Below are 57,671 nucleotides of genomic sequence, written 5' to 3' on the forward strand. Positions count from 1 at the left end.
AGTAAAGCTGTACGCTCAGCACCAATTGCCACAAGACGCATACGTCTTTCAAGATTTTCTGCTTCAAGCGCTTTTTGTTCTAAATCTTTAAGTCCTGTTCGACGTCTCAAAGATCCAATAACACGAGAACCGACTTCTTGTATTATTTCTTGATCTAATCCTGCATCAGAAGTTTCTTGAAGTAAATTATTTTGCATTTTTTCAAGGCTTACAATTGCTTCTTCAGCCATTTGACCTTTGACTGTTAAAATTTCATTATCTTGTTCAGAATTGTCTAAAATAACACTTCCGCGCAATAAAATAGGTAAGACTATGACTGCGGTAACCAATGATATTAAAATAATTCCAGCAGCAATAAACACCAACTGATAGCGACCGCCAATTGTTAATGGAATGGATAATACACCAGCTAAGGTAATCGCTCCACGCACACCAGCAAAAGTTGAAATCCAAAGATCACGAGTTGTATATGAACGGAACGCTAATGGGCGTTTAGTACCAAATGGCATTGTAGGCATATGCTTCATCGCCCATAACCAAGCAAATCGAGTTCCCATTAGTACGATGAATACAAATACGACAATTAAGCACAATTGCCACACTTCGATAGATGAGTCATTTTGGTTTTCAATAAAAGTATTATCTAAAATACTTGGTAATTGAATACCTAACAAAATAAAGACAAATCCATTGAAGACGAAGGTTAACATCGACCAAGTACTATCTGATTGTAAACGTGTGGTTAACGGTGCATTGCGCATCATACCAGAATGGTTAACTGTCATACCCGCACTTACTGCGGCTAAAATACCAGAGCAATGACATTCTTCAGCAATAATATAAGCTGCAAATGGTAGTAAGAATAATAAAACAATTTGTATTGCAGGATCATTGTGAGTTAATTTATTGATTAAACGTAAAATACGAGCATATAACCAAGTAAATAATACCCCAATAGCTAACCCACCAATGGCAACAACAAAGAAGGAAATACTGATTTGCAGCAAGTTAAATTGAAGTAAACCAGTTGCAATAGCAATAGCAAATTTTAAAGATACAAGGCCAGAGGCATCATTCATTAAAGCTTCGCCTTCAATAATTTCCATTTTTTCTTTTTCTATACGTCCTTTACCAACAATTCCTCCTAGAGCAACAGCATCCGTTGGTGAAAGAACAGCAGCTAATGCAAGTGCAGCAGCTAATTGAACATCAGGTAACATCCAATAAAGAAGATAACCTAATGCAATAATAGAAATAACGACTAGAACTAAAGCAAGTCCGACGATCTCTCTAGCATTGTGAATAAAATCTTTTACTGATGTTTTACGTCCATCTGCAAAGAGCAATGGCGGTATAAACAGGACAAGAAATAATTCAGGATCAAATTTTACATGCACACCAAAAGCCGCAAGCATGCAACCAAGTAAGATTTGCATAAGTGGTAGCGGTATTTGGAAAGGTAGTAATTTTATAACGACCCCAGAAAGTGATACAATTAGTACTATAAGTAATATTATTGGAAAAAGTTCCATGGTTTTCTATTAGTTTCCTATAATCATCTCATTAGTTATCTATTGATTATATCGGAAATTTAGTTTAATTTCAGTTGAAAATTAAAAAAAATAATCTTTTTTTGATCAATCTCTCTTTTTAATGAAATTAATTGTCGTATCTTAAAAGGCGTTTTAGATGGAAAATTGGCAAAGAGCATTTGTCTTACATACTCGTACTTATAGCGAAAGTAGTTTATTGGTCGATTTATTTGTCGAATATTCAGGAAAAATAACGGTATTAGCTAAAGGTGCAAGGCGAAAAAAATCCTCATTAAAAGGAGTATTACAACCTTTTACACCTATTATTGTTCAGTATTCAGGTCAAGGAGAAATCAAAACCTTGCGTCAAGTTGAAGGTATTTCCTTAACACTTCCGCTTTTTTCTATTTCATTATATAGTGCTTTTTATTTAAACGAACTTCTACATCGAGTTTTAGTTGCTGAAGTTGAAATCCCAGCACTTTTTGATCATTACCTTAAAAGCTTACAACAATTAGCCCAACAAATTCCTGCTGAAAATGTACTACGTTCTTTTGAATTAGCCTTATTAGAAAATTTGGGTTATCACGTCGATTTTTTTCATTGTAGTGCTACCGGCGATAAAGTCATTGAATCTATGAATTATCAATATCAAATAGAAAAGGGGTTCATAAGCAGTTTGCTTGTAAACAGTACTAGCTTTACAGGTAAACAGGTTTTAGCATTAGGATATCGACAATTTAATGATGAGGATACATTAAGAGCAGCAAAAAGATTTACTCGTATTGCATTAAAACCTTATGTAGGTTCAAAGCCATTTAAAAGTCGAGAACTATTTTTAAAGATTTAAAATATTATCTCAAAAAATCTAATTTTTAATCCCAAATAGCTGTCAATCTTTTAATAGGCTATTGATTAATATGTCTAGTTGATTAGCAAATTTTTCTCTATCTTTTGTTGAAAAAGGAGATGGACCTTTAGATTGTATACCACTAGCCCGCATAGTTTCCATAAAGTCTCGCATCACAAGTCGCTCTTTTATGGTTTCTAATGTGAAAGGTTCACCTCGTGGTGTTAGTACAAAAGCGCCTTTATTTAGCACATCAGCAGCTAATGGAATATCTGAGGTGATCACTAAATCCTTTTTTTCAACTAATTCAACTATTTTATTATCAGCTTCATCAAAGCCATTCGCTACCTGTAATCTTTTTATAAACGGAGAAGCGGGAATAATTAACCATTGGTTTGCAACTAAAGTTGTGATAATTGATTTACGAATCGCTACCCGATATAGGATTTCTTTAATAGGGTTAGGGCAGGCATCAGCATCAATCCATATTTTCATCATTTTTCACAATCAAATTTTTATATAAATACAAAATTATAAACTTTAATCACTCTGCAAAGTAACTTATTTTTAATTAAGTTAACTAATTTTTTGGTTCTCGTGATTAATTGATAAAACAGTGACAAGTTATAGCATATGTCTATTTGAAAAAAAGCACATAAATGATATTATACACGGTCAATTTTTTATGTACGCATGTGCGCTTTCGTGTGGCGCACCACTGTTATAAGGATTATATATGCCAATTATTACTCTTCCTGACGGAAGTCAACGTCAATTTGATAAGCCTGTTACTGTTTTAGAAGTTGCTCAAAGCATAGGTGCTGGTCTAGCTAAAGCGTGTATTGCTGGACGAGTCAATGGTGAACGTAAAGACGCTTGTGATTTGATTGAGCAAGATTCAACATTAGCAATTATCACATCAAAAGATGAAGATGGACTTGAAATCATACGTCACTCTTGCGCTCACTTGTTAGGTCATGCAATAAAACAGCTATGGCCAAATACGCAAATGGCAATTGGGCCAACAATCGATAACGGCTTCTATTATGATGTCGATTTAGATCACTCTTTAACTCAGGAAGATCTTGATGCATTAGAAAAACGTATGCATGAATTGGCCAAAAAAGATTATGAAGTAAAAAAAGAAGTGGTGAGTTGGGAACGAGCAAGAGAGGTTTTTTGGGAACGACGTGAACCTTATAAAATTGCAATCTTAGATGAAAATATTCCTAAAGATTCTACTCCAGCACTTTATCATCATGAAGAGTATATTGACATGTGCCGCGGTCCTCATGTTCCTAATATGCGTTTTTGCCACCATTTTAAATTACAAAAAGTTGCTGGTGCTTATTGGCGTGGTAACAGTGATAATAAAATGTTACAACGCATTTATGGCACAGCTTGGGCAGATAAAAAACAATTAGATAGTTATCTGCAATTTTTAGAAGAAGCGGCTAAACGGGATCATCGTAAAATAGGTAAGCAGCTTGATCTTTACCATATGCAAGAAGAAGCGCCAGGAATGGTGTTTTGGCATAATGACGGTTGGATTATTTTCCGTGAGCTTGAAGTATTTGTTCGTACCAAATTAAAAGAATACGATTATCAAGAAGTGAAAGGGCCTTTTATGATGGATCGTGTTTTATGGGAAAAGACAGGGCATTGGGGTAACTATAAAGAATTAATGTTTGTTACCTCTTCTGAAAATCGTGAATATTGTATCAAACCAATGAACTGTCCGGGACATGTTCAAATTTTTAATCAAGGTTTAAAATCTTATCGTGATTTACCATTACGTATGGCTGAATTTGGTAGTTGTCATCGTAATGAACCTTCTGGATCTTTACATGGTTTAATGCGTGTTCGTGGTTTTACCCAAGATGATGCCCATATCTTCTGTACAGAAAGTCAAATTCGTAGTGAAGTAAATAGCTGTATCAAAATGGTTTATGATACTTATAGTACTTTTGGCTTTACAGACATAACGGTAAAATTATCAACTCGTCCGGAAAAACGAATTGGTAAAGATGAAACATGGGATTTAGCAGAAAAAGACTTAGCTGAGTGTTTAACTGAAAATGGCATAGAATTTGAATATTTACCGGGTGAAGGTGCTTTCTACGGACCAAAAATCGAATTTACTTTACATGATTGTTTAGGTCGTGCATGGCAATGCGGAACAGTTCAGCTTGACTTCATGTTACCTGAACGTCTTGATGCAACTTATGTCGGTGAAGATAACGAACGACATGTACCCGTAATGATCCATAGAGCTATTTTAGGTTCAATGGAACGCTTTATGGGAATTTTGACAGAAAACTGTGCAGGATTCTTTCCAACTTGGCTTGCTCCACTACAAGTTGCGGTGATTAATATTACCGATAATCAAGCGGAATATGCAAAACAATTAACCGAGCAGCTACAAAAAGTTGGAATTAGAGCAAAAGCAGACTTGAGAAATGAGAAAATTGGGTTTAAAATTCGTGAGCATACTCTAAAACGAGTACCTTATATGTTTGTCTGTGGAGACAAAGAGATGGAATCAGGTACAATTTCAGTTCGAACTCGCCAAGGTAAAGATCTTGGTAGCTTTGAAGTGAAACATGTTATAGAATTGTTGCTTAACGAAATTCATAGTCGTTCATTAAAACAATTGAATTGATGATAAATTACTTTGGAGGAATGAGATATTAAAGTCAGTAAACGAATTCAGTCAACACGTGCACATAAGATCAATGATGAAATTACAGCACGTGAGGTGAGGTTAACGGGGGTCGATGGTGAGCAGCTCGGTATTGTTAGCTTAGATGAAGCGTTAAAGCAAGCTGAGGAAGCAACTTTAGATTTAGTTGAAATTAGCCCAAATGCAGAGCCGCCTGTTTGTCGTATTATGGATTATGGCAAGTTCCTCTATGAAAAAAGTAAAGCAACAAAAGAACAGAAGAAGAAGCAAAAGGTTGTTCAGGTTAAGGAAATTAAATTCCGACCTGGTACAGACGAAGGCGACTATCAGGTAAAACTCCGCAGCCTGATACGCTTTCTTGAAGATGGCGATAAAGCCAAAGTCACACTACGTTTCCGTGGACGTGAAATGGCTCACCAGCAGTTAGGTACTGAAATGCTTGATCGCATTAAAGAAGACTTAGCTGATTTGGCGACTATTGAATCTTATCCAACTAAGATTGAAGGACGTCAAATGATCATGGTGCTTGCGCCGAAGAAAAAATAATGGTTTAGCAAGCTAAATTTCAATTTATTGAAATTTACACCATTATTTTATTGTCATTAACAATGCGAAGTAGGAATTAGTAAAATGCCTAAAATTAAAACGGTAAAAGGCGCAGCAAAGCGCTTTAAAAAAACAGCTTCTGGTGGCTTTAAGCATAAGCAAGCTAACAAGAGTCATATCCTAACTAAAAAATCAACTAAGCGTAAACGTCATTTACGTGGTTTGACGACTGTGTCAAAAGGTGATTTAGGTTTAGTTGTAGCGTGTGTTCCATACGCTTAATTTATTGGTTAATTATTTAGAGGATATAATTTATGGCTCGTGTTAAACGTGGTGTTATTGCTCGTGCACGTCACAAGAAAATTTTAAAACAAGCAAAAGGGTATTATGGAGCTCGTTCACGTGTATATCGTGTTGCTTTCCAAGCAGTAATCAAAGCTGGACAATATGCTTATCGTGACCGTCGTCAACGTAAACGTCAATTCCGTCAATTATGGATTGTGCGTATTAATGCGGCAGCTCGTCAATGTGGTCTTTCTTACAGCCGTTTCATTAATGGATTAAAGAAAGCATCAATTGAAATTGATCGTAAGATCCTTGCTGATATTGCTGTTTTTGATAAAAATGCTTTTGCAGCATTAGTTGAAAAAGCTAAAGCCGCACTATAAAAGCTTGTAAAAGCCGAGTTATCTCGGCTTTTATCATTCTGAATCATAATGTTTAAGGATTGATAAAATGAAATTAGTTATTTTTCGTTTCTTTTTTAGCTTCGTTAATAATATCTATTGGTGAGGCAAAACAAAAACGAAAAATAATTATAAAGCCTCAGAAGAGGCTTTTTTTATGTAATGAACAATAAGCAGGAGAATTTTATGTCTCAATTAGTTGAACTGGTAAGTAACGCCAAATCCGCTATTGAAAGTGCTAATGACATTAATACGATCGAACAGATCCGAGTGGAATATTTTGGTAAAAAAGGCTATTTTACATTGCAAATGGCTTCATTACGTGATGTTCCAGCGGAAGAGCGCCCAGCCGTCGGTCAAAAAATCAATGATGCAAAACAAGAAGTCGTTGAAAAATTAAATCAAAAGCGTAATTTGTTAGAACGTCAAGCGCTTGATGCAAAACTTGCCAATGAAACGATTGATATTACTTTACCTGGTAAATCACTTGAATTGGGTGGATTACATCCAGTGACAAAAACAATTAACCGACTCGTTGAGTTTTTTGGGGAATTAGGCTTTGTCGTTGAAACTGGCCCAGAAATTGAAGATGATTATCATAATTTTGATGCGTTAAATATTCCTGCTCATCATCCTGCTAGAGCAGATCATGATACATTTTGGTTTGATGCTAAACGTTTATTGCGTACCCAAACGTCTACTGTGCAGATTCGTACTATGGAGAATCAAAAACCACCAATTCGAATCATTGCACCGGGCAGAACTTACCGTAATGATTATGATCAAACTCATACACCAATGTTCCATCAGATGGAAGGGCTATTAGTTGATAAAAATATTAGTTTTACCCATTTGAAAGGGCTATTACATGATTTTCTTCACTGCTTTTTTGAAGATGATATGGAAATTCGTTTTAGACCTGGTTATTTTCCGTTTACCGAACCCTCTGCCGAAGTTGATATTAAAGCTAAAAATGGAAAATGGTTAGAAGTATTAGGTTGCGGAATGGTACATCCTAATGTCTTACGAAATGTTGGTATCGATCCTGACGTATATAGTGGTTTTGCCTTTGGTATGGGAATCGAAAGATTAACTATGTTACGTTACGGTGTCACAGATTTGCGTTCTTTCTTTGAGAATGACTTACGTTTTTTAAAGCAATTTAATTAATTCTGGAGATCAAAACATGAAATTTAGTGAAAGTTGGCTACGTGAATGGATCAATCCAGAAATAAGTAGCGAGATGTTAGCTGATCAATTAACCATGGCTGGTTTAGAAGTTGATGATGTTGAGGAAGTGGCTGGTAACTTTTCAGGAGTTGTAGTCGGGAAGGTTGTTGAATGTAAGCAACATCCAAATGCAGATAAGCTACGAGTCACCAAAGTAGATATTGGTAAACCAGAACTACTCGATATTGTTTGCGGTGCTCCAAATTGTCGTCAAGGTTTAACCGTTGCTTGTGCAACCATTGGTGCAATATTACCCGGTGATTTTAAAATTAAAGCAGCTAAGTTACGTGGAGAGCCATCAGAAGGGATGCTTTGTTCTTACTCAGAACTTGGTATATCAGAAGATCATAATGGCATAATTGAATTACCAGATAATGCACCTTTAGGACAAGATATTCGTGAATATCTAAATCTTAACGATGTTTCAATTGACATCAGTGTAACGCCAAATAGGGCTGATTGTTTTGGTATTATTGGTGTTGCTCGTGATATTTCAGCAGTGAATAATATTCCAATGAAATCACTTCAAGTTGAAAGCGTGCCTGCAACAATTTCAGATACATTATCCATCCAAATTGATGAGCCTAAAGCTGCGCCTCGTTATTTAGGGCGTATTATTAAAAATATCAACGTAAACGCATTAACCCCTCTTTGGATGAAAGAAAAACTACGTCGAGGCGGTATACGTTCTATTGATGCTGTTGTCGATATAACAAATTTTGTTTTGTTAGAGCTTGGCCATCCAATGCATGCTTTTGATCTTGCCGAAATAGAAAAGGGCATTATTGTGCGATATGCTCGCAAAAATGAAAAAGTTGTTTTACTTAATGGCAATGAAACTGAATTAAATGATCAAACTTTAGTTATTGCTGACCATAATAAAATACTTGCCTTAGCCGGTATTATGGGTGGCGAAAAATCTGGTGTTACTCAATCAACGAAAGATATTTTTCTTGAATCGGCTTTCTTTGCACCGTTAGCAATTACAGGAAAAGCTCGGGAATATGGTCTACATACTGAAGCTTCTCATCGTTATGAAAGAGGGGTTGATCCTGCTTTACAAAATATTGCTATGGAAAGAGCAACACAACTTATTATTGATATTTGTGGTGGTGAGGTAGGACCTATTATTGAGAAAATAAGTCCAACTGAACTACCAAAACCAGCTAACCTACAACTTCGTCGAAATAAAATTGATAGTATAATTGGTTATGCAATTGATACACAAAAAATCACGGATATTTTAGAAAGACTTGGATGTAAAGTTAATTATAAAGATGAAATTTGGTCAGTTGAAGCACCTAGTTGGCGTTTTGATCTTCAAATAGAAGAAGATCTGGTTGAAGAGATTGCACGTATTTATGGATACAACAATATCCCAAATGCAAACTTAAAAATTGAATCAATAATGAAACCAAAACCAGAAGGTCAAGTTTCATTACGAAGAATAAAAGATTTATTAGTTGATAAAGGTTATCAAGAAGCTGTTACTTATAGTTTTGTTGATCCTAAAGTTCAACAAATTTTGCATCCTGATTTTAATCAAATTCAACTGCCTAATCCTATTTCTAGTGAAATGTCGGCAATGCGATTATCATTATGGACTGGTTTATTAGATGCAGTGTTATATAATCAAAATCGTCAACAATCTAGAATTAGATTATTTGAAACCGGTTTGCGATTTATACCTGATGAAAATTGTGAATTTGGTGTTCGACAAGAACAAATGCTATCGGGTGTTATAACCGGTAATTTGTATGAAGAACATTGGACATTACCGAAAAAAAGTGTTGATTTTTATGATCTGAAGGGAGATATTGAATCAATTCTTGCAATTTTAGGTTGTGCAGAAAAAGTCCGTTATGAAAAATCGGAACTGTCTGCGTTACACCCAGGTCAAAGTGCAGCAATTTACATAAATGATGATATTATCGGTTATTTTGGTGTTTTACACCCAGAAATTGAAAAAAAATTATCTTTAAATAGTAAAACGCTTGTTTTTGAAATAAATTTAGCTAAAATTAGCAGTAAAGAAGTACCTTTAGCTCAGGACATATCAAAGTATCCGTCAAACAAGCGAGATATTGCTATTGTCGTTTCAAATAAAATTCCAGCAGCGGAAATTATTTCTGAGTGTAAAAGGGCTGGTGGTGAGCACCTAATAAAAGTTAATCTGTTTGATGTTTATCAAGGCGATAACATTAAGGAAGATGAGAAAAGCCTTGCTATCAGTTTGATTTTACAAGACAAATCACGTACACTTGAAGAAGAAGATATAACAAACATTGTAAGCAGATGTGTTACTGCTTTACAAATTCGTTTTAAAGCCCTATTAAGAGAATAATAAATATGACATTAACTAAAGCTGATATTGCAGATCGTCTTGCCGATAAATTTGATATTGATCGTCAAGAAGCTAAAGTCCTTGTTGAACTTTTTTTTGAAGAGATTCGAGTGGCTTTAGAAAAAGGGGAGCCTGTAAAATTATCTGGATTTGGTAATTTCACTATTCGTGATAAAAATTCACGTCCAGGGAGAAACCCAAAAACAGGTGAGAGTGTAGATATTTCTGCTCGCAGGGTTGTTACTTTTAGACCGGGTATTAAATTTAGAGCTCGTGTAGAAAAAAATCTAACAATCTAATTGCTAGGTGACTATTCTATCATCAACTTTAACGACCTTTCTTTTGCCGTTGGCTAAAGAAAGGTCGATTAGATTCATTATCATAAAAACTAATTGTATTATTTAACTTAATCAAGCATAATACAACCACTTCAATGGAGGCTCTATGGGTCCTCTTGCAACATTTCTTTACTCAGCAGGTCAGGTCCGGAAGGAAGCAGCCAAAGTAAATAATATGTGTGTGGGATGTGGCTGATAGAGTCTCCTCCAAACTAGCTCTGACAATATCATTAATCTTATCAAAAGAAATTAATAATATTTCATATCAATCATCTTTAGTTACAATGCTTAATAACTTTTCCTGAATGTCTCTAACAAATCTTTTAGTCAATCTGAACAATATAATCGCCTTTATTTCAGGTATACCTATTTTCAGCAAGATATCAAAATTAAAAATAGCCATTCTATCAAAAATTAATTTAGTTAAATTTTAAGGAGAAAATATATGTTGCGAGTTGGATTATTTATTTTAACTAACTTAGCGGTAATGTTTGTATTTGGAATCATTCTTAGTATATTGGGTGTTGATGCTCATAGCACTTTAGGTCTATTAATATTTGCCGGTATATTTGGCTTTGGTGGTTCATTGATATCACTATTACTTTCCAAAACAATGGCATTAAAATCGGTTAATGGAAAACTGATTAATCATCCAGCAAATACCCAAGAACAATGGTTGTTGGATATTGTTCACCGTCAAGCATCGCAACTGGATCTAAAAATGCCTGATGTGGCTATTTACCAGGCTAATGATATGAATGCTTTTGCAACAGGCGCAAGTAAAAATAATTCATTAGTCGCAGTGAGTTCAGGTTTATTAAATACAATGTCACAAGATGAAGCTGAAGCTGTCATTGCTCACGAAATGAGTCATATTGCTAATGGGGATATGGTCACAATGACTTTATTACAGGGTGTACTTAACACTTTTGTTATTTTTATTGCTAGACTATTAGCATCATTTGCTACTCAAGCAACGGATGATCGTAATCGTGGTTCATCTCAAATGTTTTATTATCTAATTGTTATGGTATTTGAAACGGTTTTTGGTATTTTAGCGAGCATTATAATAATGTGGTTTTCCCGTCACCGTGAATTCCATGCAGATGCTGGTTCAGCAAAATTGGTAGGTGCAAATAAAATGATTGCAGCGTTAGAAAAGTTAAAAACAAGTTATGAACCTGAAGAAGATTCATCGATAATGGCATTTTGTATAAATGGGGCGAAAAAAATTAAAATTTCAGAACTGTTTATGTCTCATCCGCCATTAGATAAACGTATTTCTGCTTTGAAAGCACAAACTTATCTTAATTAGAAATCAGCAATTAATATTTCATTCAATAAAAGTATTTCTTTGATGTTATTGACAAGCTTTAATGAATTCACTATAACGCTTGTCAATAAATTAGAACACCAAAATTATAAGTATTTTTGAGAATAAAACGATGTCACAAATGGATCAATATCATCATAAAAACCGATTAGAATTACTTAGCCCTGCAAAAAATATTGAAATTGCAATGCAGGCAATTTTACATGGCGCAGATGCGGTATATATAGGCGGACCAAGTTTTGGCGCTCGTCATAATGCAGGAAATTCGGTAAGTGATATTGCAAAATTAGTTGAATTTGCTCATCGGTATTATGCTAAAGTTTTTGTGACATTAAATACGATTCTTCATGATAATGAATTGGAATCAGCAAGACAATTAATTTGGCAATTCTATCATGCCGGCGTCGATGCTTTAATTGTTCAAGATATGGGTATTTTAAATTTAGATATTCCGCCTATAGATTTACATGCCAGTACGCAAATGGATATTCGAACGCCAGAAAAAGCTAAGTTTTTATCCGATGTCGGTTTTTCACAAATTGTCTTAGCAAGAGAGTTAACCTTAAATGAAATCTCAACTATTTTTAAACAAATAGATGCCAATATAGAGTTTTTTATTCATGGTGCCCTCTGTGTCGCATTTTCTGGTCAATGTTATATTTCACATGCTCAAACAGGTCGTAGTGCTAATCGTGGAGATTGCTCGCAGGCTTGTCGTCTACCTTTTACTTTAAAAGATGATCAAGGTCGTATAGTAGCTTATGAAAAGCATTTGTTATCGATGAAAGACAATTATCAATCCGATAATTTAACATCGCTAATTCAAGCAGGAGTAAGGTCGTTTAAGATAGAAGGGCGTTATAAAGATTTAACTTATGTAAAAAATATTACTGCACATTATCGACAAAAATTGGATGACATTATTTCTAATTCATCAAATTTAACGGCTGCTTCAAGTGGGAAAACAGAATATTTTTTTACACCGGATCCAAAACGCACATTTAATCGTGGTAGCACTGATTATTTTGTTACAGGTCGAAAACCTGATATTGGTGCATTTGAATCACCTAAATTTATTGGATTACAAGTTGGTGAAATAACTAAAGTAACCACCCAATATATTGATATCAAATCCGAAAAAATGTTAACTAATGGCGATGGATTAAATGTCCTTATTAAGCGAGAAGTTTTTGGATTCAGAGCAGACAAAGTTGAAAAATTATCTGCTAATCAATATCGAGTTTATCCAAATGAAATCCCTAAATTACTTAATTCAATCAAATTACCTTGCATTGTTAATCGTAATTTAGACCATTTATGGCAACAAAACTTACTCAAAGATTCAAGTGATCGTCGTATTGGAATATCTTTTGAATTATCCAATATCGATAATGGGATTCAGTTGAAAGCAAAAAGCGAAGAGGGTGTTTGTGTCGAATTAGATCTAATTGGTCAATTTGATTTGGCGAATCAAACTAATAAAGCATTAAAAAATATTCAAGATAATCTATCTAAACTTGGGCAAACCATTTATTACTTATCTGAGTTTACGATAAATTTATCTATCATTTATTTTATTCCTAGCAGTCAACTTAATCAGTTCAGACGAGATATTATTGAAAAATTAACTTTAGCAAGATTAGCAAATTATCAAACCAATAAGCGCAAACCAGAAACAAACCCAAAACCAATTTATCCGGATAACCAATTAAGTTATTTGGCTAATGTCTATAATCATCAAGCTCGTGAGTTTTATAAACAACATGGTGTTCAGTTAATTGAAAGCGCATATGAAGCTCATGAAATCAAAGATGATGTTCCTTTAATGATAACTAAACACTGTTTGCGATTTGCGTTCAATTTATGTCCAAAACAAGCTAAAGGTATTCAAGGAGTCAAAACCAAAGTCACGCCAATGAAGTTAATACAAAATAATAATGAAGAACTCATTTTAAAATTTAACTGTAAAGCGTGTGAAATGCAAGTTTGGGGAAAAATTAAAAATCACGTTTTGAAAATGCCATTGTCAGGTAGTGAAATTATTTTTATTACCGAATAACAACATTATTATTCGGTAATAATATTGCAATACTAATACTGTATTTTCAAATGGCTTATTTGTACTAAATAAATAAAAGAATGATTTTGATCAATCTGACATTAAATATTAATGTCCAATGAAGAACTGCCATATAAACAGTGGAATAGGTTATCAAACAATGGGTCAGTTAACTCATATGAAATAATAAGATTTGTAATATTCTAATCCATAAATTCTATTTAACATAATATACATTATGCGCACTTAAATAGATTTATGAAGATTCTATGTAGTTTATCAATAGAATTATGCTACTAATTTAAAAATTTCTGGCGTTTTAAACCAATCCAGGCTAGAACAATATTCACGAACTTTCATAGGACAAAAATATAAATAGATTCACTAATGTTATTGGTACTAAAAATATAATTGGTAAAATTAAAATGATGCAATCATGTTTTTATGAATTAATTAACCTTAATTAAGGTTAAAATATAAAATGTGAAATAAATGAATATCAGAATATCAAAGAGTTTTTACATCTCGATAAATTCCTCCTATGCTCAATTGCTCAATGACTAAGATGCTTACTTGATTGAATTGCTTTAAATTTAAAGTTTTACTAAAAATATCCTTTATTTCCTATAAATCAAAATAAATAAACTATCTAATCATCTTCCTTCATTTGACTATTTTATATAAAGAACGATAATAATTACGTAGAAATACTATCAAAAATAGGATTCAGGTTATTCCAATAATATTTTTATGGGTTATTTAGGAATCGTTTTAGTTCTATGTGGGTATGGATAAAAGTTTTTAATAAATTTGTGGAAAATCTGATCAAAAACACTGTATTTAAAATATTTTTACAGCATTAACAGTTGTATCGGGATGGTAAACATAAGGTTTAATGTTTATAATTTAATTATATTTAAACCTACTCTTTTATGGGTATACAGTAAGTTATCAACAAGTTATCGGCAATTTAGACTAATAAATAAAAAAAAATTTAAAAACTTTTTTTTAAAAAACTCATGGTTGCCCTTCTCTGTCTAAAATAAATAAGGTAAATAATCATATAGTTAAAGTTTGAATAATGTATATTATGTTAAATAGAATTGATTATTACGAACTGAAATTTTAATTTTTTTATCTTCTTTCTCTTTTAAAAAATTTGGCAGACAACTTGATAGATTTGATCTATTAACTTGTCATATAAATTTATAAAAACTTTTTCAAATAATGGTTATACCTCTTAGAGCGATAGCTAATTCAGTGATATTAACTTGATAACCTTTAGTATATAATTAGTTTTGCCTATGAATGCTTTTCTTTGTTAAGCTTGCTTTAAAAGTTTCAATACATACCTTTTTTAAAATTTATAATAAATAAACATTTTGTTGATTAATATTTTAAACAATCTGAATGGGCCAATTGTTGTTTTCTAAGAAAATTATGTTACTCTTGGCTAGAACTGAACTTGGAATAATGATTAATTTATTATGCAAACTATCAATAAGAATTTACGATCAAAAAGTTATTCAGTTCCTTGCGAATTATGCAGTATTGGTTCGTTATGTTTACCGATGTTGTTGAATAATACTCTTCATACAGTTTTAGAACGTAAAAAAACTTATGCCAAAGATGAGCTTATCGTATCCAAGAATACTGACTTTTCTAAATTTTATATTATCCATTCTGGTGCCGTAAAAACATATGTTACAACATCAGATAATAAAGAACAGATAAATGGTTTTTACTTACCCGGTGATATTGTTGGTTTAGATTCTATTTCGACTAAGATGTATAACAATAATATCAAAGCGCTGACTAATACTTTAGTTTGTGAATTACACTATGATGAACTCATGTCTTTAGTTGAAACCAATACATGTGTAAGAAATATGGTATTCAAGCTGTTAAGTAATGATATCTATAATTATCAAAAATTGATTTTATGTTATTCACAGAAAAAAGCGGATGAACGATTGGCTTACTTTATTTATTCTCTTTATCGACGATATGAAAATCGCGGCCACACCTCACTAAATATAAAATTATCAATGAGTAGAAGTGATATTGCTAATTATTTAGGCTTAACAATTGAAACGGTAAGTCGAATATTATCTAAATTGCAAGAACAAGAAATCTTACAAGTTAAAGGGAGATATATTCATATTAAAAATTTAAATGCGTTAATTAGTTTAGGTAACTGATTATTTCATGCTAGAATAGCAAAAATTTTAATATGCGGTTTTAAAAATTGTAAGGTTTATAGAATATGATGACTTTAAAGAAAACACTTATTGCTGCTATTATTGGAATGGTTCCAGTGTATTCCTTTGCAGCTCAGCAGTTAACAGAAGATCAGGCTAATAGTTTGCAATCTTTTAAACAAATTTCCGTCCGTGGTGCTTTTTATACTGATAGTGATTATTTGACAGCTATGTCTAAAGCCGCCGACAAAGAAGGGGCAGCATCTTTCTATATTACAACGACCAACATAAGTCCTTCCAATGATACCCTGCGCATTGTTTATGCTAATTTATATAAATCTAATGCACCTAAAGCCGAAGAAAAAACTGAAAGTTTACGTCGCTTTGAAGGAATTTATGAATATCCTAAATCAAAAGCCATCCGACTTGAGCCCTATGACATAGTTCGAATTAGAGGTTATTTTCCTAGTGAACATGATATCAATCAAGCAATAGCCAAAGAAGCTTCCAACAAAGGAGCTTATGCTTATTTTATTGATAATCGTTCGGAATTAGGAAGTAATTTACAAGTTGTTGCCTATTTATTCAAAAAAGATGCACCAGAGCGTAAACTACAACCCGAAAATGCGATTCCTTATGATTCTGAAGCAGGACAATTAGCATTAGCTCAAGGTGGTGAAGCGGCAATGCAAGTTGAAAAACCAGGATATTATTCACCCTCAGCATTTAACGAAAAATTCTATGCAGAAAAGTTTAATAACAAAGTCAAAGTCGTTGACAACAATGTTTCTTCTAAAAATACTACAACTACATCTGTTGAAAAGGTAGCGGAACCTCAGCGCGTTAATCGTTACACTGTCACGCTTTCTGATGGTCGAAAAATTCAGGAATTAAATGATGCAACCGCAGCAAAAATGGTACCATTCAACACAATTAAATTCCGAGGATACTACGTTACAGATCAAGAAATTTCATATCAAGCAGGTAAACGAGCTCTTGATGGAGGAGCTAAGTATTATCATATTGCTAGAATAGCTCAAGATACAAACGGTCCTAACATCACCGTTTTTGTTGATTTATATCGTTAATGTCTGACAGGGCGCACTAGCGCCCTCTTCTATTTCGCTTGATTTACTTTCACTAAAATTATTTTCATAATTCGGATTTTATTGACTCTATCTGTTGCTTAATTCGTTTGGCTGAAATTGGATAAGGAGTACCAATTTGCTGTGCGAATAAATTAACTCTCAATTCCTCTATCATCCAACGAATCTCAACAACACGATTTTCTAATTGCTGATTTTTTGAAAGGCTACTTAAAAAGTGATGATAATAATTCTGAATTTCTTCGATAATATTCATTGATTGTCTATCTTTTGCCGTATTAAGCATTAATTTTTCAATTCGCTTTTCTATTGCGGATAAATATCGATAAATATCATTCAATTTGTCATAACCTGATTGTGAAACAAATCCCTTATAAACGAGATGATTAAGTTGATTTTTAATATCTGATAAGGCAAAAGCTAGCGATAAATCGACTCGACCTTTCAACTTTTTATTAATGTTAAAATGAAGCGTAAGGATAGATTCTACTTGTTTAGCTATCTCAACAACAACTTGGTTAATATGGGCTTTTGTATAATCAAGTAATTGTTGATACTGCTCAGCAGTTTGAATAGGTTTATCATTTTTTTCGATTAAATAATCAATTCCACAGGCTATACAATCATCAATAAGGGACAGTACGGTACCAAATGAGTTAAAGTAAAGACCTAACTTAGATTTATTCGGTAATTTTTCATGTAAATATTTGATAGGTGAAGGAATATTCAAAATGAGCAAACGCCGTAAACCAAGCTTGGTTAATCGCTGTTGCTCGATTTGGTTATCAACTAACTTAATACTAACTGATTTATGATCGTCTACAATAGCTGGGTAAGCCTTAACTGTGTAATTTTTTTGTTTCTCTTCATAAACAGTTGGAAGCGTACCAAATGTCCAATCGGTTAGGTTATTTATCTCAATTGGATTTGCTGATTTTTTAGCAGTTAATGAGGATAACGCTGATTGAATTTTTGCTTTTAATTGCTCTTTTAGAAGATCGAGATCTTTACCAAAAGCAATTTCTTTACCTTGATTGTCTGTAATACTAAATGTCATTTTCAGGTGTTCAGGAACTTGATCTAATTGCCAATCTTCAGAAGTAATTTGGACGCCAGTCATTTTTCGAAATTCATTTTGCATAGATTCAAGTAAAGGGAACTTCATAGATGTAACTCTAGTTAAAAATGCTTCAGCATAATTTGGGGCCGGAACTAAACTTCTTCTTAAAGATTTAGGTAATGACTTAATTAATGATATTATCAAATCTTTTCTAAACCCAGGCACTTGCCAATCAAACCCTTCATTTTTAATTTGATTTAATAAATCAATCGGAATCGTAACGGTGACACCGTCACGCTTATGGCCAATATTAAATTCATAACTTAATGGAAGTTTTAAATGATTTTGTGACCAAAAATCAGGGAACTGATTCAAATCAATCAATTGTGCTGATTGGTTGATTAACATCTGTTTTTCAAAATTAAGAAAATCAGGTGAAGATTTTTGCTTTTGTTTCCACCAATTATCAAAATGCTTAGCTGAGACAACTGATTTATCAACACGCTGCTCATAAAAAGTAAACAATTCATCATCATCAATTAAGATATCTTGTCGACGAGATTTGTGTTCAAGGTCTTCCACTTCATTAATTAATTTTTGGTTTTGCTTATAGAATTTGTGGTTAGTAATCCAATCACCTTCGACCAAAGCATGTCTAATAAATAAGGAGCGCGACAATGTTGGATCAATCCGGCTATAATTGACTATTCGATTTTGGACAATAGGTAATCCAAATAATGTGACTTTTTCATTAGCAATCGTTGTCCCTTGCTTTTTAGACCATCTAGGTTCACTGTAACTATATTTAACTAAATGTTTCGCTATTGGTTCAATCCATTCGACTTCTATTTTAGCAACTGTTCTACCCCATAATCGGGTAGTTTCAACCAGTTCACTTGCAATACACCATTTAGGTTGCGTTTTGAATAATACTGAATTAGGAAAAATTGCAAATTTGATATTACGAGCACCTAAATACTCATTTTTTTCAATTTCTTTTTGACCAATATGGGAAAGCAGTCCACTCAATAAAGACACATGCAACGACCGATAATCTGCGGGTTGACTATTGATTGGAAAAGACAACTGTTTAATGGTTTGACGAATTTGCGTATAAACATCTTGCCATTCTCGAATACGGAGATAATTCAAATATTCTTTCTGACATAATTTTCTAAACTGATTACCCGATAACAAATTTTGTTGTTCTTGAATATAATTCCATAAGTTAATAAGTGATACAAAATCAGATTCCTTATCCGCAAAACGCTTATGTTTTTCATCAGAAGCTTGTTGTTTGTCAAAAGGTCGTTCCCTTGGATCTTGAATTGATAGCGCAGCTGTCACTATCATGACTTCTTTTGTACACCCTAATCGCCTTGCTTCAACAAGCATTCTGGCTAATCTAGGATCTATAGGTAATTGTGCTAATATTTTACCTATTTCAGTCAAATGATAATGGTGATGTTTGGTAAAAATTGCACCCAGTTCTTCTAATAAACGAATTCCATCACGAATATATTTTGAATCTGGAGCTTCTACAAAAGGAAAGGCAGCGATATCACCCAAACCTAAAAATGTCATTTGTAATATGACTGAAGCAAGATTTGTACGCAAAATTTCGGGTTCAGTAAACTCAGGTCTGGATAGAAAATCTTGTTCATCATAAAGGCGTATACAAATACCATCTGAAGTACGTCCACATCGTCCTTTTCGTTGATTAGCTGATGCTTGAGATATAGGCTCAATAGGTAAACGTTGAACTTTTGTGCGATAGCTGTAACGACTTATTCTGGCCAATCCAGAATCGATAACATATTTAATACCAGGAACTGTCAAAGAAGTTTCCGCAACATTGGTGGCAAGAACAATTCGTCTTTTTGAGTGTGGCTGAAATATACGATTCTGCTCAGAAGCCGATAACCTAGCGAATAAAGGTAAAATATCTGTATGGCGCAATTCAAGCTTATTGAGCGTATCAGCTAAATCTCGAATTTCTCGTTCACCCGTTAAAAATATTAAAATATCGCCTGCACTTTCTTTTGATAATTCATCAATTGCATCAATAATAGGTTGAAAATCACTATTTTTATTAGCCTCTTTATCATCCTCATTATCATAAATTGGAGGACGATATCTCACTTCCACTGGATAAGTTCTTCCAGATACTTCAATTATTGGAGCCTGATTAAAATGTTCAGAAAAACGTTCAACATCTATAGTTGCAGAAGTGATAATTACTTTCAAATCAGGACGTTTAGGTAATAATTGTTTCAAATAACCAAGAATAAAATCGATGTTTAAACTACGTTCATGAGCCTCATCAATAATGATAGTATCGTATTGCAATAAAAGTTTGTCTTTTTGAATTTCAGCTAACAAAATACCATCAGTCATCAATTTGATTAATGTAGTATCACTAACCTGATCCGAAAATCTGACTTTATAACCAACTAACTGCCCTATTTCAGTATTTAACTCTTCAGCAATACGATTGGCAACAGAACGGGCTGCAAGCCGTCTTGGTTGGGTGTGACCAATATATCCTTTTATACCGAGACCTAATTCTAAACAAATCTTAGGTATTTGTGTCGTTTTACCGGAACCTGTCTCACCAGCAATAATAACAACTTGATTTTTTTCTATAGCATTATAAATTTCCTGTTTTTTTTCAGTTACAGGCAAATTTGAAGGAAACACAATCTTCGTTGGTAAAGAAGCCAATCTTGCTTGATAATGAGAAACAGCATGAGTAATCGCTAAATCGATTTTTGCAGGCTCTTGATCATTCTTAGCCAGTTTTAATATTTTGTGTTTATCCAAGAAAGTCATTGATTTTAGAAATTTTATTTGCTGTTGAGATAACATAAATAGTAAAATATAAGTAATTATTTTTAATTAAATCTATTATAACAAATTTAAACTGTCATTAGGAGTTAAGATGAAAAAGACATTACTATTAACAACATTATTTGCAGGAGCATTAGTTGTGACTGGATGTGGAGAATCTAATAAAGTTAAAGCTGAAGATTTAATGCATCATCGTTTTTTATTGGTAAAAGCAAATGGGCAAGATGTTTCTGAAGATAAGGCAGCCGAACTTGAATTTGGCGAAAACATGAATGTAACGGGTAAAATGTGTAATCGTTTTGTTGCTAAAGTTAATTTAGAAAATGAAACAATCAAAGGAGCCGGTGTTGGTATGACAAGAATGCTTTGTAATGACGAACAATTAGATAAGTTAGATGGCATTATTTCCCAACTAATTACTGAAGGTGCTAAAGTAACTTTAGACAAAGATCAATTGACCTTAAAAAATGAAAGTAATGAACTCATTTATCAACTTAAAGATCTAATGTAATATACATTAATATGATTCTTCTTTTTTCGTCAAATATTATCTAGTTTTTTGATAAAAAACTTTATTTAAAGTGTGGTTAAGACTATAATAAACACAGATTTTTAAGGATATATATTTTTTGATGAAAATATTTAATTTTTCAAATATTGCAGTTAATACAAGTAACTTTTCAGGTTACTTTTACCTTTTTATATACCAATGCATGGGCATTGGTTTTTTTTTGTATGAACAGAATTGAAAATAGTTTATTTAAAATTTGAACTTTAACCTTAACAACTAGTAGATAATATTATGAAAAAGACAAAAATCGTTTGTACTATTGGACCAAAATCAGAATCAAAAGAGATGCTAGCTAAATTATTAAATGCTGGCATGAACGTTATGCGTTTAAACTTTTCTCATGGTGATTATGAGGAGCATGGAAATCGAATTAAAAACCTCCGAGAAGTCATGCAAGAAACGGGTTTAAAAGCGGCTATTATGCTTGATACAAAAGGTCCTGAAATTCGTACAATAAAATTGGAAGGTGGGAATGACGTTTCACTAGTTGCAGGTCAAACATTCACATTCACAACTGACGAAACTGTCGTTGGGAATTCTGAGCGTGTTGCTGTAACTTATAAAGGTTTTGCTCAAGATCTTAAACCAGGTAATCGTGTTCTTGTCGATGATGGTTTGATTGCAATGGACGTGAAGGAAGTTAAAGGAAACGAAGTTATTTGTACTGTTTTAAATAACGGTGATTTGGGTGAAAATAAAGGTATCAATTTACCAGGTGTTTCAATTAAATTACCCGCACTTGCAGAAAAAGATAAAAATGACCTTATTTTTGGTTGTGAACAAGGTGTAGATTTTATCGCTGCATCTTTTATTCGTAAACGTTCTGATGTTGAAGATATCCGTGCACACTTAAAATCACATGGTGGAGAAGAAATTAAAATTATCTCTAAAATTGAAAACCAAGAAGGGTTAGATAATTTTGATGAAATCTTAGAAGCATCTGACGGTATCATGGTTGCTCGTGGTGATTTAGGGGTTGAAATTGCGGTTGAAGAAGTTATTTTTGCTCAAAAAATGATGATTCAAAAATGTAATAAAGCATCTAAACCAGTTATTACTGCAACTCAAATGCTTGATTCCATGATTAAAAATCCACGCCCTACTCGAGCAGAAGCAGGAGACGTGGCAAATGCAATCATCGACGGTACTGATGCTGTCATGCTTTCTGGTGAAAGTGCGAAAGGAAAATATCCTTTAGAAACCGTAAATGTTATGGCGACTATCTGTAAACGTACTGACATTACTATTCCTGCTTCTTTAGAGCTTACCGCTAAAGAAGAAAAATTACGTATTACTGCGGCTGTTTGTTGTGGTGCGGTAGAAATTGCGGAACGTCTAAGTGCACCTTTAATTGTTGTTGCAACTCGTAGCGGTAAATCTGCTCGTGAAGTCCGTCATTATTTCCCTAAAGCGCGTATTTTAGCCTTATCATCAAGTCAAAAAACGGTTAATCAATTAGCCCTAACAAAAGGTGTTGAGCCAATTTTAATCGATGCAATTAATTCAACAGATGATTTCTACCGTTTAGGTAAAGAGTTAGCTGTAAAAATTTGTGGTTTACAACAAGGTGATACTATTGTCATGGTTTCAGGTGCTTTAGTACCAAGTGGCACAACGAATACCACTTCAGTTCACCGTATTTAAGTAAAGTTGCTTTCCAGCAAAAATTATTTATTATATTTAGATTAAAAGCTAGCTATATGCTAGCTTTTTTTTTAAGTTAAGTTATCCTGTATTAAATTTCATTATTGTATTTTAAGAGATAAAGAATGCTACAAGAAAAAGTGTATTTTCCCAAAGAACTTAGTTGGCTTGCTTTTAATCAACGTGTATTACAAGAAGCCGCTGACAAGACTAATCCACTTATTGAACGTGTTCGATTTTTAGGTATTTATTCCAGCAATCTCGATGAATTTTATAAAGTACAATACGCCAATCTAAAAAAATACGTATTAATTGAAGAGGAACAAGGGCATTGTGCTACCTCTAATGCCAGGTCATTATTAAGACAAGTTAATCAAAAAGTGATACAGCTTGAACTACAGTTTGATCAGCTTTATAACGAATTACTTCTTGAAATGGCAAGAAATCAAATTTTTCTTATTAATGAAAGACAACTCTCCTCTTATCAAGAAGATTGGATAAAAAATTATTACAAACAGAATTTAAGACAGTACATTACACCGATATTACTTGATAGTCATACAGAACTTATCCAGTTTTTGAAGGATGATCATGCCTATTTAGCTGTCGAAATTATTTGTGAAGAAAAGATAAGTTATGCCCTGCTTGAATTACCGACAGATAATGCACCTCGATTTGTACTTTTACCTTCAGAAGTATCAACTAAAAATAAATCCATTATCTTTTTGGATAACATTTTACGCTATTGTTTATCTGATATCTTTAAAGTCTTTTTTGATGCTACTGAATTAAATGCCTATTCAATCAACATTAACCGAGATGCAGAATATGAATTAAATACCGAGTTAGACAGTTTATTAGAATTAATGTCACAAGGATTAAAGCAGCGATTAACTGCTCAACCCGTTCGCTTTACTTATCAGAAAGATATGCCAAAAGCATTATTTGAACTGTTAATTAACAAATTACGATTAACTGAACAAGATGCCATGCCTGGTGGACGTTACCCTAATTTTAAAGATCTGGCTAACTTTCCTGACCTTGGTGGAAAAAATCTTTTGAATAAACGATTACCGAGTTTGGCTTATAATCGTTTTAAGAAGTTTAGAAATGCGTTTGCAACGATCAAAGATCGTGATGTACTTCTTTACTACCCTTACTATTCATTTGGGCATGTATTAGAAATTATGCGACAAGCTTCATTTGATCCTGCTGTAACCCATATCCGCATGAATATTTATCGGGTAGCAAAAGATTCTCGATTTATCCATGCTGCAATTAATGCAGCGAATAACGGTAAAAAAGTCACCGTGGTTGTGGAACTTCAGGCTCGATTTGATGAAGAAGCAAATATCAAATGGGCAAAAAGACTAATAAGTAGTGGAATTAAAGTTATCTATTCACAACCCAAACTCAAAATTCATGCCAAACTATTTTTAATCGATCGTCGAGAAGAAAATAAAATTGTCCGATATGCACATATTGGATCGGGTAATTTCAATGAAAAAACTGCCCGTGTGTATACAGACTTTTCACTATTAACTGCCGATCCGGCCATTACCGATGAAGTCATAAAGGTATTTAATTTTATTGAAAATCCATTCAAGCCGGTTTCGTTTAATCATTTGCTTGTTTCTCCTCAAAATACGCGTTTGCGTTTTCATGAATTTATTGAAAGAGAAATTCAAAATGCAAAAGCAGGAAAACCTTCTGGCATCTATTTAAAGCTTAATGCGATCACTGATAAAGAGATGATAGACCAGTTATACCGAGCCTCATGTGAAGGTGTAAAAATTAGAATGATTGTTCGTGGAACCTGCGTATTAGAGCCACAAATTCCAAATTTAAGTGAAAATATTTATGTGACCAGTATCGTCGATCAATACCTAGAACACGCACGGGTGTATATTTTTGAAAATGACGGAAAAAAGGATACTTTCATCTCATCTGCTGATTGGATGCCACGTAATTTAGATAACCGCATAGAAGTTGGTGTGAAGATATTTGACCCTATTTTAAAATCAACTATTCATGATATTTTTAATATCCAATGTAATGATAATGTCAAAGCACGAATTATTGATAAAGAAAACATGAATAACTATGTTCAACGAGGTAATAAGAAAAAAATTCGAGCACAGCACGCTATTTATGATTATTTAAAACAATTAGAAGCTAAACAATAAGGATATCTAACAGTGAAGAAATCTAATGAATATGCGGTTATCGATTTAGGTTCAAATAGTTTTCATATGATCATCGCCCGAATTATTAATGGCGCAACACAAATAATTTATAAAAACAAGAAGAATATTCATTTAGCGACAGGATTAGATGAAAAATATCAATTAAGTGAATCAAGTATTAAACGAGGCATTGAGTGTCTGGAACTATTTGCTGAGCGTTTAAATGGATTTCCTCCAGAAAATGTGAGAATTGTTGCAACTTACACTCTACGTGTTGCCGCCAATAGAAATAAGTTTTTAAAGGCAGCAGCTAAAATTTTACCTTATCCTATAGAAATTATATCGGGACAAGAAGAAGCGCGTTTAGTCTATTTAGGTACCATGACAGCTGAACCCACTTCTGCAATCGATACTAAATTTGTTATTGATATTGGCGGAGGATCAACGGAAATTGCGATTGGCAAAGGCAATGATCTAAAACCCATACTCGTGGCTAGCCGTCCAATGGGTTGCGTAACCTTTAATAAACGTTTTTTTCCACAACAGAAGATTGATGTAGATTCATTTCAACGAGCAAAACTTGCGGCCGAACAACAAATTGAAACCATGATTAGCACCATAAAAAAACAGAATATCACGGTTGCTTTTGGTACGTCAGGAACCATCAAATCTATTCACCATATTTTATTAGATCTTGGGGTGAGTGACGGTATTATCACCCCCAAAAGATTAGATGATTTAGTTAGTTATGTTTTAGATTTTGATACATTTAACGACATTAACTACCCTTCTCTATCTAATGAACGTAAACAGGTTTTTGTTAGCGGATTGGCAATATTTTGTGGGGTCTTTAACGCATTGGGATTAAACGCCCTACAGTATAGTTCTAATGCTTTACGTGAAGGGGTTTTGTATGAATTAATTGGTGGTCCTAATTATCGAGACATACGTCAAACCACTGCCGAATCTTTATCTAAACACTACAATATTGATCAACGTCATGCTATGCAAGTTGTCAAAACAGCAAAATACTTCTTTTTGCAATGGAAAGAACAAGCTCAAATCGATATTCCAATCTGTGTTGAATCCATTTTATATTGGGCGGCACTTTTACATGAAGTGGGATTAAAAATTAATTTTACGTCTGTACATAAGCATTCAAGTTACATTTTGCAAAACAGCAATTTGCCAGGATTTAACGAGGAACAACAACTATTATTATCGACACTTGTTCGTTATCATCGAAAATCGATTAATATTGAAGCATTTCCTTATTTCAGCCTTTTTGAATTTAAACACATTATTTCATTATTACAAATTCTCAGACTTTCCATTTTGATTAATAACCAACGCTCCACACACATTAATTTGAATGCATTTAGATTAAAATTGGTTAAAGATAAATTAACTAAAGTTACATTCGAGATTGATACCAGTTTTGTTGAAGCTAATAAATTGATTTTATTGGATCTAGAGCAGGAACAAAAATATTGGCAGGCAATTAATGATTGGAGTTTAACGATTATTTTGTCTTAGATTTTTGTATTTTGAGAATTAAAAACCGCCAAAAAATCGGCGGTTTTTTTGTTTAATGTTGAAGATACGTTATTTCTTAACCTAATTCCAACATTTTCCACCACAAAAGACCAACGGTAAACACAATGGTTAAGTTAACAACGCTACAGATAAATCCTACTTTCCACCATGTTTTGACTGGAACAAAACCTTCAGCAAATAACAACGGATTTCGAGCATTGGCAAATTGGGTAATGGAACCAAAATAGTTGGTACAAATAACTAATGCAAATATCGCAATCATTGGTGGAACATGAAGTGCCACTGCTACAGATAAGAATACTGGAAATAGCGCCGCAATATGCGCATTGCCACTAGCAAAGAAATAGTGTAAATAAACATAGGCAACACACAAAATAATGATAACAAATACCCAGCTACTATCACCTAAATGCCCCTTTACTGCACTACCGATAGTATCGCCTAGCCATTTTGTAACACCTAGCTTATTGACTTGTCCTGCTATCATTAATAAAGCCGCAAACCAAATTAAGGTATCCCATGCCGCTTTTTCACCTTTCACATCATCCCAGGTTAGTACACCAGTTAAGATTAAAATCGTTAAACCAATAAAAGCAGTCGTTGTTGCATCAATACCTAAATAGTCTTTACCGAAAATCCAAAGACCTAATAATAAAATTACCGTACCACCCATAATAATTTCTTTAGCGGTAATTGGTCCCATTTTTTTCAATTCTTCAACGGCTAATCTTGGCGCATCAGGTGTCTTTTTAAGCTCTGGATTGGTTAAGAAATAAATGACTAATGGAATCACAATAAAAGAAACTAAACAAGGTACGATAGCTGCAATAAACCACTGTCCCCATCCCAATGTCACGCCTAATGTTTCTGTGACTAATTTAGCGGCTAATAAATTACCGGTAAATGCAGTCAAAAACATTGCTGAGGTAATATCATTGATATGACTAATGGTTAACATTAAAAAAGTGCCAATTCGACTTCTTGATTCATCTTTTGGATTGGAATTAAAGTTAATCGATAATGCTTCAGCGATTGGATAAATCACACCGCCAGCCCGAGCAGTTGTACTTGGTATAGCCGGTGCTAAAGCGACATCTGTAACGGATAAACCATAAGCTAAGCCTAAAGTATTTTTACCTAAAATTTTAACCAAATAATAAGCAATACGTTTACTTAAACCTGTTTTAATAAATCCTCTTGCAATCATAAAAGCAACTACAATTAGCCAAATTAAGCTACTATTCAATTCGCTCAATGATATTTTGATTGATTCGGTTGCATTAGCCGCACCCGATGGTCTTAAAATAGCAAAAACCGTAATGGCTAATAATCCAATTGCGCCAATTGGCATAATTTCTGCAACAATACAGGCAATAGTTGCCACAAAAATAATGCTTGTTCGCCAACCTTCTGTACTTATTCCTTGTGGAGGCGAAACAAATAGCCATAATATTGCTGAAATAGCTGCAATAATTATGAGCGGTACCCATTTTACTGGCGGTTTTTTCACTGCGTTCATAATAATTTCCTTCTTAAATTTAAAAAACGTAATTAATTCATTTAGAACAATAAAAGTTTAGCAATTTCATTGATTCTTAATTCAGATTCATTTCATAGTGTTTATCAATCAGATCAAATTTAAAATTATTTGGATTGATCAGGGTCATCGTTTTATCTTTCAATAAAAAAATAGCTGAAATATCCTGATGCTTCTTTAAATATTCACAACTGTTATTCACCCCTAATCCATACAGAATTGTTGAGTAAATATCGCCTTCAAGAGAAGTATCTGAAATAACGGTAACACTCTCAACTTCATTATCAAGAGGATAACCAGTTAACGGGTTAAAAATATGATGATAAAGGCGATTATTTTGAGCAAAATAGCGTTCATAAATACCAGATGTGACGACTGATTTATTTTTGACTTTTATTATACCTGCTAACTCGTCAGATAAAGAAAAGGGTTTTCTTAACCCTATACACCAATAACCTGACTTTTCTATTGGGGAAGATCCTAACGTTAGTACATTTCCGCCTAAATTTATGATGCCATAGTGAATGTTATGTTCAAGTAACAGACTTTTAATAACATCAGCGATATAACCTTTTGCGATAGCACCAAGATCTATCTCCATTCCTGCCTTTTTTAAAAAAACAGAATGGGTTTTATCATTTAGTTCTATATCTAGTGGATCGGTTAATAAAAGTTGTTGCTTGATATAATCATCGGCAGGAATGCTATCCCCTTTAAACCCTATTTTCCAAAGTTTGACCACAGGACCGATAGCCAAGTTAAAACAACTATTGGGATTCAGGCTTAGTTGCCAAGCCTGTTTAATAAGTGAAAATACTGGTAAGCTTACTACTACCGGATGTTTTCCTGCTGCAAGATTGATTGACATAACCTCCGATACAGGGCGATTAACCGTCAATTTATCTTCAAGCAATTTAATAGTAGCAAAAGCAAGTTTTGCGACGGTTTCATTCTGCTCAAGTAGCGTCAATGTCACCGTCATCCCCATCAATGTTTGAGTATACTCGAAGGTAGTAGAACTTCCCATTTTTAAGCCAATTTCAATTAACTGTTAATGTAATCAGTGGCTTTTTTACCTGCTTGCATACCAAAAATAATGATATCTGCAACAGCATTACCACCAATACGATTTGCTCCATGTACACCACCAACAACTTCACCCGCAGCAAAAACACCTTTAATTACATGTTTATCATTGTCAAGTACTTGTGTCTCAGTGTTAATTGTTACACCTCCCATTGTATGGTGAACACCCGGTGCAATTTTAATTGCATAAAACGGGGCAGTATTAATTGGATGACGCATTCCCGTCGTTCGACCAAAATCTTCATCTTGTTTGTTCATTACAAACTGATTATAACGATCAATCGTTTTAGACAGATTATGAGCATCAATAGAAAGTTTGTTAGCTAATTCAGCGATTGAATTAGCTTGAACAACCAGATCATTAGAAACATACTCTTCAACGGCTTTATTTTCGTCACGAACTTGTTGATCAAATAAAATATAGGAATAGTGTTCAGGTAATTTGATGATATCCGCTGAAACTTTATCTCGGGTATCTAATTCATTAACAAAACGTTTACCTTCTTGAGAAACAAGAATTGCGCCACCGCCACGTATAGATTCTGAGATCAAATATGAGGTAGTTTGTTCAACAGTTGGATGGATTTGAATTTCGCCCATATCAACAGTGCCAGCCCCAAGTTTTTCTAAGATCATGATACCAGAACCTGTCGCCCCTTTATGGTTGGTTGTCACAAAACCTTTTAAGTCAGGACGATATTTTTCAACCATTTCACGGTTAGCACTGAATCCGCCCGTTGCTATCACAACCGCTTTTGCTTTAATAATATAATTTGTGCCGTCTTCTTCAACGACTTTAACGCCAACAACTTTATGATTTTCGGTAACGATTTCAGTCACATTAGTATCTAACATGACTTCAATACCACGTTTATTAAGATTTTTTACCAATCCACTAATCAAAAAGCCGCCAACAGCTGCACCACTAGCTGGTCGATGTGTACGGTCAATACTCATTCCACCTGTTGTCGTAATACCACTTAGTTCAATACCGTTTTCATCTAACCAATCAATCGCATCGGGAGCATTTTCAACAAAATAACGGAGTAACTCTGGATTATTTTTATTTTTACCTCCAGCCAAAGTTTCTTTATAGAATAGATCCTTACTATCTACGATACCTTTAAGTTTTTGGAATTTAGTTTCAGCTGCATTCATACCAGCAGACGCTTTATTGGTATTTCCGCCAATAACAGGCATTTTTTCAACGACAACAACGCTAGCACCTAAATCATGAGCTCGTATTGCAGAAGCCAGCCCTGCTCCCCCGCTTCCCACGACAACAATATCGTAAGATTTATCATTTGGATCACCACCTTCAGCAATAATGGCTTCTTTATTCGACTGTGTCATGGCCTTAGTAACGGCTTTTTTGAACGCTTCACATTGAGATGTAGCCCCTGAAATAGCATCCACATGTGGACTATTTGAATTAATGATTCTTTGTTTAATTTCTGCAAAATTATCTAAAATTTGATGATCAAATTCATTAGCATTCACAAGTTGCATATCTTTAATGAAATCTTTGCCTAATTCGACATTGATAAGAAATTCATAAGATTCATCATTAACTTTTTCTTGATATTGACCTGGTTTGAACTTCTTATTATTTAAACTCGCATCACGAATTAGTGCTTCAACTAATGAAAAACGCCATAAAGGCTCAGGAATATTTAATTCTTCACGTTTGTCACTACTGATGGTTAGCTCCAGTTGTTCACCTTTTTCAATACGACTAATCCAGTCTGGATAAGCGATGCATGCGCGACCAACGGCGACCAAATCGTAACCATTATCAATCGCCGTTTCTACATCAATTTGATTAACCACATTACCTACACCTACTACCGGAATTTTAGCTAATGTCGCAGATCGCATTGCCACATATTTATTGATTAACGGGGTTGGATCTTGGGTATCAACAATTGAAGGTCTTAAAATCGCGCCCATTGAAAAATGGATATAATCAAGCCCTTTGTCAGCTAACTTTTCAAGTAGATACATCGAGTCATCAAAACGAATACCCGGTACTTCTAATTCTTCCGGAGAAAAACGATAACCAACAATAAATTCTGGCGTTGCAAACTGTTTAACCATTTTATGGGTGATATCTAAGATTGCTAAAGGGAATTGCAAGCGATTATCACGGCTTCCACCCCATTTATCAGTTCGTTGATTTGAATTTGGAGAATAAAATTGTTGGATTAAATAAGTGTTAGCGCCGTGGATTTCAACACCATCAAAACCGGCTTCAATAGCACGACGCACTGCTTGACCAAATTTTTCGATCATGTCGTCGACTTCGTCAGCCGTTAATTCGATTGGTGTTGCAGCTCCTGCCCTTGGTGCTGCGATAGCACTTGGTCCAACAGGAGACTGTCCGCCGATGAGCTTAGGTTCAACCATTCGTCCACCGTGATAAACTTGAATAACCGCTTTCGATCCCTTTTCTTTGATCGCTTTGGCAATTTTTGCTAATCCTTCAATTTTATCATCGTTATCTAAACCTATCGCACCAGGAAACGCTAATCCTTTATTATCGACAAATCCACACTCAACGATGATTGTTCCTATTTCACCAGATCGATCTCGATAATACTCGATCAAATCATGTGTGACAGAACCATCATAAAATCCGGAGCATGTCGTCATTGGCGCCATCATGATTCTATTTTTAAGCTCAACGCCATTGGGTAAAGTGAAGGGTTTAAAAATATTTTCTTTTTTCATTATTATATACCTAATTATTTTATTCAGATTTATTTACTAAGGTGATCATATCATTACTTATTGACATTCTCTACTTAGAAAAAGACTTTTGATGTTCTGAAGTATTATTTTTTAGACAACATTTTTTATATATTTATTAGTGTTTTAGAAAAGATATCGTAATATTAAAAAACGATATTGCTTATTATTTAGCTGAGTTTCTATTTTTGAATAAAAAATAGCATTTAAAAATCTAAAAAAAAACACTATAACTATTTCATTTACTTATATATTTAAACCAACTATTATCTTGAACTTTCATTTTAATCGGCTAGAATGCCTTGTAGCTTATTAAAAAGAGAATAAGAGATGATTAATATGATAATTTCCAGGCAACAATCAAAACTCACTCATTGTTCTTTTTTAGCCATGTTATTTGATCCTCCTTTATGGAGGATTTTTTTTATCTCAAATTTTATCGTTATTCTTCTAATTCCTAATCTAACTATCAATATTATCAGCACATTCATCAAACAGGAGATGTTATGAAATCTTTGACACCATTTTACGATCCGACTATAAGTTATGAAGATAACTATGCCAAAGGACCTTTTGGGCTATTTTCTCAACTTGAAAAAGCAGAAAAAATGACAACCGAATCGACCAAATTTTTGAATTTTGATGTCAATCTACCTTTTGGAATGCCAGCCGGTCCATTATTAAATGCAAATTATATTAAAGCTGCCTTTGCTTATGGATTTGACTTGTGTGTTTATAAAACTGTTAGAACAAAATTTCATAAATGTCATCCATTACCCAATGTATTATCTGTTCATCCTAACGGGAAATTATCCAGTAATCTTGATACTGTCTTAGCAGATACAAATTATACTCAACCTTTATCGATTACTAATTCCTTTGGTGTCCCTTCTCTTGCTCCTGATATTTGGCAACCTGATATGGCTGATGCTGTGAAAGCTGCAGGTCAAGGACAATATGTTATTGGTAGTTTTCAAGGAACACAAGGACATGGCGAAATAGAAAAAGATTATGCGTTAGCCGCTAAATTAGTAAGAGAAACTAATGCCCCAATTCTAGAAGCAAATTTAAGCTGTCCAAATGAAGGAGCAAGTAAATTACTTTGTTTTGATGTGGATAAAGTAGAACGTATCGTAAAAGAAATCAAAAATACCGTCCCCGATCGTCCACTTATATTGAAACTAGCCTATTTCCCAGATGATGAAAGAATTATTTCATTACTTACAAAAGTCGGTTCGATAATTGATGGATTAAGTGCTATTAATACGTTATCTGCAAAACCTGTTAATGCAAACGGTCAACCAGCTTTAGGAGAAAACAGAAAAGAAGGTGGAATTTGTGGTGATGCAATTCGTTGGGCCGGTTTAGATATGGTGAGTCGCCTTGATAAATATCGTCAACAAATGGATTTAAAATTTGCCATTATAGGTGTTGGTGGAGTTAGCAACAGTGAACATTATCACCAATTCATTAAAAATGGGGCTGATGCTGTAATGAGTGCGACAGGAGCCATGTGGAATCCGCTTCTTGCTATAGAAATTAAGAAAAGTCTTTAATAGATTGTTAACCATGTTTATAATCGTTACAGGGTAACGCACCCTGTAATTACCGTTTTTTATTTTTATATATTTTCTTTTTTCTAAAATAATAAAAGCCAACAACAATATGCGCTAAAAAAACGATTACTAAAATAATGCGCACATGCAAGGAATGAATAAAAATAAATGGGATTAATAATACGATAAAAACCATAGCTAGCATTTTAAACAAACTTTTTTTAGATGCTTTCTTCTCAATAAGCATCTTTTGTATATAAGTTTGATAATAATGACTTTGAGTAAAAAAGCGATAAAGACGTTCTGAACTATTAAGCCACAAATATGCTGTTAACAAATAGAAAGGCACTGTTGGCAAAAGTGGCACGAAAATGCCTACTGTTCCCAGCAAAAAAGAAACTCCACCTATAATAATAAATAACCATTTTTTTAACATAACTAAGTATACTTATAGATAATTCATAAAATTTATTGCGAATAACAAAGCATGAATTCAATATTCCAAAAAACTTAATCATTACATAAATTAATAATTGTGCGACAATCCAAGTATATAACAGAGTATAAAAAGAAAGAAACGTTATGAAACACAATTTTTTCGTATTGATTAATATACATTTTTCTTTGCATTTATATTGAATGTGTTATATAAAACAATTATATATTTCAGTAATTTTAGTCTTGGATTAGTTTTCATATGGAAAAAAAGGAAAAATTAACCATACTTCTTTGCGCCCCAGATTGTTCGACAGAATGTTTAACAGAAGGACAAGTATTTATACAACCGATACAGAGTAATTGGAATGATTTTGGATACCAATTAGCGACAGAAATAGGTATTCGATTAAATGATAATTCAATTGAATGGTTTGATTCAAAATTTGCTTTCAAAGATCAAGATAATACTTATAAGTATGTTTCTACAATTCTAAAAAAAGAGAAATTTGTAAATCTTTTTTCGATAGATTTAGCTTTTGCTAATTTATTCACAAATCAAAAATCTTATGGTGCAATCAGTCGATTAATTGGTTCTGAAAAAGCAATAAATATTTTAAAGGAAATAAATGATATTTGTTTATCTATTGATAATACTTCTGGTATACCAAAGTGGGAGGATTTTTACAAAACCGAGGTTTATAGTCGAGCAATGCTCAGAACGAGTGAAGCGTATTTTGCTTATAGGCATGGATATTCAATTATACAAGGAAAAGTTATTGAAAATGCTGACTCTAAACAGACCTTCAATATCACTTTTAAAAATTTAGATTCTCTTCAACTTGAATTTAAATTTACCAATCAGAATAAATTACGAGGGCGTATTGCGACCATTATAGGGCAAAATGGATGCGGAAAAACAACGATACTGACAGAACTCGTTAAAGCACTTGCTGATAGGCAATCAAAACATATCTCAATTGTTCCACAACTCGACTTTAACCAAGTTATATTATTTGCTCATCATGCAACACTTAACGCAATTGACAAAGAACTTATCAATAATCCTAATGTCTGTATTTCGCAGCTAGATCCTAATATTCAGAACGACAGATATTTTAATGAAAAAACAGATAATGATTTATTGGTAGATGTGTTAAGAAACAATAGAATAGCCGAATTATGTAATATCATTTCCCAAGAACTTTATGATTTAACAATTAACGTTCCCCTGATACTGGATCATTCAGCTAACTTAGCTCGACACCACGAAATTGAAATAAAAAACTTCACCCGATGCAATGGTGAGCAACGTAGACTTGATAGGATAGCGACGATTGATCGAGAAAAGAATCTAGTTATTTATAAAGAAGGGAAAAAATATCAACCAAGTTTAGGACAAGCAACATTTATCCGTTTTATTTTAAATGTTTTTGCCAATGTCGGGCCGGCATCTGTACTCCTTATTGATGAACCAGAAACTTTTTTACATCCTAATCTTATTTCGCAATTTATGAGAATTTTAAATAATGTATTGGACACCACAAAATCCATCGCCATTATTGCGACACACTCTCCTTATATTGTCAGAGAAGTACAAAGTGCACAAGTTCATATTATCGAAAAAGATGAAGCTGATTTAAAAATTAAACAACCTCGTTTGCAAACACTAGGCGCTAATGTGACCAGCATCTCAAATGAAATCTTTGGCGATGATCTGTTAATCCATCTATACAATGAATTAGTTGATAACATTAAAGATGATTTAACTTTCGATGAAATTCTCAATAAATATATTGGTGAAATAAGTCCAGATGCACTTTTACAGCTAAGAAACAAGATGGAACGTTAATATGAGAAAGCTAAATCTTCCACATTATAACAATGCAGAAATCATTGATAGCTGTAAATTAGATGAACTCTGTCACAATAATCGAAGAGGAAAACATATTCGATTTATTTCGTCTTATATCGATATTATCAAACAATGCTATGAGAATTATGATCACCAGAATGGTAATCCATGGTTGATAAATTCACTGTCTGAAGAAACAATATCCCCTTTATCAGAATTTAAAGAACATATGAATCGTTTATACGATAACCCTCCACAGGCATTAAAATTTATTAAATCGCTGAGAGAAAGCATTCAAGGTGCATGCCCAATGTGTGGCAGATCAGGCAATGGTACAATCGATCATTATTTACCTAAATCGATATATCCAGAATACTCTTTTTTTTCCAAAAATCTCGTACCAGCTTGTGATAGATGTAATAAAGAACGGTCATTAAAAATAAAAGGAAACAGCTTACATGAAAGACCTATTCACCCTTATTTCGATAATTTTGTTGAGAAAAGAGTTATGTCTTCCCACTTTAAACCGGATTGGAGAGCTCCGCTAATTACCCCTATAGCTGTAAATGTTGAAGATAAAGAAAAAATTATTGTGGAATGGCATATCAATAATATTGTCATCCCTTCAGGAATCAAGAATCATTTCTCTTATTTATGGACAAAATTATGTGAATCACCAAGAGTATATTTAAAAAACGCAATTAATTTAGAGGACATTATTAAAAAATTAAATGAAATCCAATTAATTTACGAAAATAATGGCGGAACACCAAATAATTGGGATGCATGTTTTTATCATGGATTACAAAACAACGAAGAAGCACTTAATTATCTGATTAAAATCCAAAAAGACAAATTGAAAATAAAATAGTTAATTATTCATTTTACAGAAAGGATTGAAAAAGAAAAACATTATGGGAAAAAACTGATGAAATTGGCGGAACGGACGGGGCTCGAACCCGCGACCCCCTGCGTGACAGGCAGGTATTCTAACCAACTGAACTACCGCTCCGCTTTTTAGACTACTTCAAGGCATCACTGCTGAAGTAGGCGTGATATTAAAGATTATTTTCGATGACGTCAATAGATATTTTAAAATATGAAATCAATTGAATAGAAAACAATCATTTACTGGCGCGCCATAATGCTCCGCCACTTTTTTTATCAATTTTGGATAAAACCGATTCATGTTCTGACAATTCATATTCAGATGCTTTTATGACTTTTAACGGAGTCGCTCCTCGCTCTATTCTCTGAAGAGTATTACTGTTTTCACCATTAGCTAAATTATGTTCATCCATATTGAAAGACAACGTTGTTTGTCCCCCTGTCATAGCTAAATATACTTCAGCTAAAATCTCAGCATCGAGTAAAGCGCCATGAAGTGTACGATGAGAATTATCAATTTGATAGCGTTCACAAAGTACATCTAAATTATTCCGTTTACCAGGGAATAGGCGTCTTGCCATTGCTAAGGTATCGGTAACAATACAGTGATCAGCGGTTTTATAATCTAAACCACAAAGACGAAACTCATAATCCATAAACCCAACATCAAACGATGCGTTATGGATAATTAATTCAGCACCGTCAATAAACTTAATAAAATCATGGGCAATATTTTTGAATATCGGTTCATTTTTAACAGCTTCATTGCTTATACCATGGACTTTAAACGCTTCTTCATCAATTAAGCGTTCAGGATTAATATAGACATGAAAATGATTGCCCGTTAAACGGCGATTGATGATCTCAACAGCACCAATTTCAATAATCTTATGTCCTTCATAATGATTATTGCCATCTTGATTCATACCTGTTGTTTCTGTATCGAGTACAATTTGGCGAGTAGAATGAGTTATCACGTTATTCTCTTAATTGTTTAGTCGTCGGAATGTTTATAAGTAGATTAGTTTATCACTAAAACAGACCAATGTTGATACACCAACAATTAACTTAATAACAAATTAAATTTTTTTTCGATATTGTGTTATATTTTATTTATAAGCAATTCAACGATTGATACAACTGTCAAAACTCAAATAACATGATGAAAAATATAAAAATATTTACAGATGGTTCTTGTTTGGGAAATCCCGGGCCAGGCGGATATGCCGCTATTTTAAGATACAAACAAACTGAAAAAATATTATCTGAAGGATATTTCAACACAACTAATAATAGAATGGAGTTATTAGCAGCAATTATCGCTTTAGAAAAATTAAAAGAGCCTTGTCAAATCGATCTCTATTCCGACAGCCAATACTTGAAAAATGGCATTTCAAAATGGATTTATACCTGGAAAAAAAATGGATGGAAAACTGCAAATAACAAATCTGTCAAAAATGTTGATTTATGGATAAGACTTGATAAAGCAGTACAAGCACATAAAATCGATTGGATTTGGGTAAAAGGTCACGCCGGGCACCCTGAAAATGAACAATGTGATATCATTGCCAAATCTAAAGCGGAGTCCCCTACTTTAGTGGATACTTTTTTTGAACAGTCAAATTTAGCGTAATGAGGTTTAAACAACATCATTTAACATTATGTTTTACCCATTATAGTTATCAAATGTCACTTAATAGCATGGATTTCATTTATGTATAAATTACACATAATCCCAGTATTAAAAGACAATTATGTCTGGTTATTAGAGAATAATGCTAAACAAGTTATTATCATTGACCCGGGTGCTGCCGAACCTGTTTTTAACTATCTACATCAACATAATTTAACCCCCCTTGCAATTTTGCTTACTCACCACCATATAGATCACATTGGTGGCGTGGTAAGACTACAAAAAGAGTTTAATTATATTGAGGTATATGGACCCAAAGAGATTCCTTTATCCATTCAATATATAGAAAATAAAGATAAATTAATTATTGCTGATTTCACATTTGAGATCATTCCAGTGCCCGGTCATACATTAGGTCATTTGGCCTACTATTGTCAGCCTTATCTTTTTTGTGGAGATACGCTAATTTCGGCTGGTTGTGGTCGTGTTTTTGAAGGTACACATCAACAAATGCTAAATTCACTTAACAAATTAGCCCAATTATCGGATGATACCTTAATCTGTGCAGGTCATGAATATACAAAATCTAATCTCGATTTTGCGCTAAACATGTTACCAAATGACACTAAAATTAGTGCCTATTATAATTTAATTTGTAATAAATCAATTACTTTGCCATCTATTTTAAGAGATGAAAAACAAATTAATGTTTTTCTACGATGCAAAGACAAAAAGATACAAAATAAGTTCAATTTTAACAATGAGTTAGACTTATTTGTTTTTTTTAGGAGCCAAAAAGATATTTTTTAGGTATAATACACGGTTTTAATAAATGTTTAATGTAATAAGGTAATGAAAAAGTTATTTATATTCACAGCATTATGTTCGTTTTTAGTTGCGTGCCAGAACCATCAATCTCAATATAATAGTAGTGACTATCAAACACATAACTCGAAACCAGTCGTTACTAGCGGAATTAAAAGTGGTGGTATAAATTATACATCTATCACTCAAAATCCTTGGCATTATATGTTAAGCCAGATTAATGTTAAAGTTCCCGAAAATAAACGCATAAAAGAAGAGAGACAACTGTTACTACGTAATCCTCAAGCTTTTGAAACGATTGCTCTTCGTTCAGAGCCTTACGTTTATTATATTATTGATCAACTTCGTCAGAATAATTTACCCGTTGAATTAGCATTAATTCCATTAATAGAAAGTGCTTATGATCCATTAGCAACTTCAGCAGGTAAAGCGGCTGGATTATGGCAATTTGTTCCAATTACAGCAAAAGAGTATGGTTTGAAGAAAAGTGGTTCATTCGATCCGCGTCGAGATCTTATAGCTTCTACAAATTCAGCTATTACATTATTGCAAAACCTGAATAAACGTTTTAAAGGTGATTGGTTATTAACGCTAGCTGCCTATAATGCTGGTGAAGGACGCATTAGAAAAGCAATTGCACAAAATCAAGCCAATGGATTACCTACTAACTATTGGTCACTTGAATTGCCAAACGAAACTATGCGTTATGTCCCGAAAATTTTAGCAATAATTGATATTGTAAAAAATAGCAAACGTTACGGTATCAAATTACCTGATTGTAGCTATGAAAACTCATTAGTTCGAATTGATGTGTCTCAGAATATTTCATTAGCTAAAATCGCTCAGTTCACTGGTATTCCAATTAATAATTTGAAAAGTTTTAATGCCGGATATTTGCAACAAACAGTAAACGGCCCGTTCCATTTGCTAGTTCCTTATTCTTATGCAAAAGAACTACATCAAAAATTACGGGCTCAAAATCTTGTTTCGGCAGAAATTACAGAACTTCTACAAAATGTGCCACAAAACATGATGCCATTTGAAGTAAAAACAGCAACAATAAAATCATCAGTTATCAGTGGAATTAATAATAAGAATACATTACTTCATTCTGCTAATAATGCTAAAAAGCAGATTTCTTATCAAGTCAAAGCTGGTGATAACCTTTATTCGATAGCACAAAATTATCGAGTAAAAATGACAGATATTTTAACGTGGAATAATATGAAAAACCCAACAATTAAAGAGGGTGACGTATTAACCATCAATGTTGTAGATCCAATTTAAAAGTGACCCACAGAGGGTTATGATCAGATGCTGTCGTACTTATTATTTTAGCGGTATCTAATTGTAACCCTCGATAAAATACAAAATCTAGTGGTCTACCCATAAACGTTTTTCTGATATCAATACTAAAATTTACTGGCTTAAGATTGATCGTTTCAACTAACTGATACAAAAGATTTAATCGTTGCTGACTCCAAGCATTAAAATCTCCTGCTAAAATTACAGGCCCTTTATGCTCCTTAATTCGATTTAATAACATGTGCATTTGTTGCCGATAACTTTTAACGCCAATGCTAAAGTTAACCGCATGAATATTTGCAACGAGCAATTGTTGATTTGAATTAAAAATAGGATAAATTGTTATTAAAGCAGATTTTGGTACTCGGATAAGCGGTTCTCTTTCCCTGAATGAAAACAAATAAGTCGGTACTGTGTCTGTTATTGTCATTACCCCAGCATAAATATTGTTAAAGCAATAAGCTGGTACATGATCGGCTATCTTATTTCGTCGTGAAATAAAATTCAACAATTGAGGAGTTGTTTGAGCTTCTTGCAATAAAATCAATTTAGCTTTGCTGGCATATTGTTCTAAAATCTCTATACAATCAGCTCTTTTTTGCTTGAAGATATTCCAAACCAAAATTGAAAAAGAGGTTTTATCAATTAGAGGTTTATTAATAACAATCTGATTATTAGGTAAAATAACTTCAACCTGACTATTTGCCCGATACCGTAAGGTATAATCTCGATGCTTAAACATATTAACTATTTATTTTGTAGAGTTAAATATTCATCAAATGATAGTTTATCATTTTGTTCTAATTTTTCTTGCTTTTCGAGTGATAAATAACGTTGTTGAACAAAATCATTATCGGTTAACACGGCTAAAGGTTCTGATAATAACTGTTTTTTATATTGACTTGCTAAAGCTAAACCAAATTTAGCTGTACCCAAATCACTAATCGCTTGTAATGTTCTTGCTGATAAGGTTAATTCGGGGTGATCAAACATAATATCAAGTCGCTCACAAACCTTACGGTAGTGTTGCTTTTCATCATGATGATCTAAAACATCGGCAACACGCAATAAATCCTTAAATAATTGATGACCTACTTTGGCCATTGGTTCATGATAACTTCCACACCCCATTGTTATTTCAATACCCGGTTTTCGACCTTCTAAAATCACTCGATTCCAGTTTAGTTTTGCACACTCAAGCTCTTGGCTGCTCATTTCTGGTGCTGGTGCTAATGCACACCAGATTAAAAATAAATCGATAAATCGAATTTGTTCTTCTGTAATCCCGATTGGTGAAAATGGATTAACATCTAAAGCTCTTACTTCGATATACTCAATCCCCCCGCGTAGCAATGCATCTGAAGGTGATTCCCCTGCCCTAGGAACACGTTTAGGACGAATCGGCGCATAAAACTCATTTTCAATTTGTAAGACTTTATCATTTAATTGACGATACTGACCATCAACTTTAATACCTAGACGACTAAATTCAGGTGATTGTGTTTTGGTTGCACGTTTTAATCCCTCGACATAAGTATCCAAATGATTAAACGTAATACCCAATTGCTTTTGAGCATTGTTGGTATACCCAATATCGCTAAGCCTTAAAGAAGTGGCATAAGGTAAGTAGCAATTACCATTGGTTTGCTCGATAAATGCTTTCGCTTTTTCGGGATCTTGAATGAACGAAGAACACATTGATGGCGATGCACCAAAAAGATACGGAATCACCCAACCAAAGCGATAATAGTTACGAATTAAAGTAAAATAGCCTTCGGAAATGACATCTTTACCCTCTTCAGTATTTTTTACCCCGTCTCTTGCCTGCCAAAATGCCGTAGGTAATGAAAAATTGTAATGGACACCTGAAATAGTTTGCATCATCGCACCGTATCGATTTTTCAAACCTTCACGATAAAGTGTCTTAAAACGCCCTTCGTTTGAAGAACCATATTGCGCTAAAATAATATCGTCTTCTTTGGCAACAAAACACGGCATACTCAGTGGCCACATCATTTCATCACCAATATTAATACTGGCATAACGATGTAAATCTCGTAAAAACGTTAACATATAATCAATGTTCGTATTTACTGGGGTTATAAACTCAAGCATCGATTCAGCAAAATCAGTTGTGATCCAAGGGTGAGTTAAAGCTGAACCAATTTTATTGGGAAAAGGCGTTTTAGATAAAGAACCATCAGGTAAAATTCGTAAGGTCTCTCGTTCCAGTCCACGTTGAATACCTTGTAAAATCGTATAATGTTTTTCTAACCAATTAAGTGCTTTATAAACATCAGGTATCATAATCTTTGTTTATCCTAAATTGAGTTTTATATATTTAATATTATCATATTTTACAGGCTTCTATTGGTAATTTTGGTTTTTAACTCATGTGCTATCAGATTTGAACTTATTTTAAAGATTAAAACCATCAATAATACTATTTATTATTGATAGTTAAGTCATAAATCGAAATTTAATAATCTTGTCTATTTCATGGATAGGAATGGGTAATCATCCGCATTCCTTTTAATGTAAAATAATTAGATATCATCAATTTCGCAAAGTTTTAACTCTGTTGTTGTGCTTTTTGATTGGCAATATAGCTTTCATCAACTTGCGTTATACTATTATTTTGATGATCGATTTGATAGGTTTTACCAAATCCAATAACCAATCTGCCCTGCATCGGTGAAATTTTAAATAAATTAAAGTCTTTCATTTCGGACAACATATAAACCATTTTACTGACTCGTAAAGCAAATCGCTCAATAATAGAATTAAACATTTCAGAATCTTTTTCGATCATAACAGCTGTTGCTTGAAAGCTTAAACGTTTACGAGCATAGATGTTCTTTGTTTGAGATTCATCTTCAATAATAAACACTGAGATATTGGCATTACCCTTGATATTCTGACTATGCGGAGCTAAATCAGAAATAAGTATATAGTAATCTTTACCATCAAAAAAATAAGGTGAATAACTTGTTTCGACCTCTCCGTTTTGATTAGTGGTCGATAATATGACCGATAAGACGGATTCATGAAGGCTATTTATTGTGTTTTGAACTATCTCATTGTTGGACTCAGCCATTAAAATCTCCTTTATTTTTTGATTCAATTCTATGCAATTATTAATATTTCAAAGTAACTTAATAACGCTAGTTTATATTAGGTAATATTTTAGTCCCTCTTATAACATCAATTATGCATTAATTTTATAACGTTATTATATGATAAAGTGCTGATGAAGTCATAAAAGGCATAATTAATCCTTACGCATCCTTTCTTTCCAACAATACTAACACCTCCATATGTGAAGTATGAGGAAACATATCAAATAATTGAACATTAATCAGTTGGTAATCAGGTAACAAATTTAAATCATCAACCAATGATGATAAATTGCAACTTGAATATAAAATATAATGAGGTTTCACCTGAGCTAAAAACTGCATTAATTTTTCTCCACCTCCTCTTCTTGGTGGATTGAGTAACACTAAGTCAGGTATATTCTGTTGTGCAATGCTATATTGAGTTGCATCTAATGATTTAAATGTGAGATGCGTAAAACCCATTTCATGTGCTGAGCGTGAAGCACATTCTATTGCATCTGGGCTAATTTCAATTCCCGTTAATTCTATATTCTTATTATTTGAAGAATTGACAAAATGCAAACCAAAACCACCTACTCCACAAAATAGATCCCAAATGGAGCTTATTTTTAAATTATTTACCCAATCACTCGCTGTTTGATAAAGATTCTTGGCAATATTGGTATTGGTTTGGAAAAAACTTTTAGCTTTAATATAAAGTGGAATATGATTCAATGTAAAAGTCAGATAACTATTTTGGGTAAGGACAATTTCTTCTTCACCTTCTAAAATAGCTGAATGATTGGGTTGAATATTAACTGAAACAACTTGTAAATTATCAATATTGTTTTGAAGTTGTTGCAATGAGCTCCTGATTTTCTCAAGATATTTATGTGATCTCACAACAAACCGAATCATAAAGCCGCTTATATTATCGATTGTGCTTTCAGTAATTATCACAAACTTCAATTCCCCTTTTCGCTTATTGATATTATAAGGAACTAAACCTTGTTTACGAATATACGTTCGTACCATTTTGAGAATATTTTGCATACTGGGGGTATAAAGCGGACAATCGCAAAGGTCAATAGCTTCATTACCATTTACCATACCTAATATCGGTTTTTCAACGGTGCCAAGTACGGCCATTTTTGCCTTATTACGAAAAGCCATTTCTGAGCTAGCAACGGGGGGTTTAACCTCTTTAGGGTTAAACTCCGTTATTTTTTCTAATAAATTACTCTGTTTTTCTTGAAGTTGGGTGGCGTAAGGGTAATTGATCCAGTTACATGATAAACATTTCTTTTGCTGATAATAGCGACACTGCATTATAGTCATAACCTCGTTTTATAATAAGTTATTATATAATTAAATTGTTTCAAAGATTAGTTATTTTAAGCCAAACCATAAAAGACAGCCTGAAACTGACTTTTTGAAAATAAAAATTAATTATTTTTCATAAAGGTATTGAATTATTTCATTACCAAGGTTTGACGTCATAGTGCTATATGATAGGATATAGCCATTAACATTACAGGAACAATTTAATGTCTATTAAGTTAAAAACACCAACAGAAATCGAAAAAATGCGTGTCGCCGGCAAACTTGCTGCCGATGTATTAGAAATGATCGAACCCTATGTCAAACCGGGTATTACGACAGGTGAATTAGATAAAATCTGTTACGAGTATATTGTCAATGTCCAAAAAGCTATCCCAGCTAATATTGGCTATAGCGGTTATCAACATACCAGTTGTATTTCAATTAATGATGTTGTTTGTCATGGTATCCCAAGTTTTGATAAAAAGATAAAAGATGGTGATATACTTAACATCGATGTCACTGTTATCAAAGACGGCTATCATGGTGATACATCGAGAATGTATATTGCAGGAAAACCAACCGTTGCTGGCGAAAAATTATGCCAAGTAGCACAAGAAAGCTTGTATGAAGCGATAAAAATTATTAAACCGGGTTTACGATTAAGAGAAATCGGCAAAACAATTCAAAAATATGTAGAAAAATTTGGGTTTTCATCTGTTAGAGAATATTGTGGTCATGGAATCGGTGAAGTTTATCACGATGAACCGCAAGTGCTACATTATGATGCTGATGACGGTGGAGTTATTTTAAAACCAGGTATGACATTCACCATTGAACCTATGGTAAACACAGGTGACTGGCGTACTCGAACAATGAAAGACGGCTGGACAGTAAAAACCAAAGATCATGGACTTTCTGCACAATATGAACACACCATTTTAGTGACTGATAATGGTGTTGAAGTATTAACGTTACGTAGTAATGAAAACTTTCCTCGAGTAATCGAACACTAAAACCAATGATTCAGCAATAAATTTTATTGTTGAATCATGATTTTCTTTTATGTTAGCTTAATAGAGTAATGTATAAAGTTTCCGGCGATAAGAAGCCGCTAACGGATTACTTGTGCCTAACGCAGCTAAAAGGTCAAGTAAGGTTTTCTTAACTTGTCCATCACCGGCATTAATATCTTGAGTAAGAGGCTTAAATAGTAATTCAAGTGCTTCTTCTTGGCGCCCGACTTGCATTAGTTGTGATGATAATTGGATCATCAACTCTACATTATCCGGGTGTTTTTCTAATTCAGCTTGTAATAATTGTAGTTCAGGAGAGTTTGCAGCCTGTTCCAATAACTCAATTTCAGCTTGTAAACCATGATATGTAGTATCCTGATCTTGTAATGGAACAGAAGCTAAAACGTCTTTTGCTTCCGCTAACTGCTTTAATGCTATCTGTGCTTTGGCTAACATGAAAGCAATATCGGATCTTGGCTTACCTAAATGATCCTTTAAATTCTTCCATGCTTGTCTTAATAATGGCAAAGCTTCTTCATATTTTTCTTCACTGAATAGTTTTTGTGCTTCGATTAACTTAAGTTCATCTTCATTAGGCAGCGCTTTAGTGAGTAATTCACGGATTTTTTCTTCGGGTTGAGGCCCCTGAAAACCATCAACGGGTTGACCATTTTGGAATAAATAAACAGTCGGAATGGCACGTAATCCAAACTGAGCAGCCAACATCTGCTGCTCATCACAATTGACACTCGCTAAAATAAATTGACCATGATATTCATCAGCTAATTTTGTCAATGTTTGTGTCATTTCTTCATAATTTGGACTTCTTGGTGACCAAAAATAAAATAACACAAGCTGTTTAGTTGATTTTTCCAAAATTTCTTGAATATTTTGTTCATTAACATCAAAAATAAATGGGTTTTGCATATTATGTCCTAAGAATATTAAGATTCATTATTTATTAAGTAAAATTCTATCCATTAATCTATCCGGAAGCAAACGTTTGCCAATCGCCGCTAACTGGGTTACTTTTGTTACCCTGTAACGTATTTTAGGTTTGCGATGCTCAAGGGCATGATATAAACATGGCAAAACGGCCTCGGGCGGTAAGGTAAATCGTTTAGCTATTGGTGGATTTTCAATCCGATGTGTTTTTTCTGTTTGATTGACATTTCTTGAAAAAGCTGTTGTTAATGGACCGGGTTCAATCAAACACACTTTAATATTTGTATTGGCCAATTCAAGCCTTAACACATCTGACCATGCTTCTAAAGCATACTTACTGGCTGAATAAGCACCTCGTCCCGGTGTTGCAATAATACCAACGATTGAACTGGTTTGTATGATTCGTCCTTCATTATGTTCAATCATGGCGGGTAAGAGCAATTGAGTTAATTGATGAACACCAAAAAAATTAGTTGAAAATTGAGATTCTAACTGCTCGCGACTGATTGTATTTAATCGACCATATACACCAAATCCAGCATTATTAAATAAACCATATAACTTGTTATTGGACAATGCTAACACTTCCTTAGCAGCTTGAGTGACTGAATCAGGATTATTGAGATCAAGAATCACTGCTTCAAATCCTTGGTCAATAAGTTTTTTTTGATCCTCGTTTTTACGGCAAGAAGTAATAACACGATATCCTCGTTGTTTGAGTGCAACAGCCGAAATCAGCCCTATTCCACTTGAACAGCCCGTTATAAATATTGTGCGCAATTCTCTTCTCCCAGATAGTTGTATGTTGTCAAGTTAGCCTGTAGCAATTATGATATCACATCTTAATTTAAGTTACTTATCGTAGTCATGAGGATCGTATGAGAATCGCTATTATTGCCGCAATGGAAGAAGAAGTTGCGATATTAAAAAGTAAAATTACCCATTATAGAGTGGAACGCCATCTAAATTGCGATTTTCATCTTGGAAAAATAGCCAATTGTGAAATTGTACTCCTTCAATCAGGTATTGGAAAAGTCGCAGCATCATCAGGCACCACCCTATTATTAAACAATTATCAAGTTGACGCAGTTATCAATACCGGCTCAGCTGGTGGACTATCAACAGCATTAAACATTGGCGATATCGTGGTATCGAAAAATGTATTTTATCATGATGTGGATTTGACTGCGTTTGGTTATCAACCAGGTCAAATGTCAGGATGCCCGATTGCATTTGAGGCAAGTGAAACTTACCAAACATTAGCCAAAGAGTGTATTAAAAAACAAGGGGTCAACGCTATTGAAGGATCGATCGGTAGTGGTGATGCATTTATCAATGGAAAAACCAATCTGGAACGAATTAAGCAAACATTTCCCAATGCTTTCGCTGTTGAGATGGAAGCGGCTGCTATTGGTCATGTTTGTTGGTTATATCAGATACCTTTTGTGGTGGTTAGAGCAATTTCGGATAATGGTGATAGTGAATCAGCCGTTGATTTCCAATCTTTCTTAAAATTGGCTGCAACACAATCTTCATTGATTGTCGAATCAATGCTAACTGAACTTGCTTAATTGTTGTCAAATTTAGACATTGATAATTGAAAAACATGTCATATTAAATGAGCAGATATGATCTGCTCTGCTCATTTGCAACATTTATTAGCAATAGGGTTCAAATAAAGGTTTTCGCCAGCCTGATAAAATTTCTGGATCCTGCCCTTTTTTATCAATCTTCCACTTCACGTATTGGTTTATTAATCGTCGGGATAGTAACAAATCTGGATTAAGCCCCGTTTGTGAGGCAATTTTGACAGCTGCATTTTTTAGTTGATCTGTGATCACCTTATAATCAGGATAACTATTAATACGACGTATTGCTGGAATGTCTGGAATAGGCTCAGATAAAATATTCAGAATCTGTTGACCATATAACCGAATCTCTTTTCCATGCAATCCTAATTTATCAAGTTCTGACAAGGATGAGGGTGAATAACGGGCTATTTTCCACAATACCTCTTCTTTGACCACAAAGTTTACAGCAATATCTTGCTGCTTAGCTAATTGATAGCGCCAACTGGCTAATTTACATAACTGCCCTAAACTCTTACCTTTCAATTGCCAACTATTTTTAATATTAAGATAAGCATCCTCCGGATTGATCACCTCACACTTGCGACCTATAACCATTTGACATTCTTGATAAGCGGCAGCTAAATAATGATTGCTGATTAATTGTGATTTGAGTTTTTGTATTAACGGAAACAGGTATATCACATCATTAATCGCATATTGACACTGTTTTTCTGTCAATGGTCGTTTCAACCAATCTGTACGGGTTTCACTTTTATCAAGATCAATATTAAGATATTTTTTAACTAAGCTGGCATAACCACTGCTTAATGGATTATCTAAAAAAGAAGCAAGAACTTGACTATCAATGATTGGCGTTGGGACACAATCAAAATGATGCATAAATACTTCAATATCTTCACTGCACGAATGGAAATATTTTTCAATGGCATCATTTCGAAAAATGTCGATTATACATTGCCAATCGGTGATTGCAATAGGATCGATCAAGGCAGCAAATTCACCATTAAATACCTGAAGTAAGCCTAAATGAGGATAAAAAGTTCGAGTTCGAACAAATTCGGTATCTAATGCTATAGCTGAACTATTTTTAATTGCTAAACAATAATTTGAAAGTTGAGCATTATTAGTGATAAATTGATACGTCAACATTTAATCCCTATTTTAGTTATTAATCTGATTTTTTTGATTATCAAAAGTCACATCAATACTGACAATTTCTGAAATAGTCATCAAACGAAGTGGCATCACTCCATAACCATATCCACTACTCACAATACTGGTAAAGTGTTTTTCTAAATTATGATAAATACCATCAGAATTTTTGTACAGAAGTTTTAATAACACATTGATTGGAAAAATTTGTCCACCATGCGTGTGTCCTGAAAGCATCAAATCAACACCTAAATTGGCTGGCTCCTCAAGATTATTTGGCTGATGATCTAATAAAATGATGGGTGAAGAATCATCAGCAAACACAAGCAAATCTTGCAAGGATGCTCGATTAATTCCATGTTTAGATGATGAATAATCATCTCGACCAATCAATGTAATTCCTAACTCATTTAGATAAACAATATCATCTCTTAAAACTGTCATATTTGCATTTTTAAAGGCTTTGATTATGTCTTCACCTTGATTATTTTGGGCGTTAACAGCCAAATATTCATGGTTACCAAAAATAATATAAGTACCATACTTTGATTTTAACTTTTTGAACAATTCGCTAACTTTAGCATCACTAAATGGCTGCAATCGTTTATCAATAGTATCACCAGTAATCACAATAATATCTGCATTAAGCTCATTAACATCCTTAACCATTCGTTGTATAAAGCTGTTTTGAGTTAATTCATTAATGTGAATATCACTAATTTGAACAATACGCATATGATCAACGTTAGCCTGCTTGTCAATCTTAACCTGATAATGAATTATCTGGGAATGGGTCGCCATTAGATAGCCAATGATAAAAAGTACAATGACACAACCCGTGAAAATATACCCCATAAAAAAATTGGGCTTAAATCTTTTTTTGCTAACTAAATGGATAATATCAAAGGTAACCGTAACATATACACTACATAAAATTAAGCTAAAAAGTGGAGCAAAATAATTTGGAAAATCTTTCCAGAATTTGGATAAGATAAATATTACTAACATGAGTGTTATTATCACCCAGTAGAATATTATTTGATAAATTGTTAATTTAAAGTCAAACCAAAATAACCAACGTTTTCCTAGATAAAAAGCAACTAAAATACTTATCAAAATTGTTAAAATTGCAATAAAACTCATAATGTCTCGAACAATACAAATCAAAAAGATGTTATCATAACAGAATTATATTCTTTACGTTATCTATAACTTTTATGAGTTCAAAAAAAGATCAACTATTTTCAACACCTATTGATAAATTAGGTGACTGGACTTTCGATGAAAAAGTAGCAGAGGTTTTTCCTGATATGGTTAAACGGTCTGTTCCTGGTTACTCAAATATTATTGCTATGATAGGAATGCTAGCTGAACGGTTTGTACAAGCAGATTCAAGGATATATGACTTAGGTTGCTCATTAGGTGCGGCAACACTATCCATTCGGCGTAATATCAGCCAAAAGAATTGCCACATAATTGCTGTAGATAATTCTTTAGCAATGGTAGAACGTTGTAAACGACATATCGATTCATTTAAAGCTAACACGCCTGTTGAAGTTGTTTGTGAAGATATTTGTAATATCGAAATGAAAAATGCTTCGATGGTTGTATTAAATTTTACACTGCAATTTTTGACACCTGAAAATCGCCAACGCATTCTAAACAATATTTATCAAGCCCTCAATCCTAATGGTATACTGGTTTTATCCGAAAAATTTAGCTTTGAAGATTCAACCATTGATGAACTTCTATTTAATATGCATCATGATTTCAAACGCGCCAATGGTTATAGTGAATTAGAAATTAGTCAAAAAAGAACAATGTTAGAAAATGTTATGCATACCGACACCATTGAAACACATAGACAACGTCTATCTATAGCTGGTTTTAAACACATAAATACTTGGTTCCAATGTTTTAATTTTGGATCCATCATTGCAATTAAATAATCGGTATCAACGTGATAAACAATTAAAGCAAACTTAAGTTATTACAGAATTTAACAAGGATATAAACATGATCGATTTTGGTGATTTTTACCAGATTATCGCAAAAAGTAAACTCAGCAGCTGGCTTGAGGTATTACCAGCGCAATTAGCAAATTGGCAAAAACAAAATATTGATAGTCGTTTTAATCAATGGATTAACAGTATCAAACATTTACCCTCCATTACACCTTATCATATTGATTTATTGAATAGTGTAACGGTATCTGCTGAGCATTCTTTGTCAATTGGCGAACAACAACGTATCACTAATTTGTTAAAAAATATGATGCCTTGGCGTAAAGGTCCTTTTAATCTATATGGGGTAAATATTGATACCGAATGGCGCTCTGATTGGAAATGGGAACGACTAATTCAACATATAGATAATTTAGAAGGTAGAACGGTTTTAGATGTTGGTTGTAATAGTGGTTATCATCTATGGCGAATGGTAGGGGCAGGAGCAAAACTTGCAGTAGGAATTGATCCTGTGGCTCTTTATTTATGTCAATTCGAAGCAATAAAAAAATTGTTAGGTAATGATAACCGTGCACATTTACTGCCATTAGGCATCGAAGAATTACCAAATCTTAATGCATTTGATACCGTATTTTCAATGGGAGTCTTATATCATCGAAGATCTCCCATTGATCATCTTTTTCAATTGAAGAATCAACTTATTCAAGGCGGAGAATTGGTTCTTGAAACCCTCATTATTGAAGGAGAAAATCATCATGCATTAATGCCTGGTGAACGTTATGCACAAATGCCTAATGTTTATTTTATTCCTTCGGTACCAACAATGATCAATTGGTTACACAAGTGTGGGTTCAAAGACATAAAAGTAGTTGATATTTCCTTTACAAGTGTCAATGAACAGCGCAGCACCGACTGGATGACTTCTGAGTCATTAGCTGATTTTCTTGATCCCAACGATAAAACTAAAACTATTGAAGGCTATCCGGCGCCCATGCGTGGTGTGTTCATTGCTAAAAAATAGTCATAAAAAACGGCTTCAAATCTATTGAGTTTAATTATATTGGGTTTGAAGCAAAAAATTATGTTACATATGCCTATTCTCACGTTTTACAATCATACACATATATATACACATCATCATAACCAGCAAACAAATTTTATTAAAAATAAATTTAACATTATAATTTATATATAGTATTTTCTTCCGGAATATTATATCATCGTGCACTATTTCTTACTGATTTTTAAGTAATTAAAATTTTAAATTAACTATTTTTTATCAATAAGTTTATCTTCAATAATAAATAATTTTTCTTGGAATTAAGGGAATGGATTAGACTATGGAATTACTCAAATTTATATTACGGCTCCCCTTTTATATATTACAAAAATCAATCGAAATCATTAGTTATTTCATTATTTTTTTAATTGCATTATTTAAAGGTATTCTTTGGTTTTTAGGTCCTATTATTGGTGATATAAAATGGTCAACACCAAGTTGGTTACCTGAATTAAAAAAAGCCTACTCTTCAATCGGATTAAAATTAAATAAATTTAAAACGCTTATTGGTACAACAATTATCTTATCAATAATTGCCTTTTTTTCAGTCAATTATGCTTATCATTGGTATCTCAATCGTCCTAAACCAATTGAACCAGCGCCAATAATTATTCACAAATATTCTGCATCTGTCTATTCTCCTGACACATCTAACATCGGATTAGTTATTAACTTTTCCGGAAGTGGGTATAGTCCAGCGCCATTAGAGAACATTAATAAAGTAATAACCGAAGGCATCATCATTTCACCTGAAATTCAAGGTACATGGAAATGGACGTCTGATAAATCAGTTGAGTTTATACCTGAATCAAAAAAATGGCCACTTGGCGTTGAATACACAATCACATTAGATGATAAAAAATTGTTTGCAGAGAATAATTTATTAAATAGTGATCAAACTATTAAATACTTTGTTACTAAAGATTTTAGTTATAAATTTGCCAATTCAGGGGAACTTTATCTAGATCCAACATTACCCGATAATAGACAAGTAATAAATAAAATAGAGTTTTCTCATCCCGTTGATAAAAACAGTTTTGAAAAAAACATCAATTTATCATTGTATCAAACAAAAGATAAAGAAGAAGATTCAGATAAGTTTTTAAAAAGTATCGATTTTACAATAAATTATGACAAAAACGATACGATTGCTTATGTCAAAAGTTCAGCTATTCCTTTGCTTGAAAAAGAAGGGTATTTAAAGATAACTATTGACAAAGGTGTTATTTCAACCGATGGAGGGCATCCAACTCGGTCTCTTTTGAGTAATACAGTTTCTGTTCCGGAAAAATATAATTTAAGTATAACAAATAGTGCGATTAATCTTATTGAAGTAAGTGATCAAAAAATAGAACAAGTATTAATGCTTTCTTTTTCTCATGATGTAAAAGCCACTGACGTAGAAAAAGCAATTAGAGTATGGCAATTACCTAAATCAAAAGATAAAGAGTATAAAATCAGATATTACGATAAATTATCCAACAGTTATAAAACTAAATTTCAAATTAATGATCAAATCTTAAATAATGCTAAAATTATTTCACTCAAAACGATCGATTCAGAGCTGCCTTATCAAAAACAAATCAGTTTTGCTTTTAAAGCCGAACAAAGCTCAGAACTTTACATTCAAGTATTACAACCGTTACCTTCATACAATGGTTACTTTTTAAAAGATCAATATCAAGAAGTATTAACTATTCCTAACTATCCAATTTCTCTTGGTTTTGCAGCTGAAGGGTCTCTATTATCATTATCAGGGGATAAAAAGTTACCTGTTGTATCACGCAACATAACGGATATTAAGCTCAAAATTGATCGGGTTATTCCGTCACAACTCCAACATCTCATTGCGTTTAACGAGCATTATAATTTTGAAAATATGGATTTTGGTGACCTAAGTAACGACCACTTTGTTGAAAAATACAATTATGACAAAAATATTACTGGCTCACCAGAAGAGCTCAAATACACTGAAGTTGATTTAAGTCGTTTTTTAACTGTAGATACTGATGGAAAACAAAATCGTGGTGTCTTTTTATTAAGGTTATATGGAAAAAGCATCAATAATCCAGATGTAGACTTTTATGAGTCACGTTTTATTATGGTGACTGATTTAGGTATTATATCTAAAAAATCTCTCGATCAATCCTATGACCTATTTATTCAATCAATTGATACTGGCAAACCAATCAATAATGCTAAAGTATCTATATTAGGCATGAATGGCATAACCATCACCTCTCAAAGCACAGATAACACTGGTCATGTCAAATTTGAGCCATTATCTGAATACTATCAAGGGATCAGACCAACTTTATTTGTTGTTGAAAAAGATGGTGATTTATCTTTCCTACCAATTAATGCCTCTGATCGAAAATTATACTTGTCTCGTTTTGATATAGGAGGCATTCGTGAGACGCTTCAAGGAGGAGAACTAAGTTCACATATCTTCTCAGATCGCGGTATTTATCGTCCCGGTGATACATTCCACATCGGAACGATTATAAGAGCTGAAAAATGGGCTAATTCTCTTGCTGGGATTACAATAGATGCTGAAATTTATGATCCCAAATCAAATTTAGTATTAAAGAAACCTATCGTTCTTGATAAATCAGGATTTAATGAGTTGAGCTATAAAACCAACTATGAATCCCCTACTGGCGATTGGCATATTAATTTATATTTAAAAAATGAAGATAACGATGACGATTATCGCATTTTATTAGGGACAAGTTCTATTGTCGTGCGTGAATTTGAGCCAGACAAAACAGCAGTAACATTAAAACTTCTACCTGAAATAAAAGATGGTTGGTCAAAACCAGACCAGTTAATTGCTGAAATTCATGCTAAAAACTTATTTGGCACTGATGCTGCTGATCGTCGAGTAACAAATACCTTAATTCTTGAACCATCAGTTCCTCATTTTAAAAAATATGAAGATTACTATTTCTATCAATATATATCAGGAAGTCGTAATAGTTTTAAAGTTGAACTTGATGAATTACAGACTGATGATAATGGTAAAGTTATAGTTAATCTAAATGACAATATGGAGAGTTTCGAAGGCAATTATACATTAAGAATGCTCACTGAAGTTTTTGAGCCTGATAGTGGGCGCAGTGTAGCGGCAACTGCAACAACCTTTGTCTCCCCAAATGAATACCTTGTTGGCGCTAAAAGTGATGGCAGCTTAAGTTACATTAATCGTGACGCAACCCGTTACATCGATTTTATTGCAATAAATCCATCATTAAACAAAATACCTCTATCAGATTTAAAGCTCACTATTATTGAAGAAAAATACCTTTCAGTATTAGTTAAACAACCATCTGGAGTTTATAAATATGAGTCTCGCAAAAAAGAGAACGTAATTTCTGAAGAGCCATTTGCAATTAGTCAGGAAAAAACGACTTACAAAATAGACAGTAAAAACCCTGGTAACTATAAAATCCAACTAAGAGCAAATGATGGTCAACTACTCTATCAAAGCCACTACAACGTTGTCGGAGAAGCAAATGTTACACGTGATTTAGATCGAGATGCTGAATTAATGCTAAAAATAAAACAGAAGGCTTATAATCCTGGTGATGAGATTGAAATAGCGATTACTGCACCTTATGTGGGAAGTGGAATTATTACAATTGAGCGGGATAAAGTTTATGCATGGAAATGGTTCCATACCGATACAACAAGCTCAATACAAAAAATAACATTACCTAAAGATATGACTAACAATGGTTATATCAATGTTCAATTTATTCGGGATCCAAATTCCGAAGAAATTTTCATGAGTCCATTAAGCTATGGCGTAATACCATTTAAAATCTCTAACGAGCAATTTAACGATAAAATCGTTTTAAAGGCACCAAAAACAATTAAACCTGGTGATACTTTACCGATTACTCTTAAAACTAATACACCTCAAAAAGCCGTCATATTTGCGATAGATGAAGGAATTTTACAAGTATCCAATTATAAATTAAGCGATCCGTTAAATAGTTTTTTACGTAAAAAAGCATTATCGGTTAGAACCTCACAAATATTAGATTTAATATTACCTGAGTTTCGTCATCTACTTAATATTTCAGCGCCAGGAGGCGATGCTGATTCTGAAGATGCATTATCTGGTCACTTGAATCCATTCAAACGAAAAATTGATGAGCCAGTTGCTTTCTGGTCAGGACTAATTGACGTTGAAGGCACGAAAACGGTGGAGTACAAAGTACCTGATTATTTCAATGGTAAAATCCGCATTATGGCAATATCTGTTGGAGAACAGACAATGGGACATACCCAAATGTCAACGACAGTACATAATGATATTGTTTTACAACCTAATGCTCCATATTTTGCCGCACCAAATGATCAATTTGAAGTGAGCATTAATGTGACAAATCTCATCGAAAATATTGGTGAGCAAAGTGTACCTATTAAAGTTAAGGTTTCAACTACGCCTCATTTAACAATTATTGATGAAGATCAACACACTATTGAATTAGCAAATGGAAAAACTGGAAGTTTGAAATTCAAATTTAAAGCAAACGAAATGTTTGGTAGCGCAGATTTTCATTTTACTGCTAGTTATGGTGATATCATCATAAATCGTAATGTAAGCACATCGATAAGACCAATTACAGAATATCGATTACAAACGATTATGGGTAGAATGGATGGCAGTAAAGAGACTTTCAGCGATTTCAGAGACATGTATGAAAACTTCAGTAAACGTGAAGCATCTGTGTCATTTTCACCGTTCATATTAAGTAAAGGACTAAGCACTTATTTAGAAAATTATCCTCACTTCTGTTCAGAACAAATTCTAAGTCGAGCTATTCCCGTGTTAGTTGCAGGAAAATATCGAGATTTCAATCTTGCCTCAA

General features: G+C 33.4%; 43 protein-coding genes, 1 tRNA gene, 1 other RNA gene and 1 other annotated feature (2 of these 46 only partly in view). Of the genes, 28 read left to right on the top strand and 17 right to left on the bottom strand.

What is annotated here, in order from left to right:
* Positions 1-1,532, bottom strand: the 5' portion of a protein-coding gene (locus GYM75_RS05615; protein ID WP_220217177.1) for a Na+/H+ antiporter. Its footprint begins 97 nt before the window's first position; 1,532 of the gene's 1,629 nt are visible here — the first part of the coding sequence; it begins with the start codon at positions 1,530-1,532; its stop codon lies off the left edge, out of view.
* A gap of 157 nt (positions 1,533-1,689) precedes the next feature.
* On the opposite strand from GYM75_RS05615, the gene recO reads away from it, so the two are divergent.
* Positions 1,690-2,382 (top strand): DNA repair protein RecO, encoded by a 693-nt coding sequence (gene recO / locus GYM75_RS05620; RefSeq protein WP_220217178.1) that lies wholly within the window; start codon positions 1,690-1,692, stop codon positions 2,380-2,382.
* Positions 2,383-2,424: 42 nt separating this feature from the next.
* On the opposite strand, the gene GYM75_RS05625 is transcribed toward recO, so the two are convergent.
* Positions 2,425-2,877, bottom strand: coding sequence for a YaiI/YqxD family protein (locus GYM75_RS05625; protein ID WP_220217179.1), 453 nt, complete (start codon positions 2,875-2,877; stop codon positions 2,425-2,427).
* 241 nt (positions 2,878-3,118) lie between these two features.
* On the opposite strand from GYM75_RS05625, the gene thrS reads away from it, so the two are divergent.
* The 12 genes from thrS to GYM75_RS05685 all read left to right on the top strand — a co-directional run bounded on the left by thrS (position 3,119) and on the right by GYM75_RS05685 (position 16,890).
* Positions 3,119-5,044 (top strand): threonine--tRNA ligase, encoded by a 1,926-nt coding sequence (gene thrS, locus GYM75_RS05630; RefSeq protein ID WP_220217180.1) that lies wholly within the window; start codon positions 3,119-3,121, stop codon positions 5,042-5,044.
* A 27-nt stretch (positions 5,045-5,071) separates the two neighbouring features.
* Positions 5,072-5,611 (top strand): translation initiation factor IF-3, encoded by a 540-nt coding sequence (gene infC, locus GYM75_RS05635; protein ID WP_065556355.1) that lies wholly within the window; start codon positions 5,072-5,074, stop codon positions 5,609-5,611.
* 84 nt (positions 5,612-5,695) lie between these two features.
* A complete protein-coding gene (gene rpmI, locus GYM75_RS05640; protein ID WP_065557738.1) occupies positions 5,696-5,893 on the top strand; it encodes a 50S ribosomal protein L35 in 198 nt (65 codons plus the stop codon).
* A gap of 32 nt (positions 5,894-5,925) precedes the next feature.
* The gene (gene rplT, locus GYM75_RS05645) at positions 5,926-6,279 is read left to right on the top strand and encodes a 50S ribosomal protein L20 (RefSeq protein ID WP_024496189.1); all 354 of its coding nucleotides are present in this window, start codon (positions 5,926-5,928) and stop codon (positions 6,277-6,279) included.
* A 61-nt stretch (positions 6,280-6,340) separates the two neighbouring features.
* Positions 6,341-6,456: a sequence feature (Phe leader region), on the top strand.
* 27 nt (positions 6,457-6,483) lie between these two features.
* Positions 6,484-7,467 carry a phenylalanine--tRNA ligase subunit alpha gene (gene pheS / locus GYM75_RS05650; RefSeq protein ID WP_220217181.1) on the top strand — a complete coding sequence of 328 codons (984 nt, stop codon included), beginning with the start codon at positions 6,484-6,486 and terminating at the stop codon, positions 7,465-7,467.
* Positions 7,468-7,483: 16 nt separating this feature from the next.
* Entirely contained in the window at positions 7,484-9,871 is a 2,388-nt protein-coding gene (gene pheT, locus GYM75_RS05655; RefSeq protein WP_220217182.1) for a phenylalanine--tRNA ligase subunit beta, read from the top strand.
* A 5-nt stretch (positions 9,872-9,876) separates the two neighbouring features.
* Entirely contained in the window at positions 9,877-10,170 is a 294-nt protein-coding gene (locus tag GYM75_RS05660; protein ID WP_220217183.1) for an integration host factor subunit alpha, read from the top strand.
* Between the two features lie 144 nt (positions 10,171-10,314).
* An RNA gene (gene ffs, locus GYM75_RS05665) (signal recognition particle sRNA small type) lies at positions 10,315-10,410 on the top strand.
* 244 nt (positions 10,411-10,654) lie between these two features.
* Complete coding sequence (gene htpX, locus GYM75_RS05670) at positions 10,655-11,524, top strand: protease HtpX (RefSeq protein ID WP_220217184.1); 870 nt, start codon at positions 10,655-10,657, stop codon at positions 11,522-11,524.
* Between the two features lie 139 nt (positions 11,525-11,663).
* On the top strand, positions 11,664-13,601 hold the full coding sequence (locus tag GYM75_RS05675; protein WP_220217289.1) for a U32 family peptidase: 1,938 nt from the start codon (positions 11,664-11,666) through the stop codon (positions 13,599-13,601).
* A gap of 1,487 nt (positions 13,602-15,088) precedes the next feature.
* Positions 15,089-15,802: a helix-turn-helix domain-containing protein gene (locus GYM75_RS05680; protein ID WP_220217185.1), complete on the top strand. Its 714-nt coding sequence runs from the start codon at positions 15,089-15,091 to the stop codon at positions 15,800-15,802.
* Between the two features lie 65 nt (positions 15,803-15,867).
* On the top strand, positions 15,868-16,890 hold the full coding sequence (locus GYM75_RS05685) for a YdgH/BhsA/McbA-like domain containing protein (RefSeq protein WP_220217186.1): 1,023 nt from the start codon (positions 15,868-15,870) through the stop codon (positions 16,888-16,890).
* 64 nt (positions 16,891-16,954) lie between these two features.
* Here GYM75_RS05685 and hrpA read toward each other — a convergent pair whose 3' ends face one another.
* Complete coding sequence (gene hrpA / locus GYM75_RS05690; protein WP_370632143.1) at positions 16,955-20,836, bottom strand: ATP-dependent RNA helicase HrpA; 3,882 nt, start codon at positions 20,834-20,836, stop codon at positions 16,955-16,957.
* A gap of 73 nt (positions 20,837-20,909) precedes the next feature.
* Here hrpA and GYM75_RS05695 point away from each other — a divergent pair, with 73 nt between their 5' ends.
* The 4 genes from GYM75_RS05695 (at position 20,910) to GYM75_RS05710 (ending at position 26,755) form a co-directional block, all read left to right on the top strand.
* A complete protein-coding gene (locus GYM75_RS05695) occupies positions 20,910-21,329 on the top strand; it encodes an META domain-containing protein (protein WP_220217188.1) in 420 nt (139 codons plus the stop codon).
* Positions 21,330-21,620: 291 nt separating this feature from the next.
* Positions 21,621-23,033 carry a pyruvate kinase PykF gene (gene pykF / locus GYM75_RS05700; RefSeq protein ID WP_220217189.1) on the top strand — a complete coding sequence of 471 codons (1,413 nt, stop codon included), beginning with the start codon at positions 21,621-21,623 and terminating at the stop codon, positions 23,031-23,033.
* Positions 23,034-23,158: 125 nt separating this feature from the next.
* Positions 23,159-25,219: a polyphosphate kinase 1 gene (gene ppk1 / locus GYM75_RS05705; protein ID WP_220217190.1), complete on the top strand. Its 2,061-nt coding sequence runs from the start codon at positions 23,159-23,161 to the stop codon at positions 25,217-25,219.
* Positions 25,220-25,231: 12 nt separating this feature from the next.
* Positions 25,232-26,755: an exopolyphosphatase gene (locus GYM75_RS05710; RefSeq protein WP_220217191.1), complete on the top strand. Its 1,524-nt coding sequence runs from the start codon at positions 25,232-25,234 to the stop codon at positions 26,753-26,755.
* Positions 26,756-26,831: 76 nt separating this feature from the next.
* On the opposite strand, the gene GYM75_RS05715 is transcribed toward GYM75_RS05710, so the two are convergent.
* The 3 genes from GYM75_RS05715 to GYM75_RS05725 form a co-directional block, all read right to left on the bottom strand.
* Positions 26,832-28,295 (bottom strand): DASS family sodium-coupled anion symporter, encoded by a 1,464-nt coding sequence (locus GYM75_RS05715; protein ID WP_220217192.1) that lies wholly within the window; start codon positions 28,293-28,295, stop codon positions 26,832-26,834.
* A gap of 76 nt (positions 28,296-28,371) precedes the next feature.
* The gene (locus tag GYM75_RS05720; RefSeq protein WP_220217193.1) at positions 28,372-29,340 is read right to left on the bottom strand and encodes an FAD:protein FMN transferase; all 969 of its coding nucleotides are present in this window, start codon (positions 29,338-29,340) and stop codon (positions 28,372-28,374) included.
* Positions 29,341-29,357: 17 nt separating this feature from the next.
* Positions 29,358-32,132 carry a flavocytochrome c gene (locus GYM75_RS05725; protein WP_370632164.1) on the bottom strand — a complete coding sequence of 925 codons (2,775 nt, stop codon included), beginning with the start codon at positions 32,130-32,132 and terminating at the stop codon, positions 29,358-29,360.
* A 521-nt stretch (positions 32,133-32,653) separates the two neighbouring features.
* Here GYM75_RS05725 and GYM75_RS05730 point away from each other — a divergent pair.
* Positions 32,654-33,703 (top strand): hypothetical protein, encoded by a 1,050-nt coding sequence (locus GYM75_RS05730; RefSeq protein WP_220217195.1) that lies wholly within the window; start codon positions 32,654-32,656, stop codon positions 33,701-33,703.
* A gap of 49 nt (positions 33,704-33,752) precedes the next feature.
* Here GYM75_RS05730 and GYM75_RS05735 read toward each other — a convergent pair whose 3' ends face one another.
* Positions 33,753-34,139, bottom strand: coding sequence for a YbaN family protein (locus GYM75_RS05735; protein WP_220217196.1), 387 nt, complete (start codon positions 34,137-34,139; stop codon positions 33,753-33,755).
* A gap of 261 nt (positions 34,140-34,400) precedes the next feature.
* On the opposite strand from GYM75_RS05735, the gene GYM75_RS05740 reads away from it, so the two are divergent.
* Entirely contained in the window at positions 34,401-35,990 is a 1,590-nt protein-coding gene (locus GYM75_RS05740) for an ATP-dependent endonuclease (protein ID WP_220217197.1), read from the top strand.
* A gap of 1 nt (position 35,991) precedes the next feature.
* Complete coding sequence (locus GYM75_RS05745) at positions 35,992-36,864, top strand: HNH endonuclease (protein WP_220217198.1); 873 nt, start codon at positions 35,992-35,994, stop codon at positions 36,862-36,864.
* A gap of 64 nt (positions 36,865-36,928) precedes the next feature.
* Here GYM75_RS05745 and GYM75_RS05750 read toward each other — a convergent pair.
* Positions 36,929-37,005: transfer RNA gene (locus GYM75_RS05750), tRNA-Asp, on the bottom strand.
* A gap of 112 nt (positions 37,006-37,117) precedes the next feature.
* Positions 37,118-37,858: a DNA polymerase III subunit epsilon gene (gene dnaQ, locus GYM75_RS05755; RefSeq protein ID WP_220217199.1), complete on the bottom strand. Its 741-nt coding sequence runs from the start codon at positions 37,856-37,858 to the stop codon at positions 37,118-37,120.
* A 182-nt stretch (positions 37,859-38,040) separates the two neighbouring features.
* On the opposite strand from dnaQ, the gene rnhA reads away from it, so the two are divergent.
* From rnhA to GYM75_RS05770, 3 genes are all read left to right on the top strand, one after another.
* Entirely contained in the window at positions 38,041-38,514 is a 474-nt protein-coding gene (gene rnhA, locus GYM75_RS05760; RefSeq protein WP_220217200.1) for a ribonuclease HI, read from the top strand.
* Between the two features lie 81 nt (positions 38,515-38,595).
* Complete coding sequence (gloB, locus tag GYM75_RS05765; RefSeq protein ID WP_220217201.1) at positions 38,596-39,324, top strand: hydroxyacylglutathione hydrolase; 729 nt, start codon at positions 38,596-38,598, stop codon at positions 39,322-39,324.
* Positions 39,325-39,366: 42 nt separating this feature from the next.
* Positions 39,367-40,626, top strand: coding sequence for a transglycosylase SLT domain-containing protein (locus GYM75_RS05770; RefSeq protein ID WP_220217202.1), 1,260 nt, complete (start codon positions 39,367-39,369; stop codon positions 40,624-40,626).
* Here the strand turns inward: GYM75_RS05770 and GYM75_RS05775 are convergent.
* From GYM75_RS05775 to rlmC, 4 genes are all read right to left on the bottom strand, one after another.
* The gene (locus tag GYM75_RS05775; RefSeq protein ID WP_220217203.1) at positions 40,604-41,386 is read right to left on the bottom strand and encodes an endonuclease/exonuclease/phosphatase family protein; all 783 of its coding nucleotides are present in this window, start codon (positions 41,384-41,386) and stop codon (positions 40,604-40,606) included. The genes GYM75_RS05770 and GYM75_RS05775 overlap by 23 nt on opposite strands.
* 5 nt (positions 41,387-41,391) lie before the next feature.
* Positions 41,392-42,951, bottom strand: coding sequence for a glutamate--cysteine ligase (gene gshA, locus GYM75_RS05780; protein WP_220217204.1), 1,560 nt, complete (start codon positions 42,949-42,951; stop codon positions 41,392-41,394).
* Between the two features lie 265 nt (positions 42,952-43,216).
* Complete coding sequence (locus GYM75_RS05785; RefSeq protein ID WP_220217205.1) at positions 43,217-43,741, bottom strand: HugZ family protein; 525 nt, start codon at positions 43,739-43,741, stop codon at positions 43,217-43,219.
* Positions 43,742-43,922: 181 nt separating this feature from the next.
* The gene (rlmC, locus tag GYM75_RS05790; RefSeq protein ID WP_370632165.1) at positions 43,923-45,071 is read right to left on the bottom strand and encodes a 23S rRNA (uracil(747)-C(5))-methyltransferase RlmC; all 1,149 of its coding nucleotides are present in this window, start codon (positions 45,069-45,071) and stop codon (positions 43,923-43,925) included.
* 218 nt (positions 45,072-45,289) lie between these two features.
* Between rlmC and map the strand changes: the two genes are divergently transcribed.
* Positions 45,290-46,078: a type I methionyl aminopeptidase gene (map, locus tag GYM75_RS05795; protein WP_220217207.1), complete on the top strand. Its 789-nt coding sequence runs from the start codon at positions 45,290-45,292 to the stop codon at positions 46,076-46,078.
* 57 nt (positions 46,079-46,135) lie between these two features.
* On the opposite strand, the gene GYM75_RS05800 is transcribed toward map, so the two are convergent.
* Positions 46,136-47,005 (bottom strand): co-chaperone YbbN, encoded by an 870-nt coding sequence (locus tag GYM75_RS05800; RefSeq protein WP_220217208.1) that lies wholly within the window; start codon positions 47,003-47,005, stop codon positions 46,136-46,138.
* 27 nt (positions 47,006-47,032) lie between these two features.
* Positions 47,033-47,803: an SDR family oxidoreductase gene (locus tag GYM75_RS05805; protein ID WP_255556874.1), complete on the bottom strand. Its 771-nt coding sequence runs from the start codon at positions 47,801-47,803 to the stop codon at positions 47,033-47,035.
* A gap of 98 nt (positions 47,804-47,901) precedes the next feature.
* Between GYM75_RS05805 and GYM75_RS05810 the strand changes: the two genes are divergently transcribed.
* Positions 47,902-48,594 (top strand): 5'-methylthioadenosine/adenosylhomocysteine nucleosidase, encoded by a 693-nt coding sequence (locus tag GYM75_RS05810; RefSeq protein WP_220217209.1) that lies wholly within the window; start codon positions 47,902-47,904, stop codon positions 48,592-48,594.
* 87 nt (positions 48,595-48,681) lie between these two features.
* On the opposite strand, the gene rnd is transcribed toward GYM75_RS05810, so the two are convergent.
* Both rnd and GYM75_RS05820 read right to left on the bottom strand, forming a co-directional pair.
* Positions 48,682-49,764, bottom strand: a complete 1,083-nt coding sequence (gene rnd / locus GYM75_RS05815; protein ID WP_220217210.1) for a ribonuclease D — start codon at positions 49,762-49,764, stop codon at positions 48,682-48,684.
* 12 nt (positions 49,765-49,776) lie between these two features.
* Complete coding sequence (locus GYM75_RS05820) at positions 49,777-50,775, bottom strand: metallophosphoesterase (RefSeq protein ID WP_220217211.1); 999 nt, start codon at positions 50,773-50,775, stop codon at positions 49,777-49,779.
* A 209-nt stretch (positions 50,776-50,984) separates the two neighbouring features.
* On the opposite strand from GYM75_RS05820, the gene cmoA reads away from it, so the two are divergent.
* The 3 genes from cmoA to GYM75_RS05835 all read left to right on the top strand — a co-directional run.
* Positions 50,985-51,716, top strand: coding sequence for a carboxy-S-adenosyl-L-methionine synthase CmoA (gene cmoA / locus GYM75_RS05825; RefSeq protein ID WP_220217212.1), 732 nt, complete (start codon positions 50,985-50,987; stop codon positions 51,714-51,716).
* 67 nt (positions 51,717-51,783) lie between these two features.
* A complete protein-coding gene (gene cmoB / locus GYM75_RS05830) occupies positions 51,784-52,752 on the top strand; it encodes a tRNA 5-methoxyuridine(34)/uridine 5-oxyacetic acid(34) synthase CmoB (protein ID WP_220217213.1) in 969 nt (322 codons plus the stop codon).
* Between the two features lie 319 nt (positions 52,753-53,071).
* Positions 53,072-57,671, top strand: partial view of an alpha-2-macroglobulin gene (locus tag GYM75_RS05835; protein ID WP_220217214.1) — the 5' portion only. 1,415 nt of this gene lie beyond the right edge of the window; the window shows 4,600 of its 6,015 coding nt (coding positions 1-4,600); it begins with the start codon at positions 53,072-53,074; the stop codon falls past the right edge of the window.

Origin of the sequence: Gilliamella sp. ESL0441 (assembly GCF_019469185.1) — a bacterium.
Classification (GTDB): Bacteria; Pseudomonadota; Gammaproteobacteria; order Enterobacterales; family Orbaceae; genus Gilliamella.

Bases quoted from the DNA above. Each gene is read 5' to 3' on its own strand.
- GYM75_RS05720 (WP_220217193.1), bottom strand. From the start codon at position 29,340: ATGGGAAGTTCTACTACCTTCGAGTATACTCAAACATTGATGGGGATG.
- hrpA (WP_370632143.1), bottom strand. From the start codon at position 20,836: ATGTTATCTCAACAGCAAATAAAATTTCTAAAATCAATGACTTTCTTG.
- gshA (WP_220217204.1), bottom strand. From the start codon at position 42,951: ATGATACCTGATGTTTATAAAGCACTTAATTGGTTAGAAAAACATTAT.
- GYM75_RS05730 (WP_220217195.1), top strand. From the start codon at position 32,654: ATGAAATCTTTGACACCATTTTACGATCCGACTATAAGTTATGAAGAT.
- GYM75_RS05800 (WP_220217208.1), bottom strand. From the start codon at position 47,005: ATGCAAAACCCATTTATTTTTGATGTTAATGAACAAAATATTCAAGAA.
- GYM75_RS05695 (WP_220217188.1), top strand. From the start codon at position 20,910: ATGAAAAAGACATTACTATTAACAACATTATTTGCAGGAGCATTAGTT.
- thrS (WP_220217180.1), top strand. From the start codon at position 3,119: ATGCCAATTATTACTCTTCCTGACGGAAGTCAACGTCAATTTGATAAG.
- GYM75_RS05735 (WP_220217196.1), bottom strand. From the start codon at position 34,139: ATGTTAAAAAAATGGTTATTTATTATTATAGGTGGAGTTTCTTTTTTG.
- gloB (WP_220217201.1), top strand. From the start codon at position 38,596: ATGTATAAATTACACATAATCCCAGTATTAAAAGACAATTATGTCTGG.
- GYM75_RS05625 (WP_220217179.1), bottom strand. From the start codon at position 2,877: ATGAAAATATGGATTGATGCTGATGCCTGCCCTAACCCTATTAAAGAA.
- cmoB (WP_220217213.1), top strand. From the start codon at position 51,784: ATGATCGATTTTGGTGATTTTTACCAGATTATCGCAAAAAGTAAACTC.
- cmoA (WP_220217212.1), top strand. From the start codon at position 50,985: ATGAGTTCAAAAAAAGATCAACTATTTTCAACACCTATTGATAAATTA.
- pheT (WP_220217182.1), top strand. From the start codon at position 7,484: ATGAAATTTAGTGAAAGTTGGCTACGTGAATGGATCAATCCAGAAATA.
- GYM75_RS05660 (WP_220217183.1), top strand. From the start codon at position 9,877: ATGACATTAACTAAAGCTGATATTGCAGATCGTCTTGCCGATAAATTT.
- GYM75_RS05785 (WP_220217205.1), bottom strand. From the start codon at position 43,741: ATGGCTGAGTCCAACAATGAGATAGTTCAAAACACAATAAATAGCCTT.
- recO (WP_220217178.1), top strand. From the start codon at position 1,690: ATGGAAAATTGGCAAAGAGCATTTGTCTTACATACTCGTACTTATAGC.
- GYM75_RS05745 (WP_220217198.1), top strand. From the start codon at position 35,992: ATGAGAAAGCTAAATCTTCCACATTATAACAATGCAGAAATCATTGAT.
- GYM75_RS05770 (WP_220217202.1), top strand. From the start codon at position 39,367: ATGAAAAAGTTATTTATATTCACAGCATTATGTTCGTTTTTAGTTGCG.
- rplT (WP_024496189.1), top strand. From the start codon at position 5,926: ATGGCTCGTGTTAAACGTGGTGTTATTGCTCGTGCACGTCACAAGAAA.
- pheS (WP_220217181.1), top strand. From the start codon at position 6,484: ATGTCTCAATTAGTTGAACTGGTAAGTAACGCCAAATCCGCTATTGAA.
- GYM75_RS05680 (WP_220217185.1), top strand. From the start codon at position 15,089: ATGCAAACTATCAATAAGAATTTACGATCAAAAAGTTATTCAGTTCCT.
- rnd (WP_220217210.1), bottom strand. From the start codon at position 49,764: ATGTTGACGTATCAATTTATCACTAATAATGCTCAACTTTCAAATTAT.
- GYM75_RS05715 (WP_220217192.1), bottom strand. From the start codon at position 28,295: ATGAACGCAGTGAAAAAACCGCCAGTAAAATGGGTACCGCTCATAATT.
- htpX (WP_220217184.1), top strand. From the start codon at position 10,655: ATGTTGCGAGTTGGATTATTTATTTTAACTAACTTAGCGGTAATGTTT.
- GYM75_RS05820 (WP_220217211.1), bottom strand. From the start codon at position 50,775: ATGTTAGTAATATTTATCTTATCCAAATTCTGGAAAGATTTTCCAAAT.
- pykF (WP_220217189.1), top strand. From the start codon at position 21,621: ATGAAAAAGACAAAAATCGTTTGTACTATTGGACCAAAATCAGAATCA.
- rpmI (WP_065557738.1), top strand. From the start codon at position 5,696: ATGCCTAAAATTAAAACGGTAAAAGGCGCAGCAAAGCGCTTTAAAAAA.
- GYM75_RS05685 (WP_220217186.1), top strand. From the start codon at position 15,868: ATGATGACTTTAAAGAAAACACTTATTGCTGCTATTATTGGAATGGTT.
- GYM75_RS05675 (WP_220217289.1), top strand. From the start codon at position 11,664: ATGGATCAATATCATCATAAAAACCGATTAGAATTACTTAGCCCTGCA.
- rlmC (WP_370632165.1), bottom strand. From the start codon at position 45,071: ATGCAGTGTCGCTATTATCAGCAAAAGAAATGTTTATCATGTAACTGG.
- map (WP_220217207.1), top strand. From the start codon at position 45,290: ATGTCTATTAAGTTAAAAACACCAACAGAAATCGAAAAAATGCGTGTC.
- GYM75_RS05775 (WP_220217203.1), bottom strand. From the start codon at position 41,386: ATGTTTAAGCATCGAGATTATACCTTACGGTATCGGGCAAATAGTCAG.
- GYM75_RS05810 (WP_220217209.1), top strand. From the start codon at position 47,902: ATGAGAATCGCTATTATTGCCGCAATGGAAGAAGAAGTTGCGATATTA.
- ppk1 (WP_220217190.1), top strand. From the start codon at position 23,159: ATGCTACAAGAAAAAGTGTATTTTCCCAAAGAACTTAGTTGGCTTGCT.
- GYM75_RS05740 (WP_220217197.1), top strand. From the start codon at position 34,401: ATGGAAAAAAAGGAAAAATTAACCATACTTCTTTGCGCCCCAGATTGT.
- rnhA (WP_220217200.1), top strand. From the start codon at position 38,041: ATGATGAAAAATATAAAAATATTTACAGATGGTTCTTGTTTGGGAAAT.